The 54,468-nt window shown below is 66.8% G+C and carries 55 protein-coding genes, 1 tRNA gene and 1 pseudogene (1 of these 57 only partly in view); 26 read left to right on the top strand and 31 right to left on the bottom strand.

Translation table 11 applies throughout. The features are described from left to right. Positions 1-760 carry the 5' portion of an alpha/beta fold hydrolase gene (locus G7B69_RS11670; RefSeq protein ID WP_166179415.1) on the bottom strand. Its footprint begins 107 nt before the window's first position, so 760 of the gene's 867 nt are visible here — the first part of the coding sequence; it begins with the start codon at positions 758-760; its stop codon lies off the left edge, out of view. Positions 761-1,000: 240 nt separating this feature from the next. Between G7B69_RS11670 and G7B69_RS11665 the strand changes: the two genes are divergently transcribed. Continuing rightward, entirely contained in the window at positions 1,001-1,657 is a 657-nt protein-coding gene (locus tag G7B69_RS11665) for a S8/S53 family peptidase (protein WP_166179413.1), read from the top strand. Between the two features lie 369 nt (positions 1,658-2,026). On the opposite strand, the gene dhaK is transcribed toward G7B69_RS11665, so the two are convergent. The 7 genes from dhaK to G7B69_RS11630 form a co-directional block, all read right to left on the bottom strand. Continuing rightward, complete coding sequence (dhaK, locus tag G7B69_RS11660; protein WP_166179411.1) at positions 2,027-3,022, bottom strand: dihydroxyacetone kinase subunit DhaK; 996 nt, start codon at positions 3,020-3,022, stop codon at positions 2,027-2,029. Positions 3,023-3,050: 28 nt separating this feature from the next. Beyond that, entirely contained in the window at positions 3,051-3,725 is a 675-nt protein-coding gene (dhaL, locus tag G7B69_RS11655) for a dihydroxyacetone kinase subunit DhaL (RefSeq protein WP_166179409.1), read from the bottom strand. Positions 3,726-3,737: 12 nt separating this feature from the next. Further along, entirely contained in the window at positions 3,738-4,469 is a 732-nt protein-coding gene (locus G7B69_RS11650; RefSeq protein WP_166179407.1) for an HAD-IA family hydrolase, read from the bottom strand. Positions 4,470-4,482: 13 nt separating this feature from the next. Further along, positions 4,483-5,361 carry a class II fructose-bisphosphate aldolase gene (locus G7B69_RS11645; RefSeq protein WP_166179404.1) on the bottom strand — a complete coding sequence of 293 codons (879 nt, stop codon included), beginning with the start codon at positions 5,359-5,361 and terminating at the stop codon, positions 4,483-4,485. Between the two features lie 217 nt (positions 5,362-5,578). Next, entirely contained in the window at positions 5,579-5,998 is a 420-nt protein-coding gene (locus G7B69_RS11640) for a DUF6152 family protein (RefSeq protein WP_166179402.1), read from the bottom strand. A 51-nt stretch (positions 5,999-6,049) separates the two neighbouring features. After that, complete coding sequence (locus G7B69_RS11635) at positions 6,050-6,931, bottom strand: hypothetical protein (protein ID WP_166179400.1); 882 nt, start codon at positions 6,929-6,931, stop codon at positions 6,050-6,052. 37 nt (positions 6,932-6,968) lie between these two features. After that, positions 6,969-8,852, bottom strand: a complete 1,884-nt coding sequence (locus G7B69_RS11630; RefSeq protein ID WP_166179398.1) for an outer membrane protein assembly factor BamB family protein — start codon at positions 8,850-8,852, stop codon at positions 6,969-6,971. A 167-nt stretch (positions 8,853-9,019) separates the two neighbouring features. On the opposite strand from G7B69_RS11630, the gene G7B69_RS11625 reads away from it, so the two are divergent. The 3 genes from G7B69_RS11625 to G7B69_RS11615 all read left to right on the top strand — a co-directional run bounded on the left by G7B69_RS11625 (position 9,020) and on the right by G7B69_RS11615 (position 11,351). Further along, on the top strand, positions 9,020-10,048 hold the full coding sequence (locus G7B69_RS11625; protein WP_166179396.1) for a hypothetical protein: 1,029 nt from the start codon (positions 9,020-9,022) through the stop codon (positions 10,046-10,048). Positions 10,049-10,298: 250 nt separating this feature from the next. Continuing rightward, on the top strand, positions 10,299-10,826 hold the full coding sequence (locus tag G7B69_RS11620; protein WP_166179394.1) for a DUF6644 family protein: 528 nt from the start codon (positions 10,299-10,301) through the stop codon (positions 10,824-10,826). A gap of 12 nt (positions 10,827-10,838) precedes the next feature. Continuing rightward, positions 10,839-11,351, top strand: coding sequence for a DUF6644 family protein (locus G7B69_RS11615; protein ID WP_166179392.1), 513 nt, complete (start codon positions 10,839-10,841; stop codon positions 11,349-11,351). Positions 11,352-11,519: 168 nt separating this feature from the next. Here the strand turns inward: G7B69_RS11615 and G7B69_RS11610 are convergent, their stop codons facing one another. The 7 genes from G7B69_RS11610 to G7B69_RS11580 all read right to left on the bottom strand — a co-directional run bounded on the left by G7B69_RS11610 (position 11,520) and on the right by G7B69_RS11580 (position 21,212). Continuing rightward, entirely contained in the window at positions 11,520-13,637 is a 2,118-nt protein-coding gene (locus tag G7B69_RS11610) for an outer membrane protein assembly factor BamB family protein (protein WP_166179390.1), read from the bottom strand. Positions 13,638-13,663: 26 nt separating this feature from the next. Further along, positions 13,664-15,325, bottom strand: coding sequence for a carboxylesterase/lipase family protein (locus G7B69_RS11605; RefSeq protein ID WP_166179388.1), 1,662 nt, complete (start codon positions 15,323-15,325; stop codon positions 13,664-13,666). A gap of 2 nt (positions 15,326-15,327) precedes the next feature. Next, positions 15,328-16,533, bottom strand: a complete 1,206-nt coding sequence (locus tag G7B69_RS11600) for a hypothetical protein (RefSeq protein ID WP_166179386.1) — start codon at positions 16,531-16,533, stop codon at positions 15,328-15,330. Further along, positions 16,530-17,564: a hypothetical protein gene (locus G7B69_RS11595; protein ID WP_166179384.1), complete on the bottom strand. Its 1,035-nt coding sequence runs from the start codon at positions 17,562-17,564 to the stop codon at positions 16,530-16,532. Before G7B69_RS11595 ends, G7B69_RS11600 begins: the two co-directional genes overlap by 4 nt. Continuing rightward, positions 17,561-18,601, bottom strand: coding sequence for a hypothetical protein (locus G7B69_RS11590; protein ID WP_166179382.1), 1,041 nt, complete (start codon positions 18,599-18,601; stop codon positions 17,561-17,563). Before G7B69_RS11590 ends, G7B69_RS11595 begins: the two co-directional genes overlap by 4 nt. Further along, positions 18,598-20,532, bottom strand: coding sequence for an outer membrane protein assembly factor BamB family protein (locus G7B69_RS11585; RefSeq protein ID WP_166179380.1), 1,935 nt, complete (start codon positions 20,530-20,532; stop codon positions 18,598-18,600). The genes G7B69_RS11590 and G7B69_RS11585 overlap by 4 nt, the downstream gene beginning before the upstream one ends. 176 nt (positions 20,533-20,708) lie before the next feature. Next, positions 20,709-21,212 (bottom strand): hypothetical protein, encoded by a 504-nt coding sequence (locus G7B69_RS11580; RefSeq protein ID WP_166179378.1) that lies wholly within the window; start codon positions 21,210-21,212, stop codon positions 20,709-20,711. 150 nt (positions 21,213-21,362) lie between these two features. Between G7B69_RS11580 and G7B69_RS11575 the strand changes: the two genes are divergently transcribed. Continuing rightward, a complete protein-coding gene (locus tag G7B69_RS11575; RefSeq protein ID WP_207786006.1) occupies positions 21,363-21,794 on the top strand; it encodes a c-type cytochrome in 432 nt (143 codons plus the stop codon). 63 nt (positions 21,795-21,857) lie between these two features. On the opposite strand, the gene G7B69_RS11570 is transcribed toward G7B69_RS11575, so the two are convergent. After that, entirely contained in the window at positions 21,858-22,865 is a 1,008-nt protein-coding gene (locus G7B69_RS11570) for a VOC family protein (RefSeq protein ID WP_166179376.1), read from the bottom strand. A 28-nt stretch (positions 22,866-22,893) separates the two neighbouring features. Further along, on the bottom strand, positions 22,894-24,834 hold the full coding sequence (locus tag G7B69_RS11565) for an outer membrane protein assembly factor BamB family protein (RefSeq protein ID WP_166179374.1): 1,941 nt from the start codon (positions 24,832-24,834) through the stop codon (positions 22,894-22,896). Between the two features lie 176 nt (positions 24,835-25,010). Between G7B69_RS11565 and G7B69_RS11560 the strand changes: the two genes are divergently transcribed. Beyond that, positions 25,011-26,045 carry a mannose-1-phosphate guanylyltransferase gene (locus G7B69_RS11560; RefSeq protein WP_166179372.1) on the top strand — a complete coding sequence of 345 codons (1,035 nt, stop codon included), beginning with the start codon at positions 25,011-25,013 and terminating at the stop codon, positions 26,043-26,045. 9 nt (positions 26,046-26,054) lie between these two features. Here the strand turns inward: G7B69_RS11560 and G7B69_RS11555 are convergent, their stop codons facing one another. Next, on the bottom strand, positions 26,055-26,483 hold the full coding sequence (locus G7B69_RS11555) for a response regulator (protein WP_166179370.1): 429 nt from the start codon (positions 26,481-26,483) through the stop codon (positions 26,055-26,057). Between the two features lie 113 nt (positions 26,484-26,596). Here G7B69_RS11555 and G7B69_RS11550 point away from each other — a divergent pair, with 113 nt between their 5' ends. Continuing rightward, positions 26,597-27,049, top strand: coding sequence for a DUF2721 domain-containing protein (locus tag G7B69_RS11550; RefSeq protein WP_243415147.1), 453 nt, complete (start codon positions 26,597-26,599; stop codon positions 27,047-27,049). 18 nt (positions 27,050-27,067) lie between these two features. On the opposite strand, the gene G7B69_RS11545 is transcribed toward G7B69_RS11550, so the two are convergent. Genes G7B69_RS11545 through G7B69_RS11535 form a run of 3 tightly spaced genes read right to left on the bottom strand, consistent with a single transcriptional unit; the run spans position 27,068 to position 29,339 of the window. Continuing rightward, on the bottom strand, positions 27,068-27,379 hold the full coding sequence (locus G7B69_RS11545) for a polyhydroxyalkanoic acid system family protein (protein ID WP_166179368.1): 312 nt from the start codon (positions 27,377-27,379) through the stop codon (positions 27,068-27,070). Beyond that, positions 27,379-28,125, bottom strand: coding sequence for a hypothetical protein (locus G7B69_RS11540; RefSeq protein ID WP_166179366.1), 747 nt, complete (start codon positions 28,123-28,125; stop codon positions 27,379-27,381). The genes G7B69_RS11545 and G7B69_RS11540 overlap by 1 nt, the downstream gene beginning before the upstream one ends. Further along, positions 28,125-29,339 (bottom strand): toxic anion resistance protein, encoded by a 1,215-nt coding sequence (locus G7B69_RS11535; protein WP_166179364.1) that lies wholly within the window; start codon positions 29,337-29,339, stop codon positions 28,125-28,127. The genes G7B69_RS11540 and G7B69_RS11535 overlap by 1 nt, the downstream gene beginning before the upstream one ends. 136 nt (positions 29,340-29,475) lie before the next feature. Here G7B69_RS11535 and G7B69_RS11530 point away from each other — a divergent pair, with 136 nt between their 5' ends. Beyond that, on the top strand, positions 29,476-30,981 hold the full coding sequence (locus tag G7B69_RS11530; RefSeq protein ID WP_166179362.1) for a DUF389 domain-containing protein: 1,506 nt from the start codon (positions 29,476-29,478) through the stop codon (positions 30,979-30,981). Here G7B69_RS11530 and G7B69_RS11525 read toward each other — a convergent pair whose 3' ends face one another. Further along, positions 30,982-32,718, bottom strand: a complete 1,737-nt coding sequence (locus tag G7B69_RS11525) for a fatty acyl-AMP ligase (RefSeq protein ID WP_166179360.1) — start codon at positions 32,716-32,718, stop codon at positions 30,982-30,984. Positions 32,719-32,862: 144 nt separating this feature from the next. Here G7B69_RS11525 and G7B69_RS11520 point away from each other — a divergent pair, with 144 nt between their 5' ends. From G7B69_RS11520 to G7B69_RS16845, 4 genes and pseudogenes are all read left to right on the top strand, one after another. Beyond that, complete coding sequence (locus G7B69_RS11520) at positions 32,863-33,435, top strand: regulatory protein RecX (protein WP_166179358.1); 573 nt, start codon at positions 32,863-32,865, stop codon at positions 33,433-33,435. Then, entirely contained in the window at positions 33,435-33,938 is a 504-nt protein-coding gene (locus G7B69_RS11515) for a DUF192 domain-containing protein (protein ID WP_423717937.1), read from the top strand. Before G7B69_RS11520 ends, G7B69_RS11515 begins: the two co-directional genes overlap by 1 nt. Before the next feature lie 44 nt (positions 33,939-33,982). Next, the gene (locus G7B69_RS11510; RefSeq protein WP_166179356.1) at positions 33,983-34,381 is read left to right on the top strand and encodes an NADH:ubiquinone oxidoreductase subunit NDUFA12; all 399 of its coding nucleotides are present in this window, start codon (positions 33,983-33,985) and stop codon (positions 34,379-34,381) included. Between the two features lie 155 nt (positions 34,382-34,536). After that, positions 34,537-34,785: pseudogene (locus G7B69_RS16845) on the top strand (DUF2155 domain-containing protein); the annotation flags it as partial. A 35-nt stretch (positions 34,786-34,820) separates the two neighbouring features. On the opposite strand, the gene aat reads toward G7B69_RS16845, so the two are convergent. Next, positions 34,821-35,552, bottom strand: a complete 732-nt coding sequence (gene aat, locus G7B69_RS11500) for a leucyl/phenylalanyl-tRNA--protein transferase (RefSeq protein ID WP_166179354.1) — start codon at positions 35,550-35,552, stop codon at positions 34,821-34,823. 78 nt (positions 35,553-35,630) lie between these two features. On the opposite strand from aat, the gene G7B69_RS11495 reads away from it, so the two are divergent. The 6 genes from G7B69_RS11495 to rplA all read left to right on the top strand — a co-directional run bounded on the left by G7B69_RS11495 (position 35,631) and on the right by rplA (position 38,322). Continuing rightward, positions 35,631-35,706: transfer RNA gene (locus G7B69_RS11495), tRNA-Trp, on the top strand. Between the two features lie 197 nt (positions 35,707-35,903). Next, complete coding sequence (locus tag G7B69_RS11490; protein ID WP_166179352.1) at positions 35,904-36,053, top strand: hypothetical protein; 150 nt, start codon at positions 35,904-35,906, stop codon at positions 36,051-36,053. Positions 36,054-36,264: 211 nt separating this feature from the next. After that, positions 36,265-36,459 (top strand): preprotein translocase subunit SecE, encoded by a 195-nt coding sequence (gene secE / locus G7B69_RS11485; RefSeq protein WP_166179350.1) that lies wholly within the window; start codon positions 36,265-36,267, stop codon positions 36,457-36,459. 38 nt (positions 36,460-36,497) lie between these two features. Further along, positions 36,498-37,034 carry a transcription termination/antitermination protein NusG gene (gene nusG / locus G7B69_RS11480; protein ID WP_166179348.1) on the top strand — a complete coding sequence of 179 codons (537 nt, stop codon included), beginning with the start codon at positions 36,498-36,500 and terminating at the stop codon, positions 37,032-37,034. A 154-nt stretch (positions 37,035-37,188) separates the two neighbouring features. Then, positions 37,189-37,620, top strand: coding sequence for a 50S ribosomal protein L11 (rplK, locus tag G7B69_RS11475; protein WP_166179346.1), 432 nt, complete (start codon positions 37,189-37,191; stop codon positions 37,618-37,620). Between the two features lie 3 nt (positions 37,621-37,623). Further along, the gene (gene rplA, locus G7B69_RS11470; RefSeq protein ID WP_166179343.1) at positions 37,624-38,322 is read left to right on the top strand and encodes a 50S ribosomal protein L1; all 699 of its coding nucleotides are present in this window, start codon (positions 37,624-37,626) and stop codon (positions 38,320-38,322) included. 195 nt (positions 38,323-38,517) lie between these two features. On the opposite strand, the gene G7B69_RS11465 is transcribed toward rplA, so the two are convergent. Then, positions 38,518-38,721 (bottom strand): hypothetical protein, encoded by a 204-nt coding sequence (locus G7B69_RS11465; protein WP_166179341.1) that lies wholly within the window; start codon positions 38,719-38,721, stop codon positions 38,518-38,520. A gap of 302 nt (positions 38,722-39,023) precedes the next feature. Between G7B69_RS11465 and G7B69_RS11460 the strand changes: the two genes are divergently transcribed. After that, positions 39,024-40,358 carry a glycine zipper 2TM domain-containing protein gene (locus G7B69_RS11460; RefSeq protein ID WP_166179339.1) on the top strand — a complete coding sequence of 445 codons (1,335 nt, stop codon included), beginning with the start codon at positions 39,024-39,026 and terminating at the stop codon, positions 40,356-40,358. Between the two features lie 147 nt (positions 40,359-40,505). Here G7B69_RS11460 and G7B69_RS11455 read toward each other — a convergent pair whose 3' ends face one another. After that, complete coding sequence (locus G7B69_RS11455; RefSeq protein ID WP_166179337.1) at positions 40,506-42,512, bottom strand: ATP-binding protein; 2,007 nt, start codon at positions 42,510-42,512, stop codon at positions 40,506-40,508. 93 nt (positions 42,513-42,605) lie between these two features. Here G7B69_RS11455 and G7B69_RS11450 point away from each other — a divergent pair, with 93 nt between their 5' ends. The 3 genes from G7B69_RS11450 to G7B69_RS11440 all read left to right on the top strand — a co-directional run bounded on the left by G7B69_RS11450 (position 42,606) and on the right by G7B69_RS11440 (position 45,724). Beyond that, entirely contained in the window at positions 42,606-43,064 is a 459-nt protein-coding gene (locus G7B69_RS11450; protein WP_166179335.1) for a TlpA family protein disulfide reductase, read from the top strand. 745 nt (positions 43,065-43,809) lie between these two features. Beyond that, positions 43,810-44,868 carry an alpha/beta fold hydrolase gene (locus tag G7B69_RS11445; protein ID WP_166179333.1) on the top strand — a complete coding sequence of 353 codons (1,059 nt, stop codon included), beginning with the start codon at positions 43,810-43,812 and terminating at the stop codon, positions 44,866-44,868. Next, complete coding sequence (locus G7B69_RS11440; RefSeq protein ID WP_166179331.1) at positions 44,858-45,724, top strand: hypothetical protein; 867 nt, start codon at positions 44,858-44,860, stop codon at positions 45,722-45,724. Before G7B69_RS11445 ends, G7B69_RS11440 begins: the two co-directional genes overlap by 11 nt. Positions 45,725-45,727: 3 nt before the next feature. Here the strand turns inward: G7B69_RS11440 and G7B69_RS11435 are convergent, their stop codons facing one another. After that, positions 45,728-46,297, bottom strand: coding sequence for a TMEM165/GDT1 family protein (locus G7B69_RS11435; RefSeq protein WP_166179329.1), 570 nt, complete (start codon positions 46,295-46,297; stop codon positions 45,728-45,730). Positions 46,298-46,383: 86 nt separating this feature from the next. Between G7B69_RS11435 and ligA the strand changes: the two genes are divergently transcribed. Both ligA and G7B69_RS11425 read left to right on the top strand, forming a co-directional pair. Beyond that, positions 46,384-46,785, top strand: a complete 402-nt coding sequence (ligA, locus tag G7B69_RS11430) for a protocatechuate 4,5-dioxygenase subunit alpha (protein ID WP_166179327.1) — start codon at positions 46,384-46,386, stop codon at positions 46,783-46,785. After that, the gene (locus G7B69_RS11425; RefSeq protein WP_166179325.1) at positions 46,785-47,630 is read left to right on the top strand and encodes a class III extradiol dioxygenase subunit beta; all 846 of its coding nucleotides are present in this window, start codon (positions 46,785-46,787) and stop codon (positions 47,628-47,630) included. The genes ligA and G7B69_RS11425 overlap by 1 nt, the downstream gene beginning before the upstream one ends. Here G7B69_RS11425 and G7B69_RS11420 read toward each other — a convergent pair. Genes G7B69_RS11420 through G7B69_RS11410 form a run of 3 tightly spaced genes read right to left on the bottom strand, consistent with a single transcriptional unit; the run spans position 47,627 to position 50,742 of the window. Next, positions 47,627-48,514 (bottom strand): DUF8021 domain-containing protein, encoded by an 888-nt coding sequence (locus tag G7B69_RS11420; RefSeq protein WP_166179323.1) that lies wholly within the window; start codon positions 48,512-48,514, stop codon positions 47,627-47,629. The genes G7B69_RS11425 and G7B69_RS11420 overlap by 4 nt on opposite strands. Continuing rightward, positions 48,514-49,269 carry a competence/damage-inducible protein A gene (locus tag G7B69_RS11415; protein WP_166179321.1) on the bottom strand — a complete coding sequence of 252 codons (756 nt, stop codon included), beginning with the start codon at positions 49,267-49,269 and terminating at the stop codon, positions 48,514-48,516. Before G7B69_RS11415 ends, G7B69_RS11420 begins: the two co-directional genes overlap by 1 nt. Continuing rightward, positions 49,270-50,742 carry a flavin-containing monooxygenase gene (locus G7B69_RS11410; protein WP_166179319.1) on the bottom strand — a complete coding sequence of 491 codons (1,473 nt, stop codon included), beginning with the start codon at positions 50,740-50,742 and terminating at the stop codon, positions 49,270-49,272. It abuts the gene before it with no gap. A gap of 103 nt (positions 50,743-50,845) precedes the next feature. On the opposite strand from G7B69_RS11410, the gene G7B69_RS11405 reads away from it, so the two are divergent. After that, positions 50,846-51,751, top strand: a complete 906-nt coding sequence (locus G7B69_RS11405; RefSeq protein ID WP_166179317.1) for a cation diffusion facilitator family transporter — start codon at positions 50,846-50,848, stop codon at positions 51,749-51,751. Here G7B69_RS11405 and folD read toward each other — a convergent pair. Continuing rightward, positions 51,748-52,695 carry a bifunctional methylenetetrahydrofolate dehydrogenase/methenyltetrahydrofolate cyclohydrolase FolD gene (folD, locus tag G7B69_RS11400; protein ID WP_166179315.1) on the bottom strand — a complete coding sequence of 316 codons (948 nt, stop codon included), beginning with the start codon at positions 52,693-52,695 and terminating at the stop codon, positions 51,748-51,750. The two genes, G7B69_RS11405 and folD, sit on opposite strands and share 4 nt — an antisense overlap. A gap of 39 nt (positions 52,696-52,734) precedes the next feature. After that, entirely contained in the window at positions 52,735-53,604 is an 870-nt protein-coding gene (locus G7B69_RS11395) for a methylenetetrahydrofolate reductase (protein ID WP_166179313.1), read from the bottom strand. 96 nt (positions 53,605-53,700) lie between these two features. On the opposite strand from G7B69_RS11395, the gene G7B69_RS11390 reads away from it, so the two are divergent. Further along, positions 53,701-54,429 (top strand): alpha/beta fold hydrolase, encoded by a 729-nt coding sequence (locus tag G7B69_RS11390; RefSeq protein WP_341479187.1) that lies wholly within the window; start codon positions 53,701-53,703, stop codon positions 54,427-54,429. The last annotated feature ends 39 nt before the right edge of the window (positions 54,430-54,468 follow it).

Below are 54,468 nucleotides of genomic sequence, written 5' to 3'. Positions count from 1 at the left end.
GCAGGGTCAGGTTTCGCGCGAAGGCCTCGTTGCCCGAGGCCAGCCCGGGGCCGAGGTAGATGTCGTCCTCGCCCCAGATCAGCAAGGTCGGGCACTCGATCGGAGCGGGCTCGCCGCCATTCTTCCCGTAGCGCAGGATGTTGGCGCGGTAGTAATTGAGCATCGCCGTCGCCGCGCCCGGCGCGGTGACGTTGCGGCGCATGGTTTCGAGCAGTTCGGGCGGGAAGTTCGACGTCTGCTTGGCGAGCCCTTCGGTCAGCTCGCGGCCGCCTCGCCAGGTCAGCATCAGCTCGGGCAGCCACGGCAGCAGGAAGAACGCCATGTACCACGAGCGAACCCGCTGGTCCCAGGTCTTGAGCGCGCGGCGGAAGGCGGTGGGGTGCGGCGCGTTGAGGATCACCAGCCCGTCGAGCGGAACGCCTCGCAGCGCCGCAGCCCAGGCGATCGCGCCGCCCCAGTCGTGGCCGATGAGCACGCGACGCCTGGCTCCCAGAGCTTCGAACAGCGCGGCGGCATCCTCGACCAGGCGCTCGATGCGATAGGCCGCCTTGCCGCGCGGCCGCGAGCTCTCGCCATAGCCGCGCAAGTCCGGCGCCACGGCGCGCCAGCCGAGCGCCGCCAGCGCCGGCAATTGCTCGCGCCAACTCGCCCGGCTCTCGGGAAAGCCGTGCAGCAGCAGCGTGACCGTATCACCCTCGCCGGCGCAATCGGCGGCGAAGGTCAGTCCGTTGGCGGCCAGCGAACGTGTCTCGATTGCCACACCTCGCTCCTTTCGCCCGGCTGTTGAAAGTGGCCGCCGCGGTAAAGCCACATTCATCGATTTATACTATTCTTACCGCACCGGCAGGGATCGCCGGAGGGAATCGTACTGTGGGGGTCGATTTTGGGGTCTAAAAGGTCGCTCCTCGCGCTGGCCGCGGGAGCTCTCGTCCTGTCTCCGGTCCAGCCGATCGGAGCCGCCGCAGCTGTAACCGAGGCGCCGGCCCCGGCGCGTCCGGTCGTGGCGATCATCGACAGCGGGATCGCCCGCACGCCGGAGATCGGAAAGGCTCTGATCGCCGAATACGACATGGCGGTGAAGCCGGGCCGGCCGGCGTTCCAGCCGCGCTACGATCATGGCACGATGGTGGCGACGATCCTCCTGCGCGAGGCCAGTGAGCCGATCGACATCGTCTCCTTTCGCATCGACGATCTCGCCGGCTGCCCGGAAGGCAGCCACCCGCCGTGCCAGCGCGACGTCGGGCCGATCGTCGAGTCGATCCGCAAGGCCACCGAGCTCGGCGTTTCGGTGATCAACATCTCGCTCAATCTCAAGGAAGACCCGCGCGTCGTCGATGCGGTGCACGATGCCGCCAAGCACGGCGTGACCGTGGTGCTCGCCGCCGGCAACGACGGGCTCGACAAGCCAGGCAACCTCGGCCTGGCGCGGGCCGGCTACCCGTACACGGTGCTGGTCGGCGCGCTCGACGCTTATGGGCAGCCTTGGAAGGGCACCAACCGGCCCGAAGCCGTCGAGACCGGCTATCGCTACGTCTGGCAGCTCGGCGTCGAGGTCCCGACCGAACTCGCCGACGGGTCGCAAGTGGTTGCCACCGGCACCTCCTTCGCCGCGCCGATCGAAACCGCGCGGCTGCTGAGGGCGGGCAAGCGCACCTGACGCCCAGATCGATCGCATAAACGAAAGGGCGCGATCCTTGCGGACCGCGCCCTTTTCATGTGGCTCGCATGAAGCCGTGGATTGTCAGACGAGGGCCATGCTGAGCACGGCACCGCTGAGCGACACCGCGATCACGGCCGAAGCGAGACGCGTAAGAATGGTAGTCATTGCATTTTCCCTGTTTGGCAGCCGCTGAGGCCGCCGGACAGGAGAGCAAATGGTGCGCTGCAACAAATTGTGCAAGTGCGAAGAAGTGCGCACCTGTTGCAAGAAGCGCAACGGTCGTCGATATCAGCGTGCGTTCCGCGCATAAGAAAAGGGCGCCCCGGATCGCTCCGGAGCGCCCTTTCTGATCGGCTGGGCCGCGCTTTAGAAGATGCGCGCGGCGGTCTCCGCCGGAGCGTCGAGCAGCTTCTCGAGTTCGGCGTCGAGCCGCAGGATGGTCAGCGAGGCGCCGGCCATCTCAAGGCTGGTGCAGTATTCACCGACGTAGTTGCGGACGACCTGGTAGCCGGCCTTCTCGGCCAGTTCGTGGGCCTTGGCGTAGATCACGTAAAGCTCGGTGATCGGCGTGCCGCCGAGGCCGTTGACCATGATCGCCACCCGGTCGCCCGAGTTGAACGGGATGTCCTGTGCGACCGCTTCGAACAGCTCTGCGGTGATCTCGTCGGCGCTCTTGATCTTCTCGCGCCGGCGGCCCGGCTCGCCGTGGATGCCGACGCCCACTTCCATCTCGTCGTCGCCGATGTCGAAGATCGGCGTGCCCTTGGCCGGCGGGATGCAGCTGGTCAGCGCGACGCCCATCGTGCGGACGTTGTCGTTGACCTTCTTGGCGATCGCCTCGACCTCATCAAGGCTCTGGCCGGCATCGGCGGCGGCACCGCAGCACTTCATGACGAAGAAGTTGCCGGCCACGCCGCGGCGGCCGACGGTGTACAGGCTGTCCTTCACCGCGACGTCGTCGTTGATCCAGAACTGGCGGGCGTTGATGCCTTCGGCGACGGCCATCTCGGTGGCCATGTCCCACGCCATGCGATCGCCCTGGTAGTTGTTGACCAGCACCAGCACGCCGGCGTCCGAGGCGCAGGCCTTGATCGTCTCGTAGCACGAATCGACCGCCGGAGCGGCGAACACCGCGCCCTGGCAGGCGCCGGTGAGCATGCCCGGGCCGACCGCCATCACGTGGGCCGGCTCGTGGCCCGAGCCCGAGCCCTGGACGACCGAGACCTTGGCATTGTCCGGCCCGCTCTTGCGGACGATCATCTGGAATTCGGGAGTGTACGAAAGCAGGTCGGGGTTGGCGAGCGCGATGCCGTGCATGAACTCGGGCACGAACTGTGCGGGATCATTGACGAACTTCTTCATGGGTTGGTCCTCTCCGGTAAGGTGGTGATCAGGCGGTAGCTTTGACGACTTCGGGCGCGGTCGGCGTGCGCTCGACGCCGCAGTCCTTGCACCAATCCTGCAGGATGGTGGCGATGGCGACGATGCCCGGGTCGGGCGTGTTCGCGCTGCGCTCGCCGACCTGGCTGGCGCGGCCGCGGTGCGCGACGAGGTGGCGGGTTTCGTCGACCGCGTTGTCGGCGGCTTCGGCGGCATCCTTGAGCGCGGCGGCCTTGTCGCCGCCGGCGGCCTGCGCGGTGAGCTTCTCGTGCACCGGGATCAGGGCGTCGAGCAGGGTCTTGTCGCCGAGCTGGGCGCCGCCGCGGGCCTGAATGCCCTCGATCGCCGAGCCGAGCATCTGGGCGAGGTCCTGCAGCGCGATCTCGCTTTTGCCGCGGGTCAGCATCGCCGCCTTCATGAAGCCGGTGCCCCAGATCGGGCCCGAACTGCCGCCGACGTGCTTGGAAACGATCATCGAGATCTTGAGCAGCATCGCGCCGATGTCGGTCTTGGGAATCTCGTCCCATTCCTTCTCGATCTGACGGAAACCGGTGGCCAGCGAAGTGCCGAAGTCGCCGTCGCCGGCGAGGCCGTCGAGGTCGGCGAAGTAGTGCTCGTTGCGGAGCACGGTGGCGCATGTCGTCTTGATCGCCCGCTCGATGTCAGCTTGCGAAATCTCGGCCATTCTTCTCTCTCCTCAAGCCGCGAATTCGGCGGCCAGCTCGCCCAGGTCGGCGAGCGTCACGTTGATGTCGGGCGCGTCGCCGAGCTCGGGCACGACCCGGTCGGCTTCGCTGAAATCCTCGTCCACCGTGTAGGTGCTGGTGGTGATCAGGCACGGCAGCCCGGCGCCCTTGGCGGCGAGCAACCCGTTGCGGCTGTCCTCGATCACCACGCACTGCTCGACCGGCAGGCCGAGCGAGACCTTCGCCAGCTCGTAGATCTCGGGGTCGGGCTTCTTGCGCATCACGCAATCGCCGGCGTGGACGAACGCGAACTTGGCCTTCCGCTCGGGACCGAACAGGTCGAGCACGGCGTCGATGAACAGCGGGTTGGAGGTGGTGCACACGCCCAGCGTCACGCCGGCGGCGATAGCCTCGTCGACGATGCGGCTAATGCCCGGGCGCAGCGGCAGCGCGCCTTCGCCGACCAGGCCGGCGGTGATCTCGGTCTTGGCCTTGTGCAGGTCCTTGATCAGCGCGTCCTTCACCTCGTCGGAGCCGGCGGCTTCGGGCCAGCCATACTCGTCGAAATAGGCACGCATGCGCTCCTTGCCGCCGGCGACCTGGAGCAGTTTGCCGTACAGCGGCACGTCCCATTCGGCGTCGATCCCGAATTCCTTGAACGCGCGGTTGAAGCCGACCCGGTGGCCGTCGCGCTCGGTGTCGACCAGCACGCCGTCGCAGTCGAAGATGATCGCTTTGAGCATTCCGCGGCGGCCCTCAGGCAGCCCTGGCAAGGTAAGGCTGGGCGCGATCCTTGCCGCCGAACTTCTCGATGAAACCCGAGAACATCGATTTGCACGCTTGGTACTGGGCGTCGATCAGCCGCAGCGGCTCGAAGTCCTTGGGCTTGGCGGTGTGGTAATCGACGAAGCTCTCGACGAACACGTGCTTGAGGTTGGTCGAGATGTTGACCTTGGCCGCGCCGCGCTCGATCGCCTTGCGGAAGGTTTCGTCGGACAGGCCGGTGCCGCCGTGCAGCGCCATCGGCGTGTGGGTCAGCTCGTTGATCCGCTTGATGCGGTCGAAATCGACCACCGGATCGCCGTGATAGAAGCCGTGCGCGGTGCCTACCGCGCAGGCGAAGGCGCTGAGGTCGAGCGCGTCGCAGAAGCGTTTGGCGTCCTCGGGGTCGGTCAGCACCGAATCGTCCGCGTGGACCACCATGTCGTCTTCGACGCCCATGATCTGGCCGAGCTCGGCTTCCATGCCGACGCCGTACTTCTCGGCGATCTCGCGCACCCGCTTGCTCAACTCGAGGTTCTCCTCGAACGGCAGCTCGGAGGCATCGATCATGATCGAGGTCCAGCCGGCCTTGGCGCAGGCTTCGATCATCGCCAGGTCCTTGCAGTGGTCGAGGTGGAGCACCACCGGCACCGGCGAGTCCTCGGCCACGGTGCGCACCCAGGAAACGATTTCCTTGTGGCTCCAGTACTGGATGGTCTTGGTGCTGGTCTGGCAGATGACCGGCGCATTGAGCTCCTCGGCCGCCTGGACCATCGCCTTGGTGGTGCCGTAGTCGACCAGGTTGAAGGCGGCGACGGCATAGTGGTTGTCCATCGCGTCGCGCAGCAACGGCTTCATGTTGACCAACGGCATTCGAAAGCTCCCTGTCGTTCTTCATCTGCGCCGGCAACGGCGGCGCGAGTCGCCTGTGCCCAGCTTACCCGAGCGGGACCAGCCGAGTCTTGCATTGCGCACCTCGACGGGCGCGCGCCCGAGCATTTCACGCCCGGGCCAACAAGCAGATGCCGCAGCCGCAGGGGCCACGGCATCCACGTGTCGTCAAACGGATCCGCTGGCGGCGGAGAGCCGCTTACTCCCCGGCGCGTTTCTGGGCGGCGATGACCGCTTCGGTCGTCGGGTTGCCGAGCGACAGCGAACGGCCGCCCGGGAAGCTGATTTCGGCGGCGCTGGCACGGGTGTCGCCGTCGCGGGCCTGGAAGGCCTGGACGATGATCTTGGTGCCGGCGGGCAGCGAGTTTCTGTTCCAGCCGCGGCGCAGCAGCGCGCTCGGGGCACCGCCCTCGACGCGCCAGACCTTGCCGTCGCCGGTCTTGATGTGGATCCACGAGTGGGGGTTGACCCACTCGAACTTGACCACCTCGCCTTGCAGCTTGATCGGCTTGTCGCGGTCGAATTCGGCCGCAAACGAATGGTGGGCGAAAGCAGCGCCCGCCATGCCGCCAGCCAGCACGGCGCCGATGGCGGCTTTGTGCCAGGTCTTGATACGCATTGTCTTACTACTCCTTCGTGACTCTGCTCAACTTGGTGCTTGTTGCATCCCTCACTTCTTATCGAGGCCGAGGCGCGCCTTGGCCGCCGCGTCCATCGTGTCGTACAGATCGCCGTAGAGGTGCATCTCGGCGAACGGGACGCATTTGAACTCGAGGATCTGGGCGTTGTCTTCGACGCGCCGGTACAGCGGCATCTTGATCTTCCACGGCTTCGAATAGACGGTCGGATCCTGGATCGTCACTTCGTAGTCCATGTGGTCCTTGCCCTTCGGCGTGAACCGCTCGACCACCGTCGCGTTATTGGTCAGGTAGTTGCCGGCGCGGTCGAGCCAGGTCTCGCCGTTCTGGGCGAGGGTGGTGACCACCAGCGTGTTGCCTTCCCACTTGCCGTAGGAGGTACCCATCCAGGTATCGATCGGCGGAATGCCGACCGGGCCCATCGCGATCACGCGGTTGGCCGAGTCGTACTCGTAAGCCATCAGGATGTCGCCGCCGCCCTGGATGATCTGGAACGGCATGTTGGTGACGTAAGTCGCGCGCGGAATGCCCGGGAGATAGCAGTTCGCCTCGGGGTCCTTCATCGGGCCGGCCTTGGCGTTCGCGTCGCGCACCGCCTTCGCCTCGGCGAGATAGGGAATCGTGCCGCCTTCGACGACGCCGAGGCTCGCCGGGATCGCCGCGATGGCGCCGAGCTCGCGCTCGCTCTGCGGGCCGGGCGAGGTCTGCGCCGAATGCGGCTCGAGACCGAAGTCGGCGCCGCTCAGCGCCTGCCACACGCCGTTGATGTTCGGGTGGCCGCCGATGGTGGCCGGAGCCGCGGTCGACGCCCGTGCCGGAGCTTTCGCGGCGGCCTTGGCCGAAGCCTCCTGCGCGACGAAGCTGGTCCCGGTGACCAGGAGCGCGGCGACCGCCAGTTTACCGAAATTTCCCATCCCAAGATTCCCTCTTTTCTGAACCGGACATTGTCTATCAGCGAACGGCATAGGCGACAATCGTGCCGCCTGCATTGATCGCTACGTATTGCTTGCCGCTGCGACCGCGATAGCTGATCGGGTTGGCATTGGCGCTGTTGCTCAGCTGCGCCTCCCACAGCTCGCGGCCGGTATCGGCATCGAACGCGCGGAAGCGCTTGTCATTGGTTGCGCCGACGAAGACCAGCCCGCCGGCGGTGACGGTCGGCCCGGCGTTGCCCGAGTTGCCGGTGAGCTGCTTGCCCTTCGGCAGAGCCTCGTTGAGCCCGAGCGGAACCGCCCACTTGACCTTGCCGGTGTTGGCATCGACCGCGGTCAGCGTGCTCCACGGCGGCTTGTAGCACGGCGCGGTCGGGCCGTCGGGGCGGCCGGTCTTCTCGTCGTACTTGCCCGAGATCGGAGCGGAGAAAGAGAAGAACGGACCCTTCCCGTCGACGCTCGCCCGGTCATAGGGCTGGTTGGTGTCGTTGGCGTCGAAGCTGTAGCTCTTCGTCGTGTTCTTGCGCTCGACCCAGCCGACCAGCGACGTGTTCTGCACGTTGGCGAAGACCACGCCGGTATTGGGGTTCACCGCCATGCCGCCCCAGTTGACCCCGCCGGTGCCGCCGGGGAGCTGGATCGTCGACTTCGGCGGTGCGCCGTCGCGGTGGAAGAAGAACGGCGTGAACAGGCCGTAATTGAGGTAGCCGCCGGCCTTGTCCCACATCGCGCGGCACGCGGCCGCGTGTTCGGGCGTGGTGTCTTCGGCGGTGACCATGTCGTCATAGGTGAACGAGGTGCGCGCCAGCGGCGGGGTGACCCGCGGGACCGGCTGGGTCGGACTGTAGTATTCGCCCGGAACATCGCCCTTCGGCACGGCCACTTCATCGATCGGCAGCGCCGGCTTGCCGGTAACCCGGTCGAGTTCGTAGAACAGGCCGGTCTTCGGCACCTGGGCGATCACCGGCTCGCTCTTGCCGTTGCGCCTGGCGTTGAACAGCAGGCCGCCGTTGGGCATGTCCGTGTCCCACAAGTCGTGGTGGGTGGTCTGGAAGTGCCACAAGTACTTGCCCGTCAGCGCGTCGACCGCGACGATCGAGTTCCCGAACAGCCCGGACCCGGGACGGTCGCCGCCCCAATAGTTCGCCGCCGGCCCGCTTATCGGCAGGTAGACGATGCCGCGCTGCGCATCGAGCGGCGCGGAGGCGGCCCACATGTTGGCGCCCGAGCGGTTCTTCCAGCCGTCGTTGCCCCAGGTGTCGCCGCCGAGCTGGCCCGGGTGCGGCACGGTCTGGAATTCCCACACCTTCTGCCCGGTGCGCACGTCGTAGGCGCGCGGGTTGCCGGGAACCCCTTGCGGGTTCTCGAGCGTCGCCGCGCCGATGATCGCGACGTTCTTGTAGATCGTCGGGGTGCCGCCATAGGCGGGGTCGATGTCGACCCTGCCGCCATTGCCGAAGCCGGTCGCGAGCTTGCCCGTCGCGGCGTCGATGGCGAGGATCTGCTTGCCGGCCACGACCAGCAGGCGCGGGCCGAGCGTCCCGTCTCCCGGCCAGTAGCCGAGTCCGCGGCCGGACATCCCGCCGCCGCCACCGCTGCCGGGGCCCTGATCGGCCTTCTTCGGCTCCTCGTAGACCCACAGCTCGGTGCCGGTGTCGGCATCGAGCGCGACGACCCGGTTGGCGACCGGGAAATACATCGTCCCGCCGACCACCAGGGGCGCCGCGGTGTTGAAGCCCTTCATCGCGTACGACCACTTCGGCGCCAGCTGGGCGACGTTCGCGCGGTTGATTTCGTCCAGCGGGGAATAGCGAGTCGCGGCTAGATCGCGGTTGATCGTCAGCCAGTCTCCGGCCGGGACCGCGTCCTGCGCGAGAACCGCCACGGGCGCGGCGAAAGTCATGAGTGCCGCAAGTCCCAAGCGTCCCGCGCTGCGCATTCCGTTCCCCTCTTCCAGACAGTGCGCAGCTTCCAGCCGCGTTCGATTGACTTTGTCCTGTTTAGGCAGGATCGGCGGCTTTGACAACGGTTTGTCGCCTGCAGTAGCCATATTGCGATTGGGAGAAGCTCATGACCCGCCACATCGCCCGGTTCGCCGTCGTCGTTTCGGTCCTGTCGCTCGCCGCCGCCATGCCCGCAGCGGCTCAAAAGGCTCCCCAGCCGAGCACCTACAAGGCCCCGCGCACCGAATGGGGCGATCCCGATCTGCGCGGCATGTGGCCGCTCGAGGTCGGCAACACGCGAATGCAGCGCGATCCGAAATACGGCAACCAGGCCTGGCTCACCGACGCGGAATACGCCGCCGCGCTCAAGGCCGCGCAAACGCGGGGCCAGGGCGCCGACCAGGAAGACCAGTCGAACAAACTCGGCGCCGGTCATTGGTTCGAGTACGGCACCGTACTCAAGCAGACATCGCTGATCATGGAGCCGGCGAACGGCCGCATCCCGCCGCTGACGCCGCGCGGCCAGACGATGGCCAAGGCCTCCCACTCGAGCTGGGACAACGACCTGTTCTCGAGCGTCAAGGACTTCAACTCGCTCGATCGCTGCATCACCCGCGGGATGCCGGCCTCGATGATTCCGTTCCCCTACAACAACGGGGTGCAGATCTTTCAGGCGCCGGGCTATGTCGTGCTCAACCTCGAGCTGATTCACGAAACGCGGATAATCCCGCTCGACCGGCGGCCGGCAATGCCCGGCACGATGAAGGCCTGGCTCGGCGATTCGCGCGGTCACTGGGAAGGCCAGACGCTGGTGGTCGAAACGACCAACTTCAACGGCGAATCGCCGATGGTCATCGTCGGTCCGAGCAACGAGCCGGTGCCGACCAGCCCGGCGCTGCACGTGACCGAACGCTTCACCCCGACCGGGCCGAACACGATCCAGTACGAGGCGCATGTGGAGGATCCGGTAGTGCTGACCGGACCCTTCACGATCTCCTATCCGTGGACCCGCAACGATAATTACAAGAGTTTCGAATACGCCTGCCACGAAGGAAACACGCTGATCACCGCCTATATCAAGGCGACCAATCCGGCATTCGCCGCGCAGCGTGCCGCGGCGGTTGCGGCGCGCGAAGCTGCGGAGCGGAAAAACTAGGCAAAAGCCCTGTTCGTGGGGGAGCTACCCCCCGACAAAGCGAAATCCGCGCATTCTCAATCCGGACATTGTCAATTTTGGACTTGGCGGGGGCGCTTTCCGCCGCTAGCGCGTTTCGCCACTGAGGAGAGCGTCGCCAAGGCTGTAACTGGCGGCGTTACGGTAATTAACTCGGCAAGGCTGCCGCTTTTGGTCACGGTCCCCGAACGACCGGACGAGGTCGGCAAGGGACAGGGGAAGAGAGTATCTGATGGGCGACTTGTTATACCACTTCACCGAATGGCTGCGCACGACGCCGCTCGTCGAGCTGACGTTGTGGCTCTCCGACACATCGGTGAGCCTGTGGCTGCAGACCCACTTCTGGGCGATCCCGATCCTGCAGTGCATCCACATCCTGTCGATCGCCTCGGCGTTCGGCTCGATCCTGATGGTCAGCCTGCGGCTTTTCAGCCTCGCCGGCACCGAGCGCACGATGGCCGAGACCGAGCGCCGCTACATCCGCTGGATCTGGTGGTCGCTGGTAATGCTTGTCGTCAGCGGGTCGCTGCTGGTCATCTCGGAGCCGATCCGCGACCTCATCAACCCGGTGTTCTGGGTCAAGATGGTGGGCGTGGTGCTCGCGATCCTCGCCAGCCTGTGGTTCCACGGCCGGGTCATGCGGCGGCTCGCCGCGGGCGGCCAGGCCGGTCCGGTGATCAAGACCGGGGCCGTGCTCATCATCATCCTGTGGTGCCTCATCATGCTGGGCGGTCGCTGGATCGCCTACGCGCCGGTTTGAGAGGGAATTTCGATGTATCCTACACCAACCAATATCTGGGAGCGGATCGAGTTCTCGAGCCTCGGCACGACGATCGCCGAATCGACCTGGATGTTCCCGACTCTCGAGACGCTGCACGTCATCGCGCTGGTTTCCGTGCTCGGGACGATCTTCGTCGTCGACCTGCGGATGCTCGGCTGGACCTCGAACAAGTTCGCCGTCACCGCCGTTGCCAAGGATACGCTGCCGTGGACCTGGGGTGCGTTCGTGCTGGCGGCGATCACGGGTGGCCTGCTGTTCATCAGCAAGGCCTCGAGCTACGTCGGCAATCCCTACTTCCTCTGGAAGATGGGCATGATGGCGCTCGCCGGGCTCAACATGATGTACTTCCACTTCATGACCTGGCGCACGGTCGAGCACTGGGATCGCGATGCGTCGATGCCGGTGGCGGTCAAGGTCGCCGCGGCGCTGTCGATCGTGTTCTGGCTCGCGGTGGTGTTCTTCGGCCGCGCGATCGGCTTCACGCTCGGCATCTTCGGCAGCTGAGTCCGAAGCACTTCGACAAGGAAAAGGCCGCCCCTCGAGGCGGCCTTTTTCTTTCACCCCGTCAGCTTCCCGTGATTTCGACCAGAACGGCGATCGCCAAAACCAGGATCACCGCCAAGCCAAGCAGGATCAACTGAACCCTGAGGGGCAGAAAGTCTGTGGGGTCGATCATTTCCGGTCAGGCAGCGCGAAGACGTAGACCGACGAGCTGTTGACGCTCGGCATCTGCGTCTCGGGGATCACGTCGGGAATGCCTGACGACAGCGGATTGCCGGCGCCGGTAACCATCGCGACGTACTGCTTGCCGTCGACCGAGTAGGTGATCGCCGAGGCGTTGGGCACGCCGGTGACGCCGCTGCTCCACAGCTCCTTGCCGGTCCTCTGGTCGTAGGCGACGAAGTGGCGGTCCATCCAGCCGGTGAACAACAAGCCGCCGGCGGTGGTCAGCACGCCCATGTCGGGCGTCTGCCGGCGGCGCGTTTCCCACAAGACCTTGCCGCTGCGCATGTCGATCGCCTGGAGCACGCCGTAGTTGCTGTCGCCGTCGGGCTGCGGGGCATAGACCGCGTTGACGCCGGTGCTGAGGAACCCCGGACCGGTGGCCGGCGTCAGGTCCGTGCAAACGTCGCGGGCGGCGACGAACAGGGTCTGCGTCGACTGCAGGTACGAGGTCGGGTTCCAGTTGCGGCCGCCGCCGCCGTGCGGGCACATGTAGACCGGGCCCTTGTCGCGTCCGGGGGTCTTCTCCGGTTTGACGTGCTTGTCGCCCGTCACCGGGTCGATCCGGTCGATGTAGTCCTGCAACCCCATGTCGACCGTCTTGAGGTACTTGCCGGTCTTCGCGTCGAGCGCATCGAACAGCCCGCTCTTGCCGCCGGTGATCACGACCCGCTGGGGCTTGCCGCCGACATCGAGCGTGCCGATGACCCGGTCGAACACCCAGTCGAGATCGAACTGGTCGTTGCGATTGTGCTGGTAGAACCACACGAGCTTGCCGGTCCGCGGCTCGAAGGCCAGCGTGCTTTCGGTGAACAGCGCGTCGTTGTTCATCCCCGGCTTGAGGTCGCGCAGCGGGCCGGTGTCGTAGGTGTTGCCGACGCCCCACAGCGCGAGGTGGTTGACCGGATCGTAGCTGCCCGAGGTCCAAACCGAGCCCCCCTTGCGGGTGTCGCCAGGCTGGCCGTTCCAGGTGTCGCCGCCGACCTGTCCGGGTTTGGCGGCCGTCTCGAACTGCCACAGCTTTGCGCCCGTATCGGCATCGACCGCGACGATCAGGCCGCCGCCAGCGGTGTTATTCGCAAACCCCTGCATGATGACGCCGTCGGCGGCGAGCGGACCGCCGGGGATGCGCATGCCGGGGCGATCGGTCAGCACGACATCCCACACGGGACGGCCCGTTCTGGCGTCGAGCGCGACCATGTGATTGTCCGAGGTCGCGGTGTAGAGCTTGTCGCCATAGAGCGCGATCGTCTTGCGCGAATTGAGCTGCGCGCCTTGCGGCAGCTTGCGCTGGTAACGCCACAGCTGACGGCCGCTGGCGGCGTCGAAAGCGAAGACGTTGTCGCCGAAGCCGAACACGTAGAGCACGCCGTTGCGCACCAGCGGCTCGTTCATGTTGATCCCCGGCGGCAGCGCTTGCGCCCAGGCGATCGTGAGGTTGCCGACGTTGGAGGTGTCGATCTGCTTGAGCGGCGAGTAGCCGAGGCCGAGGTGGCTGCGCCGCCAGGCGGGCCAGTCCTCGGGCGCGGGATTGTCGAGCTCGGCTTCGGTCACCGACTTGAAGTTCGCGAAACGGTCGGGAATCTTCGGCCCCGGCGGCAGCGGGTAGAGCCGCGTCGAAAGGCCGCCGACTCCGCTCTCTCCGCGTGCTCCGGCTGGGGCGGCGGGCAGTGCGATGCCGTCCATCTCGCCGGCCTTGATCCCCCGTCCGGCGGCACCGCCGTTCTCCTTGAGAATCAGCGCCGCGATGGAAGCATAAGTGTCTTCCGGCAGGGTCCCGGCGTTCCCCGGCGGCATCGAGGTGTGGATATAGTCGTAAAGGGTGCCGAGAGGCGCGCCGCCCCAGTGGCCGAGGAACTCGGGCCCCTTCAGCGCAGGCGCGAACTGCCCGGCCACCAGCTTCTCGCCGTGGCAGGAAGCGCAGTTCTGGACGTAGGCCGCGCGCCCGATCTCGACTTGCGCGTCGAAGCCGCCGGCGCCCTGCGCCAGTGCCGCGCCGCCGAGCCCGACCAGGCCCGCGACGGAAAGGAGGAGCGGCCAGCGCCGCCCCTTGTCAGACAGCGCCATACCTTCTCCTCCCCTCTAAATTCAGCTTACTTCCACTTGGCGATCCCGAGCGGCTTGGCCACGTCGCGATCGTAAAGCGCGTCGTACAGCGCAACCTGCTCTGGCGTCATCGTATCACCCACGTGGGGATCGACGTCGAGCAGCATCGCCTGGTTTCGGGCCATCCTGGTCACCTGCGGCCAATTGGGCAGCCCCTTGCCGTTGGGATTGCCGGTCTTGGCGAAGTTGGTCCAGTAGCTCGAGACCTGGTCGGCGAGCTTGATGTCGGGCGCGCTCTTGCTGACCACCGCCGGGTCGCTGTTGTCCGGCACCTCGCGCGGCTTGTCGAGGTTGTTGAACACGTAGGCGAGCTCCGACGCGTGGCTCGCCCCGCCGTTCGTCTTGCCCGGCGCCGAGGCCGGGGTGCGGACGAACTGGTAGAGGTAGGCCGGCTGGCCGACCTTGGCCTGGTCGGTCGCGTAGAGATGCATGAACCAGGCGATGCCGTCGGTGAACGGGCGCGAGGAGGCCGCTTTCGCCTCGGCATCCGTCGCCGCCGGGTAGGCCTTGAGGCCGAGATCGGCGAGGTCCTTCCAGCGCTGCGCCGCACCGGCCTTCCACGCCTCCGCGGTCACGTTGGCGCCGCCCGGAGGGCCGAAGCTGCCACCTTCGTTGCCGTTCGAGCCGAGCAGCACGGCAACCTTGTTCTGCCGCCCTTGCGCGAAAGTGATGCTCTCGTCCTCGGGCACGATCCAACCGTCGACGATGATGCCTTGCGCGCGACCGAGCTTGGCCACCTGGTCGGCCGGCAGCGCCTGCAGCTCGGCGAGGCTGTGCACGCCGAGCTTGTCGAGCGCCTCGGTGCTGCGCTTTTCCATCTCCTCGCGCGTCGCCATCTTGGCGGCGGTGAGGCCGGCCCAGGCGCCGCTCTCCGAGATCGCCTTCTGGAACAGGCCCTTCGCGACGGGCGACCCGACCAGCGCGGCGGTGATGCACGCGCCGGCAGACTGGCCGAAGATCGTCACGTTGTTGGGGTCACCGCCGAACGCGGCGATGTTGGCCTTGACCCACTTGAGCGCGGCGATCGAATCCGACAGCGCCTGGTTGCCCGAGGCGTGATGCGGCGAAGAGGCGGTCAGCTCGGGCGTCGAGAGGAAGCCGAACGGGCCGACGCGGTAATTCATCGAAACGATGATCACGCCCTTGGTGGCGAGATTGGCGCCGTTGGCGAACGGCATCGAGCCGCCGCCTTCGGCGTAGGCGCCGCCGTAGAACCACACCATTACCGGCAGCTTGGCGCCGGCCTTCCTGGCCGGGGTCCACACGTTGAGGTTGAGGCAGTCCTCGCTCGCCTTGGGCGAATCCGGCATGTCGAGCGCCTGGTTGACGCCGATCGGCCGGGTCTTGCCCGAAGGCTGGATGCAGGTGTCGCCCCACTTGCTCGCGTCGCGCACGCCGGTCCACGCCTTGGGCGGCGCAGCGGGCTGGAAGCGCAGTTCGCCGACCGGTGCCGCGGCGAAGGGTATGCCCCTGAACACCGTCACGCCCGGCGCTTCGCCGGTAGTGCCCTGGACCATGCCCTGCTGGGTCCTGACCGGCTGCAGCATGGCGGCGGTGCCGGCGCCGAGCGCCGGGCTGCCGCCGAGGGCAGTGGCGCCGGCTGCGAGAGCCAGCGCCGCCGCAGTTGCCCGCAAGCGAGGTGCGTTCATCCTCAGCCCCCGACCGCTTCGGAGGCGGGTTTCGCGGCCGCGACCGGCTCGGCGCCCACCCGATCCGGGTCGCCGATCTCGCTGGTCTTGAGCCCGCGCTGGGCGCGAGAGGAGTTGATGTAGTTGCGGACCTGCACGTCGCCTTCGAAGCAGGCGTACTCGTAGAAGCCGTAATCCTCGTTGCGGGTCCACGGCAGACGGGCGGTGAACGGCGCGGTGAAGACCTTCGGATCCGAGTAGGTCATCTCGTACATGATCGAGTTCGGGCCGGTCATCGTCAGCCGCTCGACCACTTTGGCCTGGTCGCTGGTCGGGATGGTGTTGTTCGGCGGCACGCCCATGGTCGCCATGTTGAGCGGCGAGGGGCCGCGGTCGTAACCGTTGCCGATCACGCTATCGCCGGTCTTCAGGTTGGTCGTTTCGATGACCAGTGTGTTGTCGTCTTCCCAATAGCCGAGCGACTGGCCCATCCAGGTGCGCACGTTGGCCGGCCAGCGCTTCTTCTGCAGCGCCGCCCACTGGGCCTTCGGCACCACCGGGATGACCCGCGAATCGTGGATCATCTCGAGGTCGATCACGACGTAGCCGGGGGACTGCTTGACACGGATGCCGTTGTTGTAGCGGAACGGCAGCATCGAGGCCGGGAAGCCGCGGGTGACGCAGCGGTCCCAGGTATCGAAGTCGCTGACCCAGTCATAGGGATGCTGGTTCCAGCTCGAGCGGCCGTTCTTGTACAACTCCTGCGCCCACGGCGTCATTGCCGGCAGCTTGCCGTTGGCCGGATCGACGAGCAGCGCGGTCTGGCCGCCGGAGGCGTCGGATTCGACCCAGTGGCCCATGCCGATCTTGCCCTGCTTGTCTTCTTCCTCGTAGCGCTTGAGCGAGCCCTGGCGCTCCTTCTCCCGCGCGTCGAGCTCCTCCTGGGTCAGGTAGAAGCGGTTGCCGTAGCGATCGTTGCGCTGGAAGAAGATGCTGGCGATGTTGTCGATCGGCCAGGTGCCGGTGAAGTCGGGCTCGCCCCACTGGGTCTTCTTCGGGTGATAGTCCTGCGGGACCGGCAGGAGTTTGGTCGGATCGGCAACCGCCTTGGCCGCCGGGGCCGCGGCGGCAGGAGCCTTGTCCTGCGCCATCAGCGCGGTGCCGATGCCGGCGCTGGCGAGAAGCACCGAGGCCGCCGCCAGGCGAAGAGTGGTCTTACGGAACGTCATTGGGAGCTCTCCCTCTTTTGCGCGCGCCCGGCGCGCGATGCTGAGATGTAGTTGCGGATCTGCACGTCGCCTTCCGTGCAAGCGTACTCGAAAATGCCGTACTTGTCGTCGCGCTGCCAATCGAGCCGCGCCGACCACGGGGCGGTGAAAACGACCGGGTCGGTCCAGGTCATCTCGTAAGCGATCGAATTGGGCCCGGTCATGGTGAAGCGCTCGACCATCCTGGCGTCGGTGCTGACCGGGGTGTCGTTCTCCGGCGGCGAGCCGGTGGTGCCGATGTTGGTGGCGGAGGGGCCGGGATGGAAGTTGGTCGTCTCGACCACCAGCGTCTGGCCGTTCTCCCAGTGGCCGCGGCTCTCGCCGAGCCACTGGTGGATCTGCCGCGGGATCGCCTTCCTGCCGTCGGTCGGGATCAGCCGGGTCTCGTGAATCATCTCGAGCTGAATCGCGACGAGGCCGGGCGACTGGAAGATGCGAATCCCGTTGTTGTACATGAACGGAAACATCGAGGCGGGCAGGCCGCGGGTCACGCAGCGATCCCAGCTGTCGAAGTCGCTCGTCCAGTCGAAGTCCTGGTTGCGCCGCCAGGTCGAGTGCATCGCGTCCGAGAGCTTCTTGCCTTCGGCCGTGTAGGCGGGGAGGCGTCCGTCGGCGGGGCTGGTGATCCAGCTGGTGCGGCGGTTGGCCGGGCCGACCTCGGCCCAGTGGCCGATGCCGAGCTTGTTCTGGCTCGATTCGTCGTTGTAGCGGTTCTCGAGCTTGGTCACCATTTCGTTGCGCTCGGCGAACTCGGCCTCGGTGAGCAGCTGACGGTTGCCGAACTTGGGATCGCGCTGCAGCGGGGTGCGGCCGTTGAGGCTGTCGATCGGCCAGCCGCCGGTAAAGTCAGGTTCGCCCCAGGCTGTCGTCTTCGGCTTGAAGCCGTTCTGCGCCGGCGGCAGCTTGGTCAGGTCCTGCTCGGCCGAGGCGGCGGCCGGCAACACCAGCGCGGCCGCGAGGCCGGCGAGCCAGAGCGATTTGCAGAAGGTCATTTCTGGGCTTGCTCCTTGGCCCGCTGCGCGCGCGACGAGCTGATGTAGCCGCGGATCTGTACGTCGCCTTCCCAGCAGGCATATTCGAAGAACTGGTAGTCGCTCTTGCGCCGCCAATCGAGGCGCGCGGTCCACGGGCGCGTGAAGATCGTCGGATCGTTCCAGGTCACCTCGTAGACGATCGTGTCGGGCCCGGTCATCGTGAAGCGCTCGGTCATCTTCGCCTCGGTGCTCACCGGCGTATCGTTGGCCGGGGGCGAGCCCCAGGTCCCCACGTTGGTTGCCGAGGGGCCCGGCTTGAAGTTGGTCGTTTCGACCACCAGCGTGTTGCCGTTCTCCCAGTGGCCGCGGCTTTCGCCGAGCCAGTTCTGCACCCGGTTCGAAATGCCCGGGCGGCCGTCGGTCGGGATGATCCGCGTTTCATGGACCATCTCGAGCTGGATCGCGACCAGCCCGGGGGCCTGCCACAGGCGGATGCCGTTGTTGTAGTTGATGGTGAACATCGAGGCCGGAAGGCCGCGGGTGATGCAGCGGTCCCAGCTGTCGAAGTCGGTCGTCCAGTCGAACTCCTGGTTCGGGCGATAGCTCGAGCGCATCAGCTTCGAACGCCGCTCGCCCTCGGCGGTCTTGGCGGGCAGGCGGCCATTCGCCGGATCGATCAGGAACGAGGTCCGGCGATTGGCCGCGCCGGCCTCCATCCAGGCGCCCATCCCCAGCTTGTTGTCCTTCGCCTCCTGGTCGTAGCGCCCGGCTGCCGCGTCGATCTGCTTCTGCCGCGCGGCGTATTCCTCGTCGGTCAGGTAGTAGCGGTTGCCCTGCGCTTCGGTGCGCTGGAACGGCGTCATGTTGAGGTGGTCGATCGGCCATAGCCCCGACAGGTCGGGCTCGCCCCAGGCGGTGAGCTTGGGCTTGTAGGTCTTCGGCACCGCGGGGATTGCCGTCAGGTCCTTTGGCGCGTCCTGCGCAAGCGCCGCGGCGCCGCCCGCGAAGACGCAGGCGGCCCCCAGCAGCAGGGCAAGGGCGCCCTTGGGGATCATTTCGAAGGCAGCGCGAACGCGACGTAGCGGTTGGCGCCGGGCTTCGGCTGGCCCAGCTTGGGCGGGAACAGCCCATCGCCCCCGACCGGGAAGACGATATATTCCTTGCCGCCCGCTTCGTAGACGGCGGGCGCGCCCTCGCTTGCGGCGTCGAGCTGGTTTTCCCACAGGACCTTGCCGGTCGACGCGTCGCGCGCGCGGACCTTGCGGTCGGACGAGGTGCCGACGAACACCAGGCCGCCGGCGGTCGCCACCGGGCTGCCGCGCGGCGCGGTGCTGCCGGTGTCGTGAATGCCCTTTTCGGCCAGCGTCATCACTTCGCCGTTGGGCAGCGACCAGATCTTCTTGCCGGTGTCCATGTCGTACGCGGTGATCAGCGACCACGGCGGGTTGATCGCCGGCAATCCGTTGGTCTGCAGCATGAAGTCGACGTTCGACTTGTAGGGTTTCACGTCGCCGCCGCCGTTGGGCATCGCCGCCTGCGATTCCGGCCGCTCGTCAAGGGTGAGCTTGTCGTTCACCGGCAGCTGCTTCGAGACCACGAAGTAACGATGCTTCACCGGATCGACGGCCGAAGTGCCCCAGTTGGCGCCGCCGTTGTGGCCGGGCAGCGAAATCGTGCCCTGGATGCTCGGCGGCGTGAACAGGCCCTCGTTGCGCACGGTCTTGAGGAGCGCGTGCAGCTTGGCCTTGTCCTCGTCCGAGATATACGGGTTGATCATGTCCTCGGTGAACACACCCTGCCGCGCGAACGGTTCGGGCCAGGTCGGTATCGGCTGCGTCGGCCAGGCCTTTTCGCCGGGCACGTCGGACTTGGGCACCGGGGTTTCCTTGATCGGCCACACCGGTTTGCCGGTGCGCCGGTCGAACACGAAGATGTAGCCGAACTTGGTCGCCTGGATGACGACGGGGATGTCCTTGCCGTCCTTGTGGATCGTCATCAGCTTGGGCGACTGCGGAATGTCGAAGTCCCACAGGTCGTGGTGGATCACCTGGTAATGCCAGATGCGCTTGCCGGTCTCGGCGTCGAGGGCGAGCAGCGAATTGGCGAACAGGTTCTGCCCCTCGCGGTTGCCGCCGTAGAAATCGTAGCGTGCGGTCCCGGTCGGGATGTAGGCGATCCCGGTATTGGTATCGATCGTGAATTCCGACCAGTTGTGGACCCCGCCGAACTTCTCGTGATCCTTGGCCGGCCAGGTGTCGTAGCCGAACTCGCCCTTTTCGGGCACCGTATGGAACACCCATTTCAGCTTGCCGGTGAGCACGTCGTAGGCGTGAATGTCCGCCGGCGCCGAAGCGAAATCGTAGGCCGCCGCCGGCAGCGAGATGATGATCGTGTTCTTGTAGATCCGCCCCGGGTTGCTGGTCATCAGCGGGCGCGCGGGCATCTTGTCGGCCTCGAGGCCGGTGCGGATGTCGACCTGGCCGCCCGTGCCGAAGCTGGTGATCACCTCGCCGTTGGCGGCGTTGACCGCGGTCAGCATGCCGTCCTTGAGGAAGTAGAGCCGCTGGTCCTTGCCGTCGGCGCTCTGCCAATGGTTCATGCCGCGGTCGCCGATGCGGCCGCCGTAATCCTTGTCCCACTTCTTCGCGCCGGTCACCGGATCGAGCGCGACGAGGCGGGCGCCGGCGATCAGGTAGAGCGTGTCGCCGATCAGAATCGGGTTGAAGTGCGGCGCGGGCCCGGGGCCGGTCTCGAAAGTCCAGGCAACCTGGAGGTCCTTCACGTTGCCGGTGTTGACCTGGTCGAGCGAGGAATACTGCGACGAATCGGCGCCGCCGGCGTAGGCGTCCCAGCCCTTGTAGTCGAAGCTGGTCGCCGTCGACGCCGACTTGGCCGCGGCCGGAGCGGCGATCCCTGCGGTTGCCAGCACGGCGGCGAGCGGCGCCGCGAGCCACGCAGCACGAGCCGCGCGGACGCGGCGATCCATCGATTTTGCCTGAAGTTCTGCTTTCACACCCATTCTCCCGTGCCGGAAGCCTAGCCGAGAATTGCCCGCGGCAACAAGGGTGGAAAACGCGATAAGTTGACAATATCCGAAAAAATGGGCGCCGGGGAGCGCGCTGTATGCCCCTCCCCAGCGTGACATTGTCCGCCGAGCCGGCCTTACTGCCCCGAATCCGCCTTGGCCGCCTGCTCTTGCGGCAGATAGGCCTGGTGACAGGCGGAGCACGCCTCCGAAAGCCTGGCGCCGGTTTCGAACATCGCCTCGCCGTCGCGCGCGATGGTCGCCGTCTCCGCCTGCTTGCCGGCGCGCACCAGATTCTGGGCGAACTCGATCCAGTCGGGGCCGCGGTCTTTCGAATAGATCGGCGTCAGGAGCAGGTTTCCGGTTTCGGCGACCGTAGCTGCCGCGCTTTGCGCGGCGGTCCAGCCCTCGGGAGTGGTGGGGGTGAGATCGCGCGTGCCCCCGGAATCGCTGACCGTCCCTGCCGAGTGCCAGAAGACCTGCGCATCGGGTTCCATCACCGTGGCCATCAGCTGCTGCAGGGAGTGCGCCTTGACGTAGGGCGTCGCGCCGCTGGCTGGCTGATCGTCGCCGGGTTCGGCACGCCCGCAACCGGCAAGCAGCGACGCCAGCGCGAACAACGTCAAACCGCGACGTACCATGCCTCTCCCGCCGATCGTCCTGCTGTTTCCTGAAGCGGCTATTCAACTGACCTTCAGGGCGCGTCAACTAGTGCATTATTGACTTCGGCCGCGCAGGCAAGCAAAGGCGCGCGGCCAGAACGGACAGAATCAACGAACGGAGCGAACGCAGTGGGCCAGAGAGTACTTGGGGGCAAATCCCGTCGGGCGGTCTTCACCCCCGCGCTCGGCGCGCTGGCGCTGGTCGGCGGCCTTGCCGCGGGCATCGGCAGCTTCGCCACCCAGGCCCACGCCGAGGACGCCAAGCCGTCCGCCGCCGTCGAAGCGGGGCGCGAACTGTTCAACACCTGGTCGTGCAGCGCCTGCCACACGTTGACGGACGCCGGCTCGTCGGGCGCGGTCGGGCCGAGCCTCGACAACCCCAAGCTGACGCACGATTTCATCGTCAATCGGGTCACCAACGGGCAGGGCCCGATGCCGAGCTTCGGCGGGCAGATCGACGAGGCCGACATCGCCAAGCTGGCCGACTACATCGTCGCGGTGAACCACAAGGACGCTCCGGCCGTCGCCGCCGCGTCGACGAGCGAGCAGCAGAACCACTAAGTCTTTTCAAGCGATCACCAGGAGGCCCTTTCCGGTTTGCCGGGGAGGGCCTTTTGCTTGGCCTCAGTTCCCCGCTGCGGCCGCCCTGGCGGTGCGGCTGTTGGGGCCGACCTGTGCGTAGTAGTTGGTCACCCCGTCGGGATCGTTGAGCCAGACGGTGATCAGGTCGAACCCGGCGAGCTTGTTGAGCGGGGTTTCGACAGCGATGTGCCGCGCCTTGGCCTTCGCGTCGGCCAGGGGCGAATCGCTGACGACGTACTGGATGCCGGCGCTGCCGTTGTCGGGATGCTTGTTGTCACCGAGGTGGTAGAGCATCAGCGTCGTCTCGCCGCGCTCGAACGGATAGAGCGTCGTTCCGAGCAGCGAGGCCTTTATCGGCGGCAATTCCTTGAGGCCGACGAAGTCGCGATAAAAGGCGCGGCTCCGTTCGAGGTCGGAGACGTTAATGCCCACGCCGACCCCGTCGTCGGAATGGTCCTTGGCATCCTTGTGGACCAGGATCACGATGTCGAAGCCGCCGGGATCCTTGACCAGCGCCTGTCTCCAGCCATCCGGGCGAGCGGCGAATTCGGGTTCCGGAAACCCCGCCTCCCTGAAGCGCTGCTTGACCACCGCTTCGTCGGGGTAGTGGAAAGCGAAGAAGCGGATGCCGGTGCCGCCGGCATAGCCGCCTTCGAGGTCGTACTTGCGGTTGCCCTGCTGCCCGGCGGAGAGCTTGACCTGCCCGTGGCCGACGCCGGTGAGCAGCATCTGCTGGGTGGCGGTCAGCTGGATCGGGCTGAGCGACTTGAGTGCCAGCGCGCCCGTATAGAACTTGACCATCGCTTCCGTCTTGTCGCGCGGATAGCGGCGGAACACATTCGCCGCGGGGCCGGTGAACAAGTCCCCGGTCGAGCTCATCAGCTGTTCTTGCGTCAGCTGGCCGGGCTTGTAGGCGAGGTCGCTGGCGCTGCTCATCACCGCGCCTTCGGGCGTGGTGATCCGCCCCGGCGGCGGCGTCTGCTGCGCGGCTGCGCAGGCGCCCGTCGCAAGCGTCGCAGCGCCGAGCAGGCCAATGGCAATGCGTCCCATTCCAGTCTCTCCACTCACTTCGGCCCAATCACTTCGGCAGCGCGAAGGCGATCAGCGATTCGTTGTTGGCGGGCTTACCCTCGGGGGTCCGGCTCGACGGCGCAAGGCTCGAGCCCGCGGCCATCACGGCGACGTACTGCCGTCCGTCCTTGCCCTGGTAGCTGACCGGTATCGTCAGCGGCGCGTAGTCGAGCTGCTTCTGCCAGAGGATCTTGCCGTTTTTCGCATCGAAGGCGCGGAAGTAGCGGTCGGAGGTCGCGCCGATGAACACCAGGCCGCCGGCGGTGACGATCGGCCCGCCCGAACCATTGTTGGCGCCGGTCTCCTGCTTGCCCTTGGGCAGGTCCTCGCTGATGCCGAGGCGGCTGGCCCAGAGGATATCGCCGGTGTTGCCGTCGACCGCGATCAACCGGCCCCACGGCGGCTTGAAGCACGGCAGCGTGGCCTTCCTGCCATCAGCCGTGGTGAAGCTGGCCATGAAGCCGGAATAGGCGCCCGGGCCGATCAGGCTTCCGCGATCGTAAGGCTGGTCGGATTCCTCCGCCCCGCGCCCGTAATTGGCGCCCGGCACGCGCTTCTCGATCCAGCCGATCGACCCGCCCTCGCTGGTGTTGACGTAGACGACCCCCTTGGTCGGGTCGGCCGCGCTGCCGCCCCACACCGAGCCGCCGTTGTGCGGCATGTTGATCGACGAGAACGGCTTGCCGTTCACCTCCTTCTTCATGAAGAACGGGGTGAAGCTGCCGGCGTTGTAGAAGGTGCCGCCGTAGCTATCGAGCAAGGCGTGGCACGCCGCGACGTGCTCTGGCGTGGTGTCCTTGGCGGTGACGATATCGTCCGGGCTCCAGAACCCGCGATTCAATTGCTCGGGCTTCACCGGCACCGGCTGGGTCGGCGAGTACCATTCGCCGGGCACGTCTCCGGAAGCGACCGGACGCTCGACGACGCCGAACACCGGCTCGCCCGTTTCGCGGTTGAGGATGTACATGAAGCCCGGCTTACCCGTCTCTGCGAGCGCAGGTATGGTCTTGCCGTCCTTGTGCACGTCGAACAGCACCGGCGGCGCGGGCAGGTCCCAGTCCCACAAGTCGTGGTGGATCGTCTGGAAGTGCCACTTGTACTTGCCGGTATTGGCATCGACCGCGACGATCGAATTGCCGAACAGGTTCGCGCCCGGGCGGTCGCCGCCGTAGTAGTTCGGGCTGGGGCCACCGATGGTCATGTAGATCGTGTCGGTCTTCGGGTCGGCGGTGGTGTACCACACCCACATGTTGGTGCCCGAGCGGCCCTTCCAGCCGTCATCGAGCCAGGTCTCGTGGCCGACTTCGCCGGGCTGCGGCACGGTGTGGAACTGCCACAGCTTCTTGCCGGTGCGCGCGTCGTAGGCGCGGCTGTCGCCCGAGGGACCGTGCGGCATCTCGGCCGTTGCGGCGCCGACGACGAGGACGTTGTGGTAGACCGAAGGCGGGTAGGGGTAAGGCGTCCCGTCGATCTTCGAGACACCGTCTTCCGCGTAGCTGGTGTCGACCTCGCCGGTCTTCGGGTTCAGCGCGGTGATCTCCGAACCGGTCGAATAGAAGATCCGCGGACCCATGCTGCCGTCGCCGGGCCAGTAGCTGACGGCGCGGCGGACCAGGCCCTTGACCGGATGGCGCCAGAGCTCCTTGCCGCTGTCGGCCTCGAGCGCGACGACCGCGTTGCCGACGGGGAAGTACATCACGGAATCGATGACGATCGGCACCGTCCCGCCGAGCACCGCCGCGCCGCCGTCGGGGCGGAGGCGGAAACTCCACGCGGGCTGCAGCTGCTTGACGTTCCGGGTGTCGATCTGCGTCAGCGGCGAATAGCGGTCGCCCGAGAGGTCACGAGCGTAGCTTGTCCAGTCGCCCGCCGGCGTGTCGCCGGATTGCGCCAGCGCCGCGGCTGGCAGCGCCAGGGCAGTCAGGATCGTGGCAAGCCGGCGATGCATGAATCTCTCCCTCCGAACGGCCGGCAAGGCTAGCGGGCCGTCCGGCGGCGGGCAAGATCGTTCACGTCGAAAACCGTTCACTGAATAAACAATCTTGTGCGCCGCGAACCAACTGCTGGAACCGAAGGCGTTTTAGGCGTTAGGGCACTTTCCAGCGAATCTCCGACGGAGCATGCATGAACAAGATCGTCCCCGTGATCCTTTGTGGCGGCAGCGGCACCCGGCTGTGGCCGCGCAGCCGCAAGACCAAGCCCAAGCCGTTCCTGCCGCTGGTCGGCGAGCGGACGATGTTCGAGGCCACGCTTGGCCGCTGCGGCGATTCGGAGCAGTTCGCGCCTCCGGTGATCGTCACCGGCACCGCCCATCTGCAGCACGTCGACGAGCAATCGAAGGCCGCGCCCGGCGCCACCGTGATCGTCGAGCCCGAGGCGAAGAACACCGCCGCGGCGATCGCGCTCGCGGCTGCCCGGCTGCCCGCGGACGCGGTCATGCTCGTCTGCCCGAGCGATCACCACATCGCCGACGAGCAGGCGTTCCGCGCGGCCGCCGCCGCCGCCGCGAAGCTCGCCGAGGAAGACTGGCTGGTCGCCTTCGGGATCACCGCCAGCGCGCCGGAGACGGGCTACGGCTACATCAAGCGTGGCGCGCCGCTCGAGGGTGGCTATCGCGTGGAGCGATTTGTCGAAAAGCCCGATTTGGCGACCGCGCAGGCGTTCCTCGCCGACGGCGGCTACAGCTGGAACGGGGGCATCTTCGCGTTCCGCGCCGGACAATTCCTCGCCGAGCTGGCCGGGCACCGTCCGGCGCTGGCCGCTGCGGCGCGCGAGTCCGTCGAGAACGGGCAGCAGGACGGCAACCGCTTCCACCCCGACGCCGGAGCGTTCGCGGCGATCGAGCCGGAGTCGGTCGATTATGCGGTGATGGAAGAGACCGACCGCGCGGCGATGGTCCCCGCCTCGATGGGCTGGTCGGACATCGGCAGCTGGGCCGCGCTGCGGGCCGCGACCGATCGCGACCGCGACGGCAATTCGGTCCGCGGCCGCGCCGAACTGGTCGACTGCACCGGGGTGTTCGTCGACAGCGACGGCCCGCGCATTTCGGTGATCGGCCTCTCCGACGTGGCGATAATCGTCGATGGCGACGAAGTGCTGGTGACGACGATGGAGGGGGCGCAGAAGGTCGGCAAGCTCGAGGGAGCGGCGAAACAATAGGATCGCGGTCTATTGGCCGGCCCTGTCGGCCTCGACCCGCGCCAGCACTGCGGACAGATCCTTTTGCGAATAGGGCTTCTTGAGCACGCCGTAGGGCGGCTCGACCGAGGTCCGCTCGAGCGCGTCTCCGTAGCCGGAGGCAAAGCAATAAGGCACGCCCGCTTCTGCCAGCGCGCGAGCGACCGGCTCGCTCGTCTCATCCCCGAGATTGTGGTCGAGCAGGGCGAAATCGGGAAGTGCGTCAGCCATTGCCGCCAGCGCCGCGGCGACATTTCCCACCACCACGACCGTGCCCACGCCGCAAGCCACCAGCGCGTCCTCGGCGTCGAGAGCGATCAGCATGCTGTCCTCGACCAGCAGCACGCGATCGACTCCGCGCTCTATCGCGGTGCCCGGCACGGCCTCGAATCCTTCGCCTGACTGCAAATCTGCGTGCATCGCCCCTCCGGTCCCCAGATTGCGACGCGACCCCGATGCGCCTATCGCGCAGGGTCGTTGGTCGTGCAACTGGTTAACGGGACAGATGGTTCCGCGCGGAGATAAAAAGAGCGATGGACAAGCCGCTGATCGTCCAGACAATTCAGCTCGCGCTGACGCCGGTGTTCATGCTCGTGGCGATCGGCAATATTATGAACATCCTCTCGAGCCGGCTCGCCCGCATCGTCGACCGTTCGCGCGTGCTCCAGACGATGCACCCGGAAACCTCGGGACCGGAGCATGACGCGGTCGTCCGCGAAATCCGCCTGGTGGCGCGCCGCATCCACCTGATCGGCCGGGCCTTCCTGCTGCTCGTGACGGCCGGCTTGTGCGTGGGGGTGACGGTCGTGCTGCTGTTCGTCGAGGATATGGCCGGGGTCGATCTCAAGCCGCTCGTCTCGATTACCTTCGTGGCGTCGCTGGCGCTGTTGATCGGCGCACTGCTGCTGTTCCTGCGCGAAACGCGCGAGGCGACGGCGGCGCTGCGCATTCCCGAGACTTATCTCGAGCTGGAGCGAAAGCTGTAGCCGGCCCCGATCCTGGGCCTAGTTTCCCGACGGGCCGGCGATCAACTTGGGGCCTTGCTGCCTGAGGGCGCCGGCGACGATCGGTTCGATGAACGACAAGGCCGGTGGCAGCGTCATGTTGAAGACGATCTTGCCCTCCTCGATCTCGATCTGCCCGCTCAGTTCCTGACCCATCGCGCGCACGTGCATCGCCATGGTGTCCTCGTTCGGCCAGCTGGTCTCGACCTGGGCCATGCCGCCGGGGAACTGATCGGCGATCTTGTGGCTGTTCGCGCGCAAGCGCTGGCGAGTGGTCGCCTTGTCGAGGTTGTGGGGGATTTCGACACGCATCAACGGTTCTCCGGGGCGGGCTCGTCGGCGTCGCCATACTTGTAGTCGAGGTAGCGCGTGCGCACCGCGAGGTCGTCGAGCGCGCCGGCGGCGAGCTGCCGCGTAACCTGGTCGATCTCCGTGCTGATCTTGCCGAGGCTTTCGACGATCTGCTCGTCGGGGCTCGACCCGGCGCGCTTCTCGCGGCGCAGTTGCGCGGGGATGCGCCGATAGGCCTCGACCATCCCGGGCAGTGTCTCGCCGACCAGCTTGCGCGTCTCCTGTGCCGCCGGGTGGCCGGGGTCGACGGTCTCGAGCTGCAGCCCGAGTGCGTCGAGCTGGGTGCCGATCTTGTCGACCAGCGTCACCGCCGGCGGCGGCAGCGCCGGCCGCTGGCTTTCGAGCCACAGCTCGGTGCGCGCAACCATATGGCGCACGTCGCCGGTGTTGAGGTCGGCGCGTTTCGGCACCCGCACCTTGGGGAAGTTCGAGAACAGGAAGGTGCACGCGACCACCGCGAGGAACGCGACCATGATCCCGGTGAAGCCGATCCCGTTGATGAGGATGCCGGTGACCATCGCCGCGGCGACGATCGCCAGCAGCGAACCGCCGATCAGCTTGATGCGCATCATCAGGTTGCGCTGGCGCAACTCCGCCGAGCCGCGCCCGATCGGCGCCTGCCGCCGCCGCCCGCCTGCGCGCTGGTCGGCGAGCGAGCGCCGCGCTTCGGCCAGGATCAGGTCGTGGTTCCGCGCTTCCCCGGCCATCAGCCCTCCAGGCTCAGCAGCGAAGGCTCATTGGCCGAGGCCAGCGCCTTGTTCTGCCCTTCGGCGCGGGCGATGTAGCCCTTCGACTTCTCGACCTCCTGGCCGAGCGTCTCGACCGTCTGCTTCATGTTCTCGAGCGCCTTGACCTTGAAGGTGTCGACCTCGTCCATGGTGTCGTAGATGTTCTGGAACGCCCGCTGCAGCGTCTCGAGCGGGATCGTGCTCGAGGCGGCCTGCTCGTGAATCTTCGCGGTCTGTTCGCGCAGCAGCTTGCCGGTCGAATCGATCATGTCCGACGTCGTCTGGTTGAGCGCGGTGACCTGCTGCAGCACGAGCCGCTGGTTGGTCATCGCCTGGGCGACCGTCACGGCGGTACGCAGCGCGGCCACGGTGGTGGTGCTGGCGCGGTCGACGCCCTTGACCAGCTCGACGTTGTTCTTCTTGACCAGGTCGAGCGCCAGGTAGCCCTGCACGCTCACAGCCATCTGGGTCAGCAGGTCCTGGGTCCGCTGGCGGACGTAGAACAGCGCGGTCTCGCGGATCGCCTTGGCTTTCGCGGGGTCGGTCGCGTCAAGGTCGGCGGCGGTGTCCTCGAGCTTCTGGTCGAGCGTCTTGGCGATGACCACCATCTGCTCGAGATTGCCCATCGCCTCCCACAGCTTCTGGCGCTCGACGTCGATCGCGGCGTTGTCCATCAGCAGCTCGTCCTTGCCGCTGGCGAGGTGGCCGAGGACCGACTGGATGTGGCCCTGGGCGGTCTGATAGCTTTCGAAATAGCGCTTGAGCGAGTTGCCGAAGGGGATGATTCCGAGGATCTTGCGCCCGGTCGAGAGCTTGCCCTTCTTGCCTGGATCGAGCTCCTCGACCGTCCTGCGCAGCTCGGCGAGGTTGGCGCCGACGCCGCTGTCCTTGTCCATCGCCCGGATCGGCCGGTCGAGGAAGCGATTCGACATCGCCGAGGTCTGGGCGATTTCCTTGCGCCCCATGTTGGTGATCTGGTCGACCTTCTTGCCGAATTCGGGCGAATTGGCGTCGAGCGCGACGAGCTCGTTGATGAATCCGTCGACCTTTTCCTCGAGCTTGCTCCGCTTCTCGGCATCGACCGGGACCAGGCCCGCGGCCTTTTCCGGGGCGACCGTCGGCACCGGATCGGGCGGAGTCAGGTTGAGGTCGGTCGCGCTCTTGGTCGCGGTAGTCGGTGCGGTATCGGCCATCGGATCGTCAACTCCCGTCGCTTCGTCACTGTATTAGTGACGCAAGACACGTTGTTCAAGCGCCAGCAGTATGGCGGCTGGCGAGGCAGGGACAAAGTTCTTTTGCGCATCGCAGGCAGTCGTTAAGCCCGCCGCGATGGATACTGTCCCGCCCGAGCAAGCCCCGCACCACTTCAGGGACGTCGTCGCCACCGCGCGCCACTGGTGGGCCCGCTCGGTGGTTGGCACGGTCAACCAGGCAGAGGTGATCAACGGCCGGCGCGAGGAATGCGACCTGTCGGCGCGCTACCTGTTCATGCTGACGATGAGCGCCGGGATCGCCATTCTCGGCCTGCTTCTCTCATCGCCCGCGGTGGTGATCGGGGCGATGCTGCTGTCGCCGCTGATGGGGCCGATCATCGGGCTCGGTTTTGCCCTGGCAACCGGCGACTTCGCGTGGATGAAGCAGGCGACCCGCTCGCTCGTCGTCGGTACCCTGATCTCGGTTGCGTTTTGCGCTCTGATCGTCCTGTTCTCGCCGTTGCAGACGGTCACGCCTGAAATCGCCTCGCGCACGCGGCCAAATCTGTTCGACCTCGGCGTGGCGCTGTTTTCGGCGCTCGCCGGCGCCTACGCGATGATCCGCGGCCGCGAAGGGACGATCGTCGGGGTCGCCATCGCCACCGCGCTGATGCCGCCACTGGCGGTGGTCGGCTTCGGGCTGGCGACGTTCAACTGGACGGTCTTCTCGGGCTCGTTGCTGCTGTTCTTCACCAACCTGATGACGATCGCGCTGACCGCGGCGATCATGGCCCGGCTCTATGGCTTCCGCACCAGCCTGTCGCCGCACCAGACGCGCTTGCAGACGACGCTGATCGTGGCCGCCTTCGTCGCGCTCGCGGTGCCGCTCGGGATGGCCCTGCGACAGATCGCCTGGGAAGCGAACGCCACCCGGCAAATCAATGCGGCCGTGCTCGATGCCTTCGACAAGCGCGCGCGCCTGTCGCAGATCGAGCCCGAGCTTCATGCAGATCCGATCCAGATCTCGGCAACCGTGCTCACGCCGCAACTGCGGCCCGGTGCCGAACAAGTCATCACGCGAACGCTTGAGCGCAATCTCGGCCGGCCGGTGCGGATTGCGCTTACCCAGTACCAGGTAGGCACCAGCGCGCTCGCGGCCGAACAGGCGCAGCTCAACCGTGCCCGCGAAAAGGAGCAGGCCGACCTTGCCCACGCGGACACGCTGGCCGACCGCCTGGCGCTGATCGCCGGGGTCGGCCCCGACGACGTCTTGGTAGACCGCGAACGGCGTACCGCGACGGTCGCTGCGCACCCGCTCGATGGCGCCAGCCTCGCGGCCTACCGCGAGCTAGAGAGCCGCATTTTGGCGGGCGAGCCCGAATGGACGATCCGTCTGCGCCCGCCCGCCCGGCCGTTGCCCAGCGTCGCGTTTGCCGACGGCAAGCCGACGGATGAGGGCACGGAGGCGCTCGACCTGATCGCCTGGGCCGGCCAGCGCGTGCCGGTGCCGATCATCCTCAGCGGTCCGGCCGACGACGTCGACTTCGTTGCCACTGCGCTGCAAAAGCAGGGGGTCGCCGTGCGCAAGAAGCCCGGCGGCGGCGGTGCGGTCATCGCCGCCTGGGGGACGGCGGACGCCTGATCAGGCGGCGAGCTTGAACGGCTCGATCTCGCCCGACAGGTAAAGCTTCTTCGCCTTGGCGCGGCTGAGCTTGCCCGAACTGGTGCGTGGCAAGGTGCGCGGCGGGACCAGTTCGACGAGGCAGTTCATGCCGGTGATCGAGCGGACCTTTTCGCGAATCTGGTCATGGAGACGCACGCGCTCCTCGGGATCGGACACGCGGCAATGGACCAGCACCGCGGGCACTTCCTCGCCGTTCTCGGTCTCCACGCTGAAGGCGGCGATGTCGCCCTGGTGGAAGCCGGGCAGCTGCTCGACGGCCCACTCGATGTCCTGCGGCCAGTGGTTCTTGCCGTTGATGATGATCATGTCCTTCGCCCGGCCGACGATGAACAGGTAGCCGTTGGCCATGTAACCCATGTCGCCGGTGTCGAGCCAGCCGTCGACCAGGCACGCCGCGGTCGCCTCCGGGTCGCGATAATACGAGTGCATGACGCTCGGGCCCTTGCACCAGACCTTGCCGATCATGTGATCGCCGCGCGCGGTGCCGTCCTCGCCGCGGATCTCGACAGCCATGTCGAGCACCGGCTTGCCGCAGTTGACGATTGCCCGATAGCGCGCCGGGCGGCTGAGATCGCGCGGAGAGCCCGACAGGCGCTCTTCCTCGACCAGTTCGACGCTGATCCCTTCGCCCGGCGGCATCAGCGTGACCGCCAGCGTCGCCTCGGCGAGGCCGTAGCTCGGGACGAAGGAATTGGCCTTGAAGCCCGCCGCGGCGAAGGCGTTGACGAAGCTCTGCATCACGTCGGGGCGGATCATGTCGGCGCCGTTGCCGGCGAGCCGCCACCGCGAAAGATCGAAGCGCTCGGCGACGGCCGACTGGCTCGAGATGCGCCGGGCGCAGATGTCGTAGCCGAAGGTGGGCGAATAGGAGAGCGTGGTGCCCTCGTTGCGGCTGATCAGGTCGAGCCAGGCCAGCGGGCGGCGGGCGAAGTCCTCGGTGCGCAGGTAATCGGTCGAGACCTGGTTGGCGATCGGCGAGAGCAGGCAACCGACCAGGCCCATGTCGTGGTACCACGGCAGCCAGCTGACGCAGCGGTCATTGTCGACCAGCTTCATGCCGATGCCGTGCCCGCGCAGGTTGTTGAGCAGCGCCCGGTGGGTGACGGCGACGCCGTGCGGGAAGCGGGTCGAGCCGCTCGAGTACTGCAGATAACAGATGTCGTCGGGGTTCTGCGTCGGCAGCGGCCCATTGGCTGCCGGACGGTCCGCGAACTCCTCGAAGCTCGCGCCGCCGCAGCCCTGCCGCTCGGCGGCGGCATGGGCCATTTCGGCGATCTCTTCGGGATAGAGCAGCAGCGCCGGGTCGGAGCTTTCGAGCTGTACCGCGAGCTGCTCGATGTAGCTTTCCTTGCCGCCGAAGCTGGTCGGCAGCGGCAGCGGCACCGGCCAGGCGCCGGCGTAGACCGCGCCGCAGAACAAGGCGGCGAACTCCGGGCCCGTCTGGGCGACGAGCGCGATGCGATCGCCCGGCTTCGCGCCGGCCGCAACCAGCCGTCGCGCCATCGCCAGCGCATCCTGCCGCAGTTCGGCAAATGGGTAGACGCGGGTGAGATTGCCCCGCGGATCGTGGAAATTGAGCCCGCGAGCGCCCTCGGCGGCATAGTCGAGCGCTTCGCCGAACGTGGCGAAATCCGAAAATCGGCGCGGAAGCGCGCAAAGGTTCGGCGTCGGCGTCAAAGCGGCGTCGTTATCCATAGAGTGCGCGCAAATACCCGTTCTGTTATGTCCTGTCGCGCGCTTCCTGCGCGGCGGGTGAACGGGGCATGAGTGGCCGAAAACCTCCCCTACCCCCGACACGGCCTTTTCCCTTCGAGGCGGAGTGTGGCACGAATAAGGCCGATGAGCGACACAAGTTCCCGTTCAAGGCGGCGCGACAGGACGCCAAAACCGCTCGATTCCGCGCGCCTGGGGGACCTGGCGCTGGCCTATGTCGCGCGATTTTCCACGTCCGCGGCCAAGCTCGAGCGCTACCTGCGGCGCAAATTGCGCGAACGCGGGTGGGACGGCGAGAGCGAGCCGCAAGTCGGCGCACTGGTCGAGCGATACGTCGAATTGGGCTACATCGACGACGAGGCGTTCGCCCGCGCGCGCTCGGGCAGCCTGCTCCGCCGCGGCTACGGACAGCGGCGCGTGCGCCAGGCGCTCGGCGAGGCGGGCATTGCCGAAGAACTGCGCGAGAGGGTGCGCCCGGCTGAGGGGGAGACGCGCCGTGCCGCGCTGGCGCTCGCGCGCCGCCGTCGCTTCGGCCCATTCGGGAGCGAAGCGCTCGACAAGCCGTTGCGCGAAAAGCAGATCGCGGCAATGTTGCGCGCCGGCCACCCCCTCGACAACGCGCGGCAAATCGTCGATGCGGCGAGCGCCGCCGAGGCCGAGCAATGGGCAGCCGAGGCCGATGACGATGAGGAGCTTTGATGCCGATGCGCTGGTCCCCAAGGCTATGCCTGCCGATTGCCCTCTTGGCGCTGGCCTGCAGCGCCGCCTGCTCCTCGCAAACGGCCGCCCCCGCGCCGACGGCCGCCGCCACGCCGGCCAGGCATCCGCTCTCGGGGCTTGAGGTGATTCCGCTCACGATCAGCCAGAACGGCAAGTCGCACGCCTTCCGCGTCGAGGTGGCGGCCACCTTGGAGCAGCAGCAGAAGGGCCTGATGTTCCGCACCGCGATGGGCCCGGACGAAGGCATGCTGTTCCCGAGCGACATGCCCGAGCCGCGCAGCTTCTGGATGAAGAACACGGTCATCCCGCTCGACATCGTGTTCATCGGGCCCGATCACCTGATCAGCAACATCGCCGCCAACGCGGTGCCTTATTCGCTCGACCCGATCCCTTCGTCCGGCCCGGCGATCGCCGTTCTCGAATTGAACGGCGGGCGCGCCGCGCAGCTCGGCATCATGCCCGGAGCGCGCGTCAGCTGGTGATCGCCCGCTTGCCTCCGCCCCACATCAACCGCTAACGGCCCGCCATGGGAATCCTCTCGAAGATCTTCACCTGGTGGGACGGCGCGACCGTCGGCACCGCGCTGTTCAGCGCGCTCAAGGGCGAGCAGGTCGGCACTGACGCGCAGGGCAACAAGTACTACCGCTCGAACGTCAAGACGCCCGACGGCCGCCAAAAGCGCTGGGTGATCTACAACGGCGCCAACGATTCGAGCCGCGTCCCGCCGGAGTGGCACGGGTGGCTGCACCATTCGTACGACGAGCTTCCCGAAAGCCACCTGCCGCCGGCGAAGATCTGGGAAACCGAGCACACCCCGAACGTCACCGGCACGGCGGCCGCCTATCGCCCGCAGGGTGCGCTGGAACGCGGCGGGCGGCGCGCGGCGGCGACCGGCGACTACGAAGCCTGGACACCGGACTCTTGATCGTGCGGGCCCTCGCGCTCTTGCCGCTCGCCCTGGCGCTCGCCGCCTGCAACAACGAGCCGCCCAAGCCCAAACCGGTCGAGACCGAGGTCCCGAAACAGTTCACCCGGAACTCGGGGCCGGTCGCCCAGGCGGGCAGCTCGCTCGGCACGCCGATGAAGGACCGCGTGGCCACGCTCGGCCTGCTCAACAAGCGCAACAACATTTCGCGGGACCTCAAGATGAAGCCCGGCGAATCGCGCCGGATCGGCAACGTCGTCGTCAAGCTCGAGGCCTGCGAAAAGACCGCGCCGTGGGAGTACGATCCCGAGGAAGGCGCTTTCGTCCAGGTCTATGTGCAGGAACGGCCCGACGTCAGCAGCCCGCTCGCCTGGCACAAGATCTTCTCCGGCTGGCTGTTCAGGAACGCACCCAGCGTCAACGTGGTCGAGCACCCGGTCTACGACGTGTGGGTCAAATCTTGCGCGATGAGCTTCCCGGGCGAGGAGTCGCCCGCGCCGACCAGCAGCGCGAAGCCTTCGGGCAGCCCCAGCGCAGCGCCGTCGCCGAGCGCGGCCCCATCGCTCGCTCCGACTCCGCCCGCCGCCTGAGCGCGCGCCAGCCGCTCGCAGTATTCCTCCTGGTCGATCTCGATCGCGCCGAGCGAGGCGAGGTGCTCGGTCATGAACTGGCAGTCGAGCAGCGTCATCCGCGCCCGCCTCATCGCGGCGACCAGCCAGGCGACCGCGACTTTCGAGGCGTTGTCGGCGCGGCTGAACATGCTTTCGCCGCAGAACACCCCGTCGAAGCCGACGCCGTAGAGGCCGCCCACCAGGGTCTCGCCGTCCCACACTTCGATCGAATGGGCGTATCCGGCCATGTGCATTGCCCGGTAGCTCGCTTCGATCCGGCGGCTGATCCAGGTTTCCGGATGGTCGGGCCGCGGCTCCGCGCAGGCGGCGATGACCGCGGCGAAGTCTTGGTTGCAAGTCACCCGGTAGCGGTCCCGGCGCAGGAGCTTGGCCAGCGAGCGCGAGCAGCGGAAGCGGTCGAGCGGCAGGATCGCGCGCCGGCGCGGCTCGACGTAGAAGATCTCCGGATCCTCGCGCCCGTCGGCCATCGGGAAGATACCGCTGCGATAGGCGAGCAGCAGCATTTCGGGCGGGATCGTCGGCTGCGCGGGAGCGTGCATGGCCTACGGGCTATAGCACATTCGCCACGGCTGCGCCTTGCCATAAGCTATCGGCCGACTTAAAGGCCGCGCCGCTGCAGGGGTGTAGCTCAGCTGGTAGAGCATCGGTCTCCAAAACCGAGGGCCACGGGTTCGAATCCTGTCACCCCTGCCATTTCCCCTCTTTGCTGGGCGCCAGGCGCGTTCGCCGATCGCTTCGGCGCTGCGCTCTGGCCGGCCTGGAGCTGGGCGGAAAGCCGTCGACTGCGGCCCCCAGGCCACAGGCCCCCAAAATTGGTGGTTAACGCAGGAACCGCCCCGCCACCCTGATCATTGAGCGCGGCAGATGGGATTTGCTTCGAGGAGCAGCCAATGTCGAGCTTGAGTTACCACAGCAGTCGCCCCGATGGCTGGGTCCAGCCCCGGCCTCACCAGGACGCGTCGCTTCGCTTCATGAAGCACGGGCCGATCCAGCCGATGGAAGAGCCGGGCCTGCTGGCTCGTCTGTTCGGGCGCCACTAGGAATTACGGTTTGTCAGGGCGGGGGGCTGGCTGTCAGGGTCGGCCCCCCTTCTCTTGCCCGTGAAGCCTTGCCTTGCCGCGCCCCCGTCGCTATCTGGGCCGCGGCTTCCGACATCGGAGTTTAGACGCCCCTCCCGGTCAAGGTCGACCGGGGCGGCGCTGAGCCCATGGCGGAAGGCACGTTAGACGAACGCAACAGGCAGGATAAACGATGGCCAAGGCGAACCCCGGCGAATTCATCCGCCAGGTGCAGGCGGAAATGCGCAAGGTCGTATGGCCGACGCGCCAGGAAACGACGACCACGGCGATCTTCGTCGCCATCCTGATGGTGATCCTGGCGGTGTTCTTCCTCGGCGTCGATTCGCTGTTCGGCGCACTCGTCAACTGGCTGCTCAAGCTCGCCTGAGGCGCGCCGCAAGGGATTCACGGGAAAGCTCAACTGACATGGCTCGCTGGTACATCATTCACGCCTATTCCGGGTTCGAGAACAAGGTCCGCGATTCGATCATCGCCGAGGCCCAGCGCATGGGGCTTAGCGAAGCGGTCGAGCAGGTCGAAGTGCCGACCGAGACGGTGACCGAGGTCAAGCGCGGCAAAAAGGTCCAGGTCGAGCGCAAGTTCATGCCCGGCTACGTGCTCGCCAAGCTGCGGCTGACCGACGACGTCTACCACCTGATCAAGAACACCCCCAAGGTCACCGGCTTCCTCGGCTCGGGCGCCAAGCCGCAGCCGATCTCCGAGCGCGAGGCCGCCCGCTACTTCGGCGGCGTCGAAGCGGCCAAGGCCGAGCCCAAGCGCGAGATCCACGTCGATTACGAGATCGGCGACCAGGTCAAGGTCAACGCGGGGCCCTTCGCCAGCTTCAACGGCGTGGTCGAGGAACTCGACTACGAGAAGCAGCGGGTCAAGGTTTCGGTCTCGATCTTCGGCCGCGCCACGCCGGTCGAGCTGGGCTTCGAAGAGGTCGAGCTGGTCAAATAGGCCCGGCTTGTGAATCGCGGCGCTTTCGACTAGGGGCGCCGCTTCCCGATCCTCGGAGCGGGAAATCCACGCGGGAGGCAGCTCCGGTTGCCGCTTGTACCGCTTACCATGACCCCGGACTCGATCCGGGGAACAGTGAGAAAGGAGGCCAGTCATGGCCAAGAAGATCGAGGGCTACATCAAGCTCCAGGTGCCCGCGGGCGTCGCCAACCCTAGCCCGCCCATCGGCCCGGCTCTGGGCCAGCGCGGCGTCAACATCATGGAATTCTGCAAAGCGTTCAACGCCGCCACGCAGGATCTCGAAAAGTCGATGCCGATCCCGACGGTGATCACGGTCTACGCCGACCGCAGCTTCACCTTCGTCACCAAGACCCCGCCGGCGAGCTACCTGATCAAGAAGGCGGCCAACCTCAAGTCGGGCTCGAAGGAGCCGGGCAAGGTCTCGGCCGGCAAGATCAAGCGCAGCAAGCTGACCGAGATCGCCGAGATGAAGATGAAGGACCTGAACGCCAACGACCTCGACGCGGCGACCCGCATCATCGAAGGCTCCGCCCGCGCGATGGGCCTCGAAGTGGTGGAGGGCTAACCGATGGCCAAGCTCAGCAAGAAGGCGAAGATGCTCGCCGAGAAGTTCGATGCCGAGGCATTCTACAGCATCGACGAGGCCTTGAAGGCGCTCAAGGAAGTGGCCAGCAAGAAGTTCGACGAGACCGTCGAGGTGGCGATGAACCTGGGCGTCGACCCGCGTCACGCCGACCAGATGGTCCGCGGCATGGTCTCGCTCCCGGCCGGCACCGGCAAGGAGATGAAGGTCGCCGTGTTCGCCAAGGGCGACAAGGCGGACGAGGCGCTCAAGGCGGGGGCCGACAAGGTCGGCGCCGAGGACCTGATGGAAGACATGCAGGCCGGCAACATCGACTACGACCGCGTCATCGCCACGCCCGACATGATGGGCGTCGTCGGCCGGCTCGGTAAGGTGCTCGGCCCCAAGGGCCTGATGCCGAACCCCAAGCTCGGCACGGTGACCCCGAATGTCGCCCAGGCGGTCAAGGACGCCAAGGGCGGCCAGGTCGAATTCCGCGTCGAGAAGCAGGGCATCATCCACTCGGGAATCGGCAAGCTCAGCTTCACCGAAGCGCAGCTCAAGCAGAACTTCGAGGCGCTGACCCAGGCGATCGTCAAGGCCAAGCCGAGCGGTTCGAAGGGCAAGTACGTCAAGAAGGTCACCCTGACCTCGACGATGGGCCCGGGCCTGAAGATCGATACTGCGGAGCTGGAGGGGGCGTAATTATCTGCGCTACCGCGCTACTTGAGCGCGGAGCCGCTTCACTCGCAAGAAATCACCAGAGGGGCCGGCGGAGCGATCCGTCGGCCCTTTTCGTTTCGCGCGATCAGCGCGCCAGCATCCACCAGATCAGCAACGCGAAGCCGGCCAGGGGGGCCAGCACCGCGAAATAGGCGGGCTTCTCGGCCTCACGCGGGCTCACAGTCCGACACCTTGCTTTTGCATCCGTCGCCCCTGGGCGACGGCGTCCGCCAGGTTGGTGTACGAATATCCGCCGACGACGAATGTCTCGCTCAGGACACGAGTCACGCCGAGCTCTTCGGGCGAAACGGTCGGCTTGACGCTGCCGCCTTCGTTTTCCCACTCCTGGGCGGGCGCTTTGGAAACGGGCTTGCGAGTCATGATGGCACTCCGTGGTAAGCGGGAGCGCGCGGGTCTCTCAGCCGGCGGGGCTTACGTCTGCAGGCGCCGGTAGCACCCAAATGGGAACAAAGTGCCGGCGATTCAAGGGCTGACTCTTAATGCCCAAGTTCTGTAAAAAATAAAGATGGGACTCGCTACTTTTTTACGATTGAAAAAGATAAAAAATATCCAATCCCGTAACTTGACTCTAATAATAATACGGCTCGCATGGGAACAAATGGCGCGACAAGCCATTTGGGCTTTTGGAAGCAGGAGCCATCCGGTTCCGGGAGCCTATCCCCATGCGTAAATTTCTTTTCGCGGCGAGCATCGCCGCGGTCACTCTCGTCCCGTCCATCGCCAGCGCCCAATCGCGCTCGCAGGCCACTTGCGCTCAGCAGAGCTCGACCCGCGTCGTCGCCACCGTCGCAGGTGCCGGAGTTGGCGGCGTTCTCGGCAACGTCGTCGCCGGCCACGGCGACAAGACCCTCGGCACCATCATCGGCGCCGCCGCCGGCGCGCTCGTCGGCAACCAGCTCGCCAGGCCGGGCCGCGAGTGCCGCGACGCCTACGGCTATTACGACCAGGCCAACCGCTGGCACGCCACCGGTGTCGCCGCGAACGACGCCCGCGGCTATTACGACCGCGACGGCGGGTGGGTCGAAGGCCGACCGAACGGCCGTTACGGCGATAACAACACCTGGCTGATGAACAGCGGTTCGGGCGACAATTACGGTGACTACCGTTCGCAGGGCGAATGGGTGCCGGCCTCCGCCAACGGCTACTACAACCGCGACGATACCTGGGTGCAGGGCTCGGACAACGGCCGTTACGACGATCGCGGCCGCTGGATCGCCATCAGCGTCAGCACGCAGCCGGCCCGCCGCGCCGACGCCTACGGCTATTACGACACGCAGGGCCAGTGGCACGCCATGTCGGTCTCGCAGGGCCGGGCCACGGGCTATTACGACCGCGACAACACCTGGGTCGCGGGCGCGCCGAACGGCTATTACGACGAGCGCCGCAACTGGGTCCCCCAGCGTGAGGATGGCTCGGCCAGCGGCCGCTACGACAGCCAGAACCGCTGGATCCCGGCTTCGTCCAACGGCTATTACGACGAGCGCGGCGATTGGACCGCCGGCACCGCCAGCGGCCATTACGACGATCGCGGCCGCTGGGTCGCAGGGGTGACCATCGGCCATTACGACGCGCGCGGCCGCTGGATCGAAGGAACCGCTCTCGGCCATCGCGATGCCAACGGCATGTGGATCGCCGATCGCCAGCCCGGCTACTACGACACCGCCGGCCGCTGGCATGCGGGCGAAACCTCGGGCTACTACGACAGCCGCGGCCGTTGGGTCGCGACCGGTCTGGCGACGAACGGGAACTACGGGGACGACCGCCCCGCGATCCGGTCGCAGCTCACCGGCCTCGGCCAGTACGTCCGCAGCGCGCAGGCCCAGCATACGCTAAGCTACCGCGAAGCTGCCGGCGCCCAGCGCGAGCTGAGGCTCATCCGCACGGCCGAACGGCGGATGCGCCACGACCGTCAGGGCAACCTGTCGGCGCGCGACGAAATGACGCTGCAGCTCAGGATCGACCGACTGAACCAGCGCCTGCGCATCAGCGCGCAGTAAAGCTGCGGAACGAACGTTACGACAAGGGAGCCGGCGGAGCGATCCGCCGGCTCTTCTTTTTGCGCCGCGGTCTTCGACAACAGGCTTCGAACTGTCGGTCGCCGACGATCGGCTGCGCCACCACACTGCGGCGACGCGGAACGTGCGCTAGCGGGGGATCCGGAAATTGATGCTTTGCCGATCTGCGGTGCACGCAACGCTGTCCCCCGGGCGATAACTCTTATCGAAGACGAAATCCTTGGTCATGGCCGAGGCGCCATCACTGAATACGAAAGGCGGATAAGCCATCAGCGTGCGTCCGCCCACGGTGGTGCCATTGGCCTTCACGTCATACTCGACCTTGGTCCAACCTTCGAACCCGTACATCAGAGCTTTTGTGGGATAGTCGCTGGACGAGGCGTGAGACTTGGTCAGGGCCGGCTTGACGCCAAGCAGCGAACATTGCTCCTCGGTGAGGCCGGTTCGCTCAAAGAAACTCCGCGCCGTTTCGGTCTGGCCTGCCTCTGCGGCAAGATCGGCGAGGCGAAGATTGGCTGCCTGGCGCATGGGATGGTGCTCACTGAGGCGCGAATCGCCGGCCACGAGCTCCAGTTGGGCCGTGACTTCGGACGGATTATCGAGCCAGTGAGCCAGGTTCGCTCCCGACAGGCGAAGGGTGCCGGCCGCGATCGCATCTTGCGATAGACCCGGCGAGGCAGCCAGTTGGAACAAGGATCGCGCAAAGATCGGCAAGTCGCGCTTGGGCGAGACCTTGTCCTTGGTCCAGGGGCTGTCCGACAGGGCCTGAAAGACTTGCAAGGCATCGATTACCTCCGTGGGCAACGATGCTTTCCTGGCCGTGGCCAAGGCATCGGCGAGCAACGACGCGGTCTCGGCATCGGCGCGACTGTCGGCCTGGCTCAGCACTCCCGCCATCGCGACATAGCGAGCCGGGTTAGCCTTGGCGTCTGGAGAAGCGAGCATTTGGCGCAGCTTCCTCGCCACCGCGATGTCCTGGCCGGGGCTCGCAGGGACGGCGATCTGCCCGGCTGCCCAGCTGTAGAAGCGTTCCGCGAGAGGTGAGGTTATTCCCGGAATGTCGGCCCCGGCGCGCGTGCACCGCAGTTCGACGCGGGTCGCGAGGAGGTAGAACGGCGGGATTTTCGCCAGCTGGTCAGGATCCCAATACCATTCCCGCACCGACTTGGCGAAAGCCGCGGCCACCTCGGGTCCGCCGCGCGTGTAGACGGTCTGCGCGCCGAACACCGAACCATCGGGACCGATCGAAAACTCGACCACTGCGTCGTCGTCGGGCTGCAGGCCGGTCTCGCTCCCGCACACGGGCACATCCATGTTTTGTGCCATGGCGAAGGGAGATTCGGCGATCCGTCCGGCGCCTGTGTAGGCAAGATAGCGATACGCCGCGTCACGTTGGCCATCGAGCAGAGCCGCCTGGGCGAGATCGGAGCGCATCGTCGCCTCGGTAATCGTGATCTTGTCGGTTAGCCCACCCGACAGCTTCAGCGCCTCTTTCAGTTCATCGTAGGCTTGGCCGGCTTGACCCTGGTTAAGGAGAGCGCGGGCATGGATGGTGAGGAATGCGGTGCGCAGGGCCTTGTCTGGCATGGGTTGCGCATCAATGATGCGCAGGCCTTCAGCCGCGTAATCGAGCGGCGCGCTCGTCCCGTCGAACGCGGTGCTCTTCGACAGTGCGGCCAAGGCAGGCAGCCGGTTGAGGCCCTCCACCAGCGCGAGCGCCGCCTCATAGCGCGCTCGCGCGGTGCCATAGTCATAGTCGGCGAACGCTGCGTCGCCGAGCGCCTTTTGCGCGTCGTAGACGTCGCTGACGAAGTTCGCGCCGGCGGCCTCGATAACCGGAAGGCCTTTGAGTATCGATTCCTTCCCCTCATCGCGGCGACGGAGTGCAATCAGGCACTGGCCTTTCCTGACGGCGATCGCCGCTGCCGGCAGGCTGCCCGGCCTGACCCCTCCGCCTTGCTCGAGAGCTTCGAAAAGTTTGACCGCCTCGTCGCAGTCGCGCTTCACGGCAGCTTGGGTCGCCGCGTCGAATTTCTGTTGAAGCGTGTTAGCGGTTTGTGCGGCCGGCGCCTCGGTTGGCGTCGCGCCGGCGGCAGAGCTCGCGGTCGCAAGAGCAAGGATGAGCGCTAGAATCACGGCATTCCCCCGAAGTGCCCGCTTCGAATTCGACAGTTGTTGCTTTAACTACCGAGGAATTCCAAACTGATTTCGGTTTCGGTGGGTAACATAATGCGGCGCAAGTCAACCTTGGCGAGTGCGATGGTGCTCCTGGCCATGCCGGTCGATGCATCCGCCGACGGTTTGGCTGCGCCGGCACGCATGATCATCTTGATCGGAGCGGATTGGTGCGCTCCCTGTGTCGCTGAATTGCGTGAGCTCCCCGTGCTCGCCAACGCTGCCGCGCCCAATCGACTGGTGCTGGCCTGGACCGATCGTGCGGCACGCTTGCCGCCTGAAGCAGCGCGATTGGGTGTCACGCAGGTTTCCCTGGCGAAGGCGCGCGAGATGTTGGTGCGATTTGGTCGCGGAAATTCGGGTCTGCCGCTTGTCGTCATGCTGCGCGAGGACGGTACGGCCTGCGGAACGCTGCGCGAAAGCTTGAGCAAGGAGGGGATCGCGGAGCTGCTCGCTAGTTGCGGCGCCGAGAGGCAGGCACTTTCAACGAGCGCGGCAAATCGAACGGACTGAGCCGGACCGGCAACTCGGCCCGCTGATGGAAGCGTGGCTCGAAGGCACCAAAAACCCCTTTCCTACACGCCTATGTTCTGCCTATGTTCCACACATGCCCGACTCTCCCCGCACCCCACCCAAAAGCCTTCCCGCCTTCACCCCCGTCCCGCTCAAGCGCCGCGCCGATGGGTGGACGGCGTTGCGGCAGGCGGAGTTCATCGGGGTGCTGGCGGAGACCGGATCGGTCTCCGCCGCCGCGGCGCGGGTCGGGATGGCGCGGGAGACGGCTTATCGCTTGCGGCGCAAGCCCGGCGCGGAAGAGTTCGCGCGGGCGTGGGACGCGGCGCTGGCGGTGGCCGGGCGGCGGGTGACACCGCAGCGGGGCCGGGCGACAGACGGGCGACACTGTCACCCGCAAAGGTCACAGATCACGAGCTCCTCAAGCGCCTCGTGGACGGCCGCTGGCGGGCGGTCCTGCAGCGCGGAAAGTTCGCCGGGTGCGTGCGAGAAGCGCGGAATTCCGAGCTTTTGCACCTACTCAGGCATTCGGGAAGCAGGTCGCGGCGGCGGCGCGAGGCACTGCGGCCAGAGGCAGGTTTCGCGAATCGAAAATCGCCGATCTGTAACCCCGACGGGCAAGCGCACGACGGCCCTTCCGCTCCCGGCCCGCCGGTGAAATAAGCAGGCGGTGGGAAACGCGGTGGCGGAGAGACGAAGGGGGAGCAGCGAGGCGCGGCCCTGGGCGATCGCCTCGGCGGCTGTGTTGGCCGCGGCCGCCCCCTTCGCTCCCGCGCTCGCCCAGCAGCCGCTGCCCGCCAGCCCCGACCCCTCGCTGGTCCCGTATGCCGACGCCACGGACGCCGTTCGCCTGCCCGACGGGCGCGCGCTGCACATGGTCTGCATGGGGCAGGGCGGCCCGACGGTGATCCTCACCGCTGGCGCGGGCGACTGGAGCCTGACCTGGAGCAAGGTCCAGCCGGAGCTCGCGAAGACGACGCGGGTGTGCGCGTGGGACCGGCCGGGGTTCGGCTTCAGCGATCCGCCGCCCAGGCCGCAGGCGGTCGACGAGACGGTCGGCGACCTGCAGGCGGCGCTCGAGGCCGGCGGGATCGCCGGGCCTTACGTGCTCGTCGGCCATTCGCTCGGCGGCTACGAGAGCCTGCTCTTCGCCGACCGCGAACCGGGGCAGGTCGCCGGGATGGTGCTGGTCGATCCGGCGTTTCCCGACCAGCTCACTGCCATCGCCAGGGCGGCGCCGGCGCAGGCGAGCTACATGCTTTCGCTACCCAACCCGCTGACCGAACAGTTCAGCCATTGTGCGGCCGGGGTGAAGGCCGGCACTCTGCGGCCGGGAGGGCCCGACCCCGACGGGTGCTTCCACCCGCAGTGGCCGCCGAGCTATCCGCCCGAGCTGGCCGCCGCGCTCGACCGGCGGATCGCCGGCGCGAGCAAGGAGCAACTCCTCGCGGCGTGGGACACGATGATGTTCTTCGGTTCGCCGCAACTGCTCGAGCGGGATTCAAAGGTCACGGTCAATCCGCGGCGCAACTACGGCGCGATGCCGATGATGGTGCTGACCCGCACCGAGTTCCAGCCGCCGCTCGACTTTCCGCCGACGGCGCGAGGCGAGATCGCGGCGGAGGAAGCGGCGTGGAACCAGGGCCACGACGAGCTCGCGGCGCTCTCGACGCGCGGGGTCAACGCGCGGGTCCCGGGCACCGGGCACTACATCCACGCCACCAAGCCGCGGGTGGTGATCGACGCGATCGAGCAAATCGTGCGCGAGGCGCGCGAAAACGGGGGGAACGGGAATGCGCGTTAGCCTGATGGCCTTGCTGGCGCTGGGGGTGTCGGCTCCGGCCTGCGCCGAGTCGGCCGATTACTACCGCGGCGGCTGGGCCATCGGCCCGCGGGTCTACGAATTCGTCATCGACGGCGCGAAGGTCAGCGGCATCGAGTGCGACCCGTGCGCCGACGGGACGACGCTCGCGCGCGTGGTCGGCACCTTCGACGAGACCACCGGCATCGCCTTCACCGTGCGCCACCTCGCGCCCGACGGTTCGCTGGCTGGCGAGGACCATGCGCAAGCGAAGCTCGACGGGGGCAGGCTGGTCATCCACGGCACGCGGCCCGGCGGCGGGACCTTCGTCCAGGTCGCGGTGAAGGACCCGCGCGGGCCGACGCCCGGTGGCTACCCGCAAGCTCGCCTGCCGCCGGGCTCGCCGCCGGTGGCGATCGTGAAGGGTCCGGGCGGTGGAGGAGGCGGACCGCCGGCCCCGTACCACCAGCCGGCGCCGTGGCGGCAGCTCGCCGCGGCCGACGTCGTCGGCGTGTGGCTCGGTTTCGGGGTCGGGATCGAGAAGCAGTATTTCCTCATCCGCCAGGACGGCGGTGAGCTGTTCGGCCTCGCCTGCGGGCGATGCGACAATCCCTACACGATGGGCGCTCTGGAGAACTTCGCGATCCACGGCGACACGCTCGAGTTCGACATCGAGCATCAGGACTGGGGCGAGGGCAGCGTGGTCCCGTTCGTCCGCCACGTCACCGCGCATATCGCGATGAACGAGATGCGGATGGACGCCCGCCGCACCGACGCCCCCGACCGCCCGGGAATCGTCGCCTCGCTGGTCGGACCGATCAGCATCGAGGCGACGAAAGGAAACGTCTACGGCGAGTAGCGGCTAGATCAGCCCGGCGGTCTGAGCCAGCAGCCACAGGCCGATGGCGAAGAACATCAGCGCGGCGATCAGGCGCACGGTTTTGAGCGGTACGCGCTTGATCACCTGGTGGCCGAGTAGCACCGCGGGAATGTTGGCGACCAGCATGCCGAGGGTGGTTCCGGCCATCACCGGAACGACGCTGTGGAAGCGGGCCGCCAGCGCGATCGTGGCGAGTTGGGTCTTGTCGCCCATCTCGACGAGGAAGAAGGCGACGAGCGTGGTCAGGAAGGCGCCGAAGCGGACCGGTTTTTGCCCGTCCTCGTCGAAGGTGTCGGGGATCAGCGTCCACCCGGCCATGACGATGAACGAGGCGGCGACGAGATAGCGGAACCAGGTCCCTTCGAGGAAATTCGCCGCCTGCTCGCCGACCAGCGCGGCGAGGAAGTGGTTCGCCAGCGTGGCGACGAAAATCCCGGCGATGATCGGCCACGGCCGCTTGAACCGCGTCGCCAGCACGATCGCCAGCAGCTGTGTCTTGTCGCCGATTTCGGCGACGGCCACGAGCGCCGCGGAGGTGAGAAAGGCTTCCACCGCCGCGCCCTAACGGGCAAGACCCGGCGAGACAACACCGGCCGCCGCTGGTAGACATCGCCCTCGGGACCCAGAAAGGCCAAACCATGCGCCAGCGCCTCTACCCGCTCGAAGACCTCGAGGACATTCCCGGCACCACCGTGTTCACCGCGCGGCGCAGCCGCCAGGCGTACCACCTGCACAAGTTCTGCATGTCGCTGATGGACAAGGACAATCGTAACGCCTTCAAGGCCGACGAGCGCGCCTATCTCGACCGTTTCCGGATGACCGAGGAGCAGAAACAGGCCGTGCTCGCGCGCGACTTCAACGGATTGATCGAACTCGGCGGCAACATCTATTTCCTCGTCAAGCTCTCGAACACCGACGGCTGGAGCGCGCAGAAAGCGGTCGGCTCGATGACCGGGATGACCCCCGACGAGTATGCCGCCATGATGCGCGCCGGCGGGCGCTCGCCCGAGGGGCAGAAGTCGAAGCGGGACCAGGGCTGATGGCGCGGATCACGGCGGGCATCGCTACCAGCCACGTGCCCGCGATCGGCGCGGCGATCGACCTCGGCAAAACGGGCGACGAATACTGGGCGCCGGTTTTCGCCGGCTACGAGTGGGTGCGGACATGGATCAAGGACAACACCCCCGACGTGGTGATCCTGTGCTATAACGACCACGCCAGCGCGATGATGCTCGACATCGTGCCGACCTTCGCGCTCGGTTTCGCCGAGGAGTACGAACCGGCTGACGAAGGCTGGGGCGCGCGCCCGGTGCCGACGGTGATGGGCGATCCCGACCTCGCCGGCCACCTCGCCGAGCAGCTGGTGATCGACGATTTCGACCTGACGATCATGAACGCGATGGACGTCGACCACGGCCTGACCGTGCCGTTGAGCCTGGTGTTCGGACAGGTCGAGGAATGGCCGTGCCGAGTCATCCCGCTGGCGGTCAACGTCACCCAGTTCCCGACGCCTTCCGCCGACCGCTGCTGGCAGCTCGGCGCGGCGATCCGCGACGCGGTCGAGGCCTATCCCGAGGACCTCGACGTGCAGGTCTGGGGCACCGGCGGGATGAGCCACCAATTGCAGGGCGAGCGCGCCGGGCTGATCAACCCGGAGTTCGACAACGCCTTCCTCGACAAGCTGATCGACGGGACTGACGAGTTGCGCGCGATCACGCGGCTGCAGTTCCTGCGCGAGGCCGGGTCCGAAGGCATCGAGTTGATCATGTGGCTGATCATGCGCGCCGCGCTGGGAGAGAAGGTCGAGCAGCTGCACCGGTTCTACCACGTGCCAGCGTCGAACACCGCGGTCGGCCACACGGTACTGCGGCCGGTGGCGGACTAGCCGGTCCAGCCCGAAGGCATGCCATAGGGACACTCGGTCATCAGCGCCTCGATGCGGGTGATCAGGCCCCGCTCGATGCGGAACGCCTCGGCGATCATCCAGCTGAATGGGCGCTCGACTTGCGAGTGGACCGCGGTGCCGTCGGCGAGGGCGTAGTCGCGCACGGTGCCCGAATGGTCGAAGAAGGCGAACGAGAAGACGAGGCCCCGGGCGGGTTCGATCACCGGAAAGCGCCGCTCGCGGAGGCGGTCGACGAAGGCGAAGTAGCCGGTCTCGAACTGCTGCCTGGCGGACATCGCCCGGAACGCTTCGAAGTAGGGCGTCTTGCCGGCATCGGGCGAGGGCGGCACGCCTGTGGTGCGGAAGCCGTTCTCGATGCGCACGCAGTCGTCGGCGAAGGGATACTCGCCGCGCCCGTCGTTGCGCTCGAGCCCGGCGAAGTAGAGGTCGGCGACGCGTTGCAGCTCGGCGCGGCCCATTCGTTCGGAAGGGTGGACTTCGCCGAACCATGCGGTGTCAGGCCCGCCGCTCGCATCGAGCGCCGCGGGTCCGTCGCCGAACGCGCTCACCCCGCCGAAGAGCGGCGGCCGGGCGACGATCGCCTCGATCTCGACGGGCTGCCCGCGCTCGGCCTTGACCCTCAGGCCGATGATCGAACGCGTCCCGCCTTCGGTCAGAGTTGCGAAGCACGCCGCCTGGCCGGACTCCTCGTCGAGGAAGGTGTGGCAATAGGGCCCGACCTTGTTCGCCGTCGCCCACAGGCCTTCGCCGATGGGCAGGCGTTGACCGTTCTCGGTGTAGGCGGCTTCGAGTCCTGCAGTATCGGACGAGCCGATCTTATCGAGGACGCTGTCCAGAGCTGCCTGGAGGTGTCCGCGATCCATCAGACCCCGCCCGGCGTGACGTCCTGCCCCGCCTCCCGGAGTGCGTCCGTTAGCGCATCGACGCAGCGCTCGAGTTCGTCGGGATCGGTCGAGCGTATCACGAAGTTGGCGCCCGTCCTGCCTTCGCGGAAGAACGGGTAGCTGCCGATCTGGCAACTCGGATGGGCTGTCTCGACCTCGCGCAGGATATCGGCGACGTGGCTCTCCTGGACCCAGCCGCCAACCGTCTCGCTGAGCAACGGCGCGCCGCCTTCGAGCGTGCCGGTGAGGGCGTCGAGCATCTGCGCGGTGATCGCAGGGACGCCGGCCATCATGAACAGGTTGCCCACCCGGATGCCCGGCGCGCCGGACATCTTGTTGGGAATCAGGTCCGCACCTTGCGGCACTCGCGCCATTCTCAGGCGCGCCGGGTTGAGCCCGCCACGGGCGGCGTAGAAGTCCTCGAGGATCCGGCGGGCCTCCGGGTGTTCGACCACCGGCACGCCGAGCGCCTTGGCGACCGCGTCGACCGTGATGTCGTCGTGCGTCGGGCCGATGCCGCCGGTGGTGAACAGGTAATCGTGAGTGGACCGCAGCGCGTTGACCGCCTCGGCGATGCGCTCCTCGACGTCGGGAACGACGCGCACTTCCATCAACCGGATGCCCTGCACCTGCAGCCAGCTCGCCACCTGGGCGATGTTCTTGTCGTGCGTGCGGCCGGAAAGGATCTCGTCGCCGATCACCACCAGCGCCGCGGTCCAGATGCGCTCGCTCATTCAGGCCGCCCTGGTCGCGGACGGAAGCTTCTCGAAGCGCAGCACGCCGTCATCGACCGGGCGCTTGCGGAAGTCCCGGCAGTCTTCAAGGTAGTCCTGGTTGAGCCGCCACGGCAGGATCGGCGCGCTCTTGGGGATCATGTGCTTCGCCCGCTGGAGATAGCCCGAGGAGAACGGGAATGGCTCGACGATCTCGAGATCGTGGTCGACGGGCAGGTACGGCACGACCACGTCGGCGCGCTTGTCGCGCATCCGGTTGAGCACGCGGCAAACGTAATCGGAATTATTGTCCGCCCGCAGCGTCCAGCTGGCGTTGAGGTAACCGAACACGATCGCCAGGTTGGGCACGTTGGAGAACATGCAGCCGCGGTAGAACCAGTGCTCGGTCCAGTCGACGGGCTTGCCGTCGATGCTGACCGCGACCTTGCCGCCGAGCGACAGGCGCAGGCCGGTGGCGGTGATCAGGATATCGGCGGGGAGACGCTCGCCGCTGGTCAGGCGCACGCCGTCCTTGTCGAAGCCTGCGATCTGCCCGGTGACGATCGAGGCCTTGCCGGCCTTGACCGCTTCGAAGAAGTCGCTGTCGGGCACCAGGCAGAGTCGCTGATCCCACGGATTATACGGCGGCTGGTAGTCGGCGCTGTAGTTCTCGCCGAGCTCCTCGCGCAGCTTGCCGGCGAGATACTGCGCGACCTTGTCGGGTTCGCTGCGCGCCTTCTTGAAGAAGTATTGGCGCAGGCGAATGTTCTTCTGCCGGGTGATCCAGTAGGCGAGCCATTCGGGCAGCCATTTGCGCAGCCGGTTCGCGGTCGCGTCGCGGCTCGGGCCAGAGGCCATCCAGGTCGGCGTGCGCTGGAGCATCGTCACGTGCGCGGCCTGCTCGGCCATTGCAGGCACGATGGTGACCGCGGTCGCGCCCGAGCCGATCACGACGACCTGCTTACCGGTATAGTCGAGCTGGGCAGGCCAGAACTGCGGGTGGATCACCTCCCCGCCGAATTTGCCGAGACCCGGCAGCTGCGCGTCGTGCGGGTCGTCGTAATCGTAATAGCCCGAGGCGAGGTAGAGGAACCGCGTGGTCACCTCGTGCCAGCTCTTGTCGTCCTCGACGGTGAGGCGCCACCATGCCTCGGCGGATCGCCAGTCGGCGGTTACCACCTTCGTGCCGAAGCGGATGTGCTTGTCGATCCCGCGCTCGCGGACCGTTCGGTTGAGATATTCGAGGATCGCGTCGCCGTCGGCGATGGCCTTCTCGTGGATCCACGGCTCGAAGCGGAAGCCGAGCGTCTGCATGTCGCTGTCGGAGCGCACGCCGGGATAGCGGAACAAGTCCCAGGTGCCGCCTATCGCCTCGCGCCGCTCGAACAGCGCAAAGCTGGTGCCGGGGCACATCATTTGCAGGTGCGCGGCCATCGAGATGCCGGAAATGCCGGCGCCGACGATGGCGACATCGAGGTCCGCTTCGCGGGTCATGCAGGGGCCTTCCTCCAACCGGGTGCGAAACTAATCGAACGGCAGGCGATTGCTACCCCCGAGGCGCTCTGCGAGAACAGCGTGGGCTAAACAGGGAGGCCAAGTGGCAGGACACGAATCGACCAGGGTGCTGCTCACCGCGCTCGCGGCCAATGTCGGCATTGCCGTCGCCAAGTTCGTCGCCGCGGCAATCACCGGGTCGTCGGCGATGCTCACCGAAGGCGTGCACAGCCTGGTCGACTCGACCAATCAGGTGCTGTTGCTCTACGGCACCAAACGAAGCCGGCGCGCGCCCACCCCGATGCATCCGCTCGGCTATGGCCGCGAGCTGTATTTCTGGTCGTTCGTAGTGGCGATGCTGGTGTTCTCGCTCGGCGCCGGGGTGTCGCTCTACGAGGGCATCCTGCATCTGCTTTACCCGGAACCCACCGGGGACCTGCTGATCGCGTTCATCGTGCTCGGCGTGGCCATCGCGCTCGAAGGCTGGTCGACCCTCGCTGCGCTCAAGGCCTTCAACAGCGCGCGCGGGCGCAAGTCCGTGTTTCGTGCGATCAGGGACACCAAGGACGCGCCGAACCTGATCGTGCTGCTCGAGAACAGCGGGGCGATTGCCGGCCTGGTGATCGCCGCCCTCGGCATCGCCTTGTCAGCGCTGACCGGCAGCCCGGTGTTCGACGGCATCGCCTCGGTGCTCATCGGTGTCGTCCTTGCGGCGACGGCGGTGATGTTGCTGATCGAGGCCAAGGGCCTGTTGATCGGCGAGGCGGCCGATCCCGAGCTCGTCAAGGCGCTGCACGACTGCACAGAGGGGCACGCCGGCGTCGTCGCGGTGAAGGAAGTGCTGACCGTGCACCAGGCGCCCGACATGGTCGTGGCGATTATCAGTGCCGATTTCGAGGACACCATCTCGGCGCGCGACGTCGAGCAGACGGTGGCCGATATCGAGACGGCGATCGCCGCGCGATTCCCGGTCGTGACGCGAGTCTACATAAGGCCGATGGGAGGTTAGGCCGAAGCCTCGCTCGTTTCGCCAGTGAACATCGAACGGTCGGGCAGTTCGTCCCAGTCGATGCTGAAGCCGTCGCTGCTGGTGCCTTCGAGCTGCTCGCGCGCCGCCTGGACGGTGTTGGCGAGCAGGCACGAGATCGTCATCGGGCCGACGCCGCCGGGGACCGGGGTTACCGCGCGGGCGTGCTGCACTTCCTCGAAGGCGACGTCGCCGACCAGCTTGGTCTTGCCGTCCTCGGTCTTCATCCGGGTGATACCGACGTCGATGATCACCGCGCCGGGCTTGACCCAGTAGCCCTTGACCAGCCGCGGCGCGCCGGCGGCGGCGATGATCACGTCGGCCTTGCGGCAGATGTCAGGCAGGTCCTTGGTCTCAATGTGGGTCACGGTCACGGTAGCCTCGCGCTCGAGCATCAACATCGCGATCGGCTTGCCGACGATGTTCGACTTGCCGATCACCACCACGTCGAGCCCGGTGAGATCGTCGTACACTGTGTCGAGCAGCTTCATCACCCCGAGCGGGGTGCAGGGGATAATTCCGCCGGTGCCGGTCGACAGGCGTCCGACGTTTACGGGGTGGAACCCGTCGACGTCCTTCGAGGGCGCGATGGCGCGCAGCACCAGTCCGGTGTCGATGTGCGTCGGCAGCGGCACCTGGCACAGGATGCCGTGAATCGCGGGATCCTCGTTGAGCGTGGCGATCAGCGCCAGCAGCTCAGCCTGGCTGCTGTCGGCCGGCATGCGGTGCTCGACGCTGGTGATGCCGACTTCGGCGCACTTCTTGATCTTGCGGCCAACGTAGACCTCGCTCGCGGGATCGTTGCCGACCAGGATCACCGCCAGGCCCGGGCGTGGCAGGCCGGCCGCGACCATCGCGTCCACTTGCGCCTTCGTCTCGGCGTCGAGCTTCCTGGCGACAGCGCGCCCGTCGATGATGTCGGCCATCGGTTCGTCCCGGAATTTGAGTTGCGTGGCGCTCACGTGTCAGTGCTTAGCGTCGTATTCGTTAACCCATTCCGCCGACGCTTTCAGGGCGCCGAAGGGATACAAGTGCAAACGCACACGGCCAAGGTCGGGGGTCAGCCCCTTGTCCAGCGATGCGACCAGCTTGTCGGGTCCGGCGCTGCCGATCAGGTTGGTGATCGAAACGCCGTACTTCTTCATCACGTTGGCCGAGGCGCCCACGCCGCAGCGCTTGGCGAAGCCGAGCAGGCGCTTGATCCCGGCCGGTCCGGGTACGCCGAGGCGCACTGGCACGTCGATCCCGCGCGCGCGCATTTCCTTGACCCAGGCGACGATCGCGTCGTCGTCGAAGGCGAACTGGGTGACCACCAGCGGGACCATGCCGTGCGAGCGGACCGCGGCGAGCTTGCGCTCCATCCAGTCCCACAGCTCGGCCTTGGTGTTGTTCGGATGGCCTTCGGGGTGGCCGCCGACGCCGACGACCTCGATGCCATGCTTCTCGAGCAAGCCGCTTTCGATGATCTGCAGCGAATTCTCGTATGGGCCTTCGGGCTCGGGCGGGTCACCGGCGATAACGAACACGCGCTTGACGCCAGCGCTGGCGGCGATGTCGGACAGGTACTTGTCGAGCTCGGCTTCGGAAGTCAGCCGGCGCGCGGAGAGATGGACGATAGGCTCGAAGCCGAGCTCGCGGACCAGCTCCGCCGCCACGACTCGCTGCTCCATCTCCTCGCCGGGCAGGAAGGTGATCGCGATCTGCGTGCCGGGGCGGATCAGCGGCGCCGCTTCGCGCAGGCCGTCCAGCTCCTTGGCGGTCATTTCCAGCGAATAGCCGTCCACCATGTTGGCGCGCGGCTTCTCCCAGTTCGGGTGGATCGCGGCGTACGACATATAGGGGATTCTCCTCTCTCGGCGAGGCGGCTCTTAGGCGCGCCGGCCACTCGCGAAAAGCCCCTAGCGCAAGCGAGTTTCTTCGTATAGACGAAAATTTCATACCTGCGAATTCATGGGAGAGGCGATTCAATCGCCATGTTGCTGTTCCTGCCCGGGCTGGCGTGCGACGCACGCATTTACGCGCCGCAACTCGCGGCCTTCCCGGATTCGCGCGCGGTCGACGGTTATGGAGCAGCCGATTCGCTGGCCGAGATGGCGCGGATCGCGCTAGATCAGGCGCCCGAGTCTTTTGACCTGCTCGGCCACTCGATGGGTGGGCGAGTTGCGCTCGAGGTCTTCCGTCTTGCTCGCGAACGCGTGCGCCGGATCGCGCTCGTTTCGACCGGAGTGCATTCGCTGCGCGCCGGCGAGGCCGCCAAGCGCGAGGCGTTGCAGGCGGTCGGCTGGAACCACGGCTTCGACAAGCTGATTGACACCTGGTTGCCGCCGATGGTGGCTGAGGCCAACCGCGCCAAACCGGAAATCTACGAACCGCTTCGGCAAATGAATATCGAAGCTGGGCAGGACGTGTTCGACGCCCAGATCCACGCGCTCTTGGGCCGGGCGGAAATGGAAAGCCTGCTGCCGCAAATCGCTTGCCCGGCGCTGGTCATGACCGGCGAGCTCGATACCTGGGCCCCGCCGGCTCAACATGAAGCGATCGCCGCGGCGATCGCCAATTCGGAACTCGTGATCGTCCCGGGCGCTGGACACATGATCCAGCTCGAAGCGCCCGAGGCGGTCAATGCAGCCATCGCCTGCTGGCTCGAACGGCCGGCGTGAGATTCAACCTTCAACCAACCCACCCCCTCTAGGAGAGGT

This window comes from Croceibacterium segetis (genome assembly GCF_011320115.1).
Classification (GTDB): domain Bacteria; phylum Pseudomonadota; class Alphaproteobacteria; order Sphingomonadales; family Sphingomonadaceae; genus Croceibacterium_B; species Croceibacterium_B segetis.
This window is presented reverse-complemented; position numbering and strand designations above follow the sequence as displayed.

Bases quoted from the DNA above. Each gene is read 5' to 3' on its own strand.
- dhaK (WP_166179411.1), bottom strand. From the start codon at position 3,022: ATGAAGAAGTTCGTCAATGATCCCGCACAGTTCGTGCCCGAGTTCATG.
- dhaL (WP_166179409.1), bottom strand. From the start codon at position 3,725: ATGGCCGAGATTTCGCAAGCTGACATCGAGCGGGCGATCAAGACGACA.
- G7B69_RS11650 (WP_166179407.1), bottom strand. From the start codon at position 4,469: ATGCTCAAAGCGATCATCTTCGACTGCGACGGCGTGCTGGTCGACACC.
- G7B69_RS11645 (WP_166179404.1), bottom strand. From the start codon at position 5,361: ATGCCGTTGGTCAACATGAAGCCGTTGCTGCGCGACGCGATGGACAAC.
- G7B69_RS11640 (WP_166179402.1), bottom strand. From the start codon at position 5,998: ATGCGTATCAAGACCTGGCACAAAGCCGCCATCGGCGCCGTGCTGGCT.
- G7B69_RS11635 (WP_166179400.1), bottom strand. From the start codon at position 6,931: ATGGGAAATTTCGGTAAACTGGCGGTCGCCGCGCTCCTGGTCACCGGG.
- G7B69_RS11630 (WP_166179398.1), bottom strand. From the start codon at position 8,852: ATGACTTTCGCCGCGCCCGTGGCGGTTCTCGCGCAGGACGCGGTCCCG.
- G7B69_RS11625 (WP_166179396.1), top strand. From the start codon at position 9,020: ATGACCCGCCACATCGCCCGGTTCGCCGTCGTCGTTTCGGTCCTGTCG.
- G7B69_RS11620 (WP_166179394.1), top strand. From the start codon at position 10,299: ATGGGCGACTTGTTATACCACTTCACCGAATGGCTGCGCACGACGCCG.
- G7B69_RS11615 (WP_166179392.1), top strand. From the start codon at position 10,839: ATGTATCCTACACCAACCAATATCTGGGAGCGGATCGAGTTCTCGAGC.
- G7B69_RS11610 (WP_166179390.1), bottom strand. From the start codon at position 13,637: ATGGCGCTGTCTGACAAGGGGCGGCGCTGGCCGCTCCTCCTTTCCGTC.
- G7B69_RS11605 (WP_166179388.1), bottom strand. From the start codon at position 15,325: ATGAACGCACCTCGCTTGCGGGCAACTGCGGCGGCGCTGGCTCTCGCA.
- G7B69_RS11600 (WP_166179386.1), bottom strand. From the start codon at position 16,533: ATGACGTTCCGTAAGACCACTCTTCGCCTGGCGGCGGCCTCGGTGCTT.
- G7B69_RS11595 (WP_166179384.1), bottom strand. From the start codon at position 17,564: ATGACCTTCTGCAAATCGCTCTGGCTCGCCGGCCTCGCGGCCGCGCTG.
- G7B69_RS11590 (WP_166179382.1), bottom strand. From the start codon at position 18,601: ATGATCCCCAAGGGCGCCCTTGCCCTGCTGCTGGGGGCCGCCTGCGTC.
- G7B69_RS11585 (WP_166179380.1), bottom strand. From the start codon at position 20,532: ATGGATCGCCGCGTCCGCGCGGCTCGTGCTGCGTGGCTCGCGGCGCCG.
- G7B69_RS11580 (WP_166179378.1), bottom strand. From the start codon at position 21,212: ATGGTACGTCGCGGTTTGACGTTGTTCGCGCTGGCGTCGCTGCTTGCC.
- G7B69_RS11570 (WP_166179376.1), bottom strand. From the start codon at position 22,865: ATGGGACGCATTGCCATTGGCCTGCTCGGCGCTGCGACGCTTGCGACG.
- G7B69_RS11565 (WP_166179374.1), bottom strand. From the start codon at position 24,834: ATGCATCGCCGGCTTGCCACGATCCTGACTGCCCTGGCGCTGCCAGCC.
- G7B69_RS11560 (WP_166179372.1), top strand. From the start codon at position 25,011: ATGAACAAGATCGTCCCCGTGATCCTTTGTGGCGGCAGCGGCACCCGG.
- G7B69_RS11555 (WP_166179370.1), bottom strand. From the start codon at position 26,483: ATGCACGCAGATTTGCAGTCAGGCGAAGGATTCGAGGCCGTGCCGGGC.
- G7B69_RS11550 (WP_243415147.1), top strand. From the start codon at position 26,597: ATGGACAAGCCGCTGATCGTCCAGACAATTCAGCTCGCGCTGACGCCG.
- G7B69_RS11545 (WP_166179368.1), bottom strand. From the start codon at position 27,379: ATGCGTGTCGAAATCCCCCACAACCTCGACAAGGCGACCACTCGCCAG.
- G7B69_RS11540 (WP_166179366.1), bottom strand. From the start codon at position 28,125: ATGGCCGGGGAAGCGCGGAACCACGACCTGATCCTGGCCGAAGCGCGG.
- G7B69_RS11535 (WP_166179364.1), bottom strand. From the start codon at position 29,339: ATGGCCGATACCGCACCGACTACCGCGACCAAGAGCGCGACCGACCTC.
- G7B69_RS11530 (WP_166179362.1), top strand. From the start codon at position 29,476: ATGGATACTGTCCCGCCCGAGCAAGCCCCGCACCACTTCAGGGACGTC.
- G7B69_RS11525 (WP_166179360.1), bottom strand. From the start codon at position 32,718: ATGGATAACGACGCCGCTTTGACGCCGACGCCGAACCTTTGCGCGCTT.
- G7B69_RS11520 (WP_166179358.1), top strand. From the start codon at position 32,863: ATGAGCGACACAAGTTCCCGTTCAAGGCGGCGCGACAGGACGCCAAAA.
- G7B69_RS11515 (WP_423717937.1), top strand. From the start codon at position 33,435: ATGCCGATGCGCTGGTCCCCAAGGCTATGCCTGCCGATTGCCCTCTTG.
- G7B69_RS11510 (WP_166179356.1), top strand. From the start codon at position 33,983: ATGGGAATCCTCTCGAAGATCTTCACCTGGTGGGACGGCGCGACCGTC.
- aat (WP_166179354.1), bottom strand. From the start codon at position 35,552: ATGCACGCTCCCGCGCAGCCGACGATCCCGCCCGAAATGCTGCTGCTC.
- G7B69_RS11490 (WP_166179352.1), top strand. From the start codon at position 35,904: ATGTCGAGCTTGAGTTACCACAGCAGTCGCCCCGATGGCTGGGTCCAG.
- secE (WP_166179350.1), top strand. From the start codon at position 36,265: ATGGCCAAGGCGAACCCCGGCGAATTCATCCGCCAGGTGCAGGCGGAA.
- nusG (WP_166179348.1), top strand. From the start codon at position 36,498: ATGGCTCGCTGGTACATCATTCACGCCTATTCCGGGTTCGAGAACAAG.
- rplK (WP_166179346.1), top strand. From the start codon at position 37,189: ATGGCCAAGAAGATCGAGGGCTACATCAAGCTCCAGGTGCCCGCGGGC.
- rplA (WP_166179343.1), top strand. From the start codon at position 37,624: ATGGCCAAGCTCAGCAAGAAGGCGAAGATGCTCGCCGAGAAGTTCGAT.
- G7B69_RS11465 (WP_166179341.1), bottom strand. From the start codon at position 38,721: ATGACTCGCAAGCCCGTTTCCAAAGCGCCCGCCCAGGAGTGGGAAAAC.
- G7B69_RS11460 (WP_166179339.1), top strand. From the start codon at position 39,024: ATGCGTAAATTTCTTTTCGCGGCGAGCATCGCCGCGGTCACTCTCGTC.
- G7B69_RS11450 (WP_166179335.1), top strand. From the start codon at position 42,606: ATGCGGCGCAAGTCAACCTTGGCGAGTGCGATGGTGCTCCTGGCCATG.
- G7B69_RS11440 (WP_166179331.1), top strand. From the start codon at position 44,858: ATGCGCGTTAGCCTGATGGCCTTGCTGGCGCTGGGGGTGTCGGCTCCG.
- ligA (WP_166179327.1), top strand. From the start codon at position 46,384: ATGCGCCAGCGCCTCTACCCGCTCGAAGACCTCGAGGACATTCCCGGC.
- G7B69_RS11425 (WP_166179325.1), top strand. From the start codon at position 46,785: ATGGCGCGGATCACGGCGGGCATCGCTACCAGCCACGTGCCCGCGATC.
- G7B69_RS11420 (WP_166179323.1), bottom strand. From the start codon at position 48,514: ATGGATCGCGGACACCTCCAGGCAGCTCTGGACAGCGTCCTCGATAAG.
- G7B69_RS11415 (WP_166179321.1), bottom strand. From the start codon at position 49,269: ATGAGCGAGCGCATCTGGACCGCGGCGCTGGTGGTGATCGGCGACGAG.
- G7B69_RS11410 (WP_166179319.1), bottom strand. From the start codon at position 50,742: ATGACCCGCGAAGCGGACCTCGATGTCGCCATCGTCGGCGCCGGCATT.
- folD (WP_166179315.1), bottom strand. From the start codon at position 52,695: ATGGCCGACATCATCGACGGGCGCGCTGTCGCCAGGAAGCTCGACGCC.
- G7B69_RS11395 (WP_166179313.1), bottom strand. From the start codon at position 53,604: ATGTCGTACGCCGCGATCCACCCGAACTGGGAGAAGCCGCGCGCCAAC.